We start from the raw sequence: 57373 nt of genomic DNA, 5'->3' as shown, positions 1-57373 counted from the left end.
AGTTCGTCGATGGTGACGCGGTCGACGATGTCCCGGTCGCCGGCGACTTTTCGCGGACGGCCGGTGCACTCGCGGGTGAAGATGATCAACGCACGATGCGGCCACTGCGAACCTACGAAGCGGGAGAATCGTGCGGCGATCTCCGGCAGCGGACCGTCGAGCACCGCCCGCAGCTGCTGCAGGCAGCCGTCGCGTTGCGCAGCGCTGGGCTCGACGGCAGTCCGCACCTCGCGCGTGGTCACGGGTCAACAGTAGTGCTGCGCAGCCCGCGGCCGTCGGGCGGTGATCGCCCGATCAGCCGAGCGCGTCGATCAGTTGCGCCTTCGTCATTGTCGAATAGCCCTTGATGCCCTTGGTCTTGGCCTCCGACCGCAGTTGGGCGACGGTGGGTTGCCCGGAGGCCGTGGACTTGGACGCGGTCTTCTTGGCCGGTGCCCGCCGACGCGGAGTCGACTCCGGGGCGTCAGGCACCTTCGTCGCTGATGATTCAGCCGCCTTCGGCGCCGAAGCGGACGCCGACGACCCGGGCTTCTCCTGAGCACTCCCTGCGTTGTCCCCGGTCGCCTTGTCGCCGGTCGCCTTGTCCCCCGTCGCCTTCGCTGGCGTCGCCGTGCCCGAATCCTTCTGCCCGATCAGCGCGAGGACCTTACCCTGCAGGGCAGCGGCGTCCTTCTCGACCTTCTTGAGTCGCTTCTTGGCGTCCTTCTCGGCGCGTTCGAGTTCACTTTGCAACCGCTCGACCTCTTTTTCGAGGCGGCCGATGAGTTTCTTCTTCTTGCCCATGTGCGTCTCCTCCGTGTCGTGCGCCGTCTGCGAGATATGTCGGTCTCTACCAAACCCTAACGGGCAGGTCGAGGCGGAGCTGCCGTCTTCGATGGCGCGTCGGCGTAACGTCGGGAGATAGTGGGTACCCACAAGGCGTCCGTTCCACTCACAGGAGGTGTCGATATGCCAGAACGTGATCCGGGCCCTTCGGTCAAGGACGACGAGCTCTACGAAAAGCTGCGGGACGCAGGCAATTCGAAGGAGAAGTCCGCGCGCATCGCCAACGCGGCAGCCAACGAGTCCCGGTCGTCGGTCGGCGAGAAGGGCGGCCAGTCGCCGGCCTACGAAGACTGGACGGTCGACGAATTGCAGGACCGCGCAAAGGAACTGGACATCACGGGTTATTCAGACCTCAAGAAGGATGAGCTGATCGAGAAGCTACGCAACCATTAGGCCGCCTCTCCGGACGAAGCGCGATCGGTCGATTCGGCCACGACCACATGTCCGCCGGCATCACCGCTGGCCGCCGTCAGCTGGATAATCCATCCGGGCACGCTCACCGGTGATGCCGGCGGACACCAAAGACGGTTTCCCTACCCCGGCAGCAGACCCGACCGCCGGGCGAGCACAACCGCCTCCAGTCGGGTCGTGGCCCCGAGTTTGGCCATCGCGTCCTTCATGTACCCCTTGGCGGTCTGCACGCCGATACCGAGTTCCTCGGCGATCCGGGCGTTGCCGTGACCGAGCGCGGCCAGCGCCAGCACGTCCTGCTCACGTTGGGTGAGCCGCACCGCTGGGTTCACGTCGGGCGTGTCATCGAGCAGGCCGTCGCCGATGCGTTCGATCTCGGCAGCCAACGTCTCGTCGTCGACGGATCGTTGCAGCCGACGCAGTCGGCTGTATGCGTCGGTGAGGCGGTCCCGCAGTTCGTCGCGGTCCGGCGACGCCACCGATAGCCGCTCGGCGACGATGCGTTGCTCGAGCGCACGGGCTTCGTCGGCCAGAATGTCAAAGGCACGTCCACCGAGGGGGTTGTCGGTGTGCACCGCCCCGTAGAGCACGGCTATCGGGCTGCGATCCACGATGACCGGCACGGCCGCCATCGCGCCGAGTCCCTCGGTGGCGATGATCGGGTTGTAGCGGTGGGTGATGTGCGGTGTGCGCAGGTAGTCGTCCACCGCGAGCGGCCGACGCATCGTCACCACCTTGCCGCCGAGGCCGTGCCCGACGTCGACGGCAACACCGTTGAGGGCGCCACGTGTGGCGCCTTCGAAGTGTTCGAGACGCACAGCCTGCCGTTGTCGGGTGGGCGGCACCGACACCATGCCGGCAAACGCGAGCGATACACCACTGGACCGCCGGATGCGGCGCAGCGCATCGCGCACAGATGTGGTCTCGCTCATGTCACCTCCTGGGTTCTCCCCCTCTTCGGGGGGTGGTCCGTCCGCCGCGGCACGCGCACAATGTGACCCACATTACCCGTGGCCTGGCAACCGGTGCCGCGGCGATGACCACCGTTCCCGACCCGAGGTTCGACGATGACCCAGACCGCATCCACTGCCCATCCGTCCGTGGAAGAGACCCTCAACGAGTGGATCGCCACGTTCGGCTCCGACACCGCCGACGCCGCGCACCTTTTGGTCGACCGGCACGACCCCGCCGCGGTCGCCTTCACCACCATCGATGTCGACGACGACCGCCTGGTGACCGTCGACCTGACCTACGGCGAGCTCGCCGACGCCTCCAAACGATTCGCCGCCGCGCTCGCCGAAATGGGCGTCGGCCGCGGTGACACCGTCGGTGTACTAATGGGCAAACGCGCCGAACTCGTGGTGTCGCTGCTGGCCATCGCCCGTCTCGGTGCCGTCTACATCCCGCTGTTCACCGCATTCGCGACGCCCGCCATCGAGATGCGGCTGACCGCCGGCAACGCCCGGGTGGTGATCACCGAGCCGAGCCAGGTCGGCAAGCTCGACGGAATCGACGGCATCACGACCGTCGTTGCCGGCGAGGAGTTCGACGGGCTCGTCTCCGCACACGACCCGGTGGACGAGTCGGTCGCGGTGGGCGGCGACGGCATGTTGATCCTGCTGTTCACCAGCGGCACCACCGGCGCACCCAAGGGCGTACCGGTTCCGGTGCGGGCGTTGGCGGCATTCAGCTGCTACATGCACTACGGGCTCGACGTGAACGCCGACGATGTGTTCTGGAACGCAGCTGACCCCGGCTGGGCCTACGGCCTGTACTACGGCATCCTCGGGCCGATGGCGATCGGTCGGCGAAACCTGTTGCTGCACGCCGGTTTCTCCCCGGACGTCACCACGAAGGTGATGCAGCAGCTGGGCGTCACGAACTTCGCCGCGGCGCCCACCGTGTACCGATCGCTGTCCAAGGACCCGTCGTTCACCGGTTTCGCGTTGCGCCGGGCGTCGTCGGCAGGAGAGCCGCTGACCCCGGACGTCATCGACTGGGCCCGTGAGACATTGCAGACCGAGGTGCGCGACCACTACGGGCAGACCGAGCACGGCATGTTCATCAACAACCACTGGCATCCCGACGTGGCGCAGCCGTTGGTGCCCGGATCGATGGGCACCCCGATGCCCGGATTCGCCACCGGCATCGTCGACGGTCAGATCGCTATCGAGGTCGCACAGAGCCCGTTGCTGTTCTTCACCGGTTACCTCGACGCACCGGACAAGACCGCGGCCCGCTTCACCCCCGACGGCGCCTGGTATCTGACCGGCGACACCGGCCGCAAGGACGACGACGGCCGGTATTACTTCACCGCCCGCGACGACGACGTGATCATCATGGCCGGCTACCGTATCGGACCGTTCGATGTGGAGAGCGTGCTGATCACCCACCCGTCGGTGGTCGATGTCGCGGTAGTGGGTCGCCCCGACGAGCTGCGCGGCGAGGTTCTCGAGGCGTTCGTGGTGCTCGCCGACGGGGTCGACGGCGACGACGCACTCGAAGCCGAGTTGCAGCAGCTGGTCAAGACCGGCTTCGCCGCCCACGCCTACCCGCGCACCGTCCACTTCGTCGATGCGCTGCCCAAGACCCCGAGCGGCAAGATCCAGCGGTTCATCCTGCGCAAACGAGAAAGCTGACCAGGAGCGAGCTCACCAGCCGCACCCCTGATCGGCCAGAAACCAGGACCGAAGTTGTCCGCATTCCTTCCTAGCGTTGACTTCACCAGCAACGACAACGAGAGGGACGATCATGGCCGGCACCTACACACCCGTCACACTTCCGTTCACCGTCAGCGGCGAAAAGGAGGATCTGCTCACCCTCCTCGCCGATCAGCGGCAGATGTTCACGGTGACGCTACGAGGGATCACCGAGGAACAGGCCCGCCAGCGCACCACGGTCAGCACGCTGACACTCGGCGGACTGGTCAAACACCTCGCGATGGGTGAGCAGAGCACGCTGGAGGAGCTCGTCGAACGCGACGACACAGCGGAGTTCGACATGCAGAAAGCCGCGCACGCCTACGAGCTGACCGACGACGAGACCTTCGCCGGGTGGGTCGAGGAGTACCACCGGGCGGCCGCCGCCCTCGACGATTACGTCGCACAGTCCGCCGGCCTCGACGAACTGATCCCGCAGATGACCGCACCGTGGCAGCCGGAGCGCGAGTGGTGGACCATCCGCAAGATGCTGTTGCACAAGCTCCGCGAGACCGCGCACCACTGTGGTCACGCCGACATCATCCGCGAAGCGCTCGACGGTCAGAACACGATGGCAGCACTCTACGACGGAACCGACCCCAGCGAGTGGGCGATCGGCTGACGTTCGTCGCGTGCACCGGCGAGCAGGCTCACCTCGATCGGCACCCCGGTCATGTTGGCCATACCCGCAAGTCGCTCGAGGTCGTCGGGGTCCGAAGAGATCAACGCATTCACATTGACTCCGCCGCTGCCGAGATCGTTGGCAGCGGCGGCGTTGGCCCGCGTCCAGCCGCCGGAACCGTTGTGACCCCACCCGTGTGGGATGGCCACCACACCGGGTTTGATGTCGTCGGTGATCGTCACCGGCAGCTCCACCTGCCCGTGCGCCGAGCGCACCACCACAAGATCACCTTCGGCAATACCTCGGGCCTCGGCGTCGTCGGGGTGCAGCCGCGCTGCGTGCTCACGACCGCCACGCAGCAACATCGGGGCGGTGTGCTGCCAACTGTTCTCCGACCTGATCTCGCGCATCCCGATGAGTCGCAGTGGGAGTCGCGGGTCTGCCGCGGTGGCCACGCGGTCGAGCTCGGCCACAAGTTCGGGAGCGTCGAGGCGCACTTTGCGGTCACGGTAGGTGATGGTGTCGCGTAACCGACCGGGCATCAGACCGTCGCCGACGACGACGCCGTGCGGTTCGTCACGCACCAGCCGTCGATACGTCAGCCCACCGCGGCGCAGACCGAACCGATCGCCGCCCAGACCCATTCGAATCACCACATCAGACAGCCGCTCCGGATTCCACGCGCGACCGACCCGAGTGGCCATCGTGTTCATCGCGTGGAGCGCCCCCAACGCGGGCACCTGCCGCGACAAGGCTCCGACGAGTTCGTTGATGACCGTCCACTCTTCACGCGCCTCACCTCGCGGTGCGATCACCGGGTCGGTGGCCTGTTTGAACGGCGTGGTGAACAACGCCTGGAACGGCAGCAGGAAATCGCCGCGCTCATACATCGTGGTGGCGGGCAGAATGTAGTCGGCGTGGGCGTTGGTCTCGTTTCGGTAGATGTCCAGCGACACCAGCAGGTCGAGATCGTCGAGATCGTCGAGCGCGTCGGCCAATTCGGTGCCGTTGGGGACCGACAACACCGGGTTTCCGGCACTGACGAACAACGCCCGCAGCTGCCCGCGCCCCGGCGTGGTGATCTCCTTGGCCATCACGGACGCCGGCGCGGTCCCCAGCACCTGCGGCAGATCCCCCACCCGACTCCGCCGCCCCGACCACGCAAACCGCGACACACGTTGCAGGGCGGCAACTCCGAATCGTTGGCCGGGAATGCCGAGGTCGCCGAACATGGACCCGCCGACGACGTCGAGATTACCGGCAACCAGGTTGACCATGTCCAGCAACGCGGTGGTCAGGGTGCCGGCGCGGCCCAACGAGGTGCCGATCCGGCCGTATACGGCGGCCCGTTCGGTGCGCACCAGCGAGCGCGCGAGCGCCCGGACCGTGTCGGGGTCGATGTCGGTGCTCGTCGCCGTCTGCTCCGGCGGGTACTCGCCGACGATGCGCTTGAGCGAGTCGAGTCCGACTGCGCGCTGCCGCAGCCGGGTGTCGTCGGCGAGTTTCTCCTCGAACATGACGTGCAGCAGCGACAGCAACAGCAACGCATCGGTGTCCGGCACGATGGGCAACCACTCGTGCTCGCGGGCGGTTTCGGTGTGCCGCGGATCGATCACCAGCACTCGCCCGCCGCGCGCGGTGATGGCGTTGAGCCCTTCTCGGATGCGCGGCGAACTCATCACGCTGCCGTGGGATACGACCGGGTTGGCACCCATGATCACCAGGAGGTCGACGCGATTGATGTCCGGGATCGGGGCTGCCACCGGATTGCCGTAGAGGAAGTGGCTCGCCACGAACCGGTTGTTCACGTCCTGCGACCCCGCCGAGTAGACGTGTGGGCTGCCCAGCAGGTTCATGAACGTCGCGGTCCACAGCGTGTGCCCGGTGGAGAAGGTCGCCGGGTTGCCGAAGTACCACCCGATCCCCGCACTGCCGTGACGCCGATGCACCCCACGTAGACGCTCACCGATGTCGGCGAGCGCGGTGTCCCAGGAGACCTGTTCGAACCCGCCGTCCGCGGTGCGCCGCAGCGGATGCAGCACACGGTCGGGGTCGTTGACGATCTCGGTGAAGGCGATGCCCTTCGGGCAGGCGAAGCCCTTCGACAGTGGATGCTGTTTGTCCGGTCGCAGCGAGATGAGTTCGTCGTTCTCGACCGTCGCGATCATCCCGCAGAGGGGCTCGCAGATCCGGCAGTAAGTGACCTTCTCCTGACGCATGGTGACTCCCCAGGGCTGATGCCAACACGATCTGACAACAAGTGTTGCACGATACCGTCGCGGTCATGGGCGAATGCCGCGACCGGCCTCATCGAACCGGTACGGCCAACGTGTTGCCGAAGCTGATCTGCGCCTGCCGACGGGCCTGTTCGAGTGTCATCGCACCGCGTTCGACGAGTCCGATGACACCGATCACCAGCATGGTGATCTGGCCGGCAGCGAACACCGGCTCAAGGCGCGGATCGATCTCACCGGCCTCCTGACCTCGCCGTATGGCCTTGAGGACCGGAACCGTGGCCCGGGCCTCGACGTCGAACAGGCCAGGATCGGTGCGGTGATACATCAGGATGAAGCGGTAGCGCTCTCCGATCGTGATCGCATCGTCGAGGAATGCCCGCAGGGCCGCCACCACCGGCCCATCGGCGGGCAGCCGACGGGCGACCTCGGCCGAATCGTCGAGCGCCTTCGCGTGTAGTGCACTCATCAGCTGGTCACGGCTGGCGAAGTGCCGGTACAGCGTCGCCCGATTCACCCCGGACGCCTCGGCGATCTGCTGCATCGATGCGTTCGGCTCGACGCCGAGTAGCCCGATCGCACCAGTCATGATGGCCGCGCGATTGCGTTCGACGTCGGCACGAACTTGCGTGGCGTGCGTCACAGGCATAGCGTACATGCAACACCGATGTCGCATTTCGGCGACGGCGGTGGCAGTCGGTGCGCCGGCGTGCAGCGGTCGGGGCCGCACGCCGGACGCGCGACGGTCGCGGCGCTGACAACCGCAGACATCGGTGTGCGCGTGGATCGTTCGAGGGGTGGTCCGGACGTCGACCGGCCACCGCCAGACCCCTGGGTCATCGTTGCGCCAGTACACGATTCGCAGTCGGAGCACTTGCCGAATCCGCCATATTCGCGGTCGCGAGGAACTACCGTGACCCCAATGGTGGGAGTGTGTGCCAGGCGCTACCCACCCCGACACGGCATCGCTCGACGAGGAGGTTGCGATGAGTGAGATCGACACAAGCGTGTCCCCGGTGGATGAGCCTGCCGACCGGGACGACTTCTACGACGTGATCATCCTCGGCGCCGGCCTGTCCGGTATCGACGCCGCCTACCGGCTCACCCAGGACAACCCGACGTTGCGTTACCTCATCCTGGAGCGCCGCGAACGCGTCGGCGGCACCTGGGACCTGTTCCGCTACCCGGGCATCCGCTCCGACAGCGACATCTTCACCCTCAGTTTCCCGTTCGAGCCGTGGCGACGACCCGAGGCGTTGGCCCAAGGCGCCGACATCCGCAATTACGTTGAGCACACCGCCGAGAAGTACGGCATCGCCGACCACATCCGTTTCGGTCAGCATGTCACCGCAGCAGATTGGGATTCAAGCACCGACACGTGGACGATCTCGGCCACCGCCGACGACGCGTCCCGCAGCTACCGCACCCGGTTCGTCTACTTCGCGACCGGTTACTACGATTATGACGATCCCTACACACCTCAGTTCGCCGGCATCGACGACTTCACCGGCACCGTGGTGCACCCGCAGCAGTGGCCCGATGACCTCGACCACACCGGCAAGAACATCGTGGTGATCGGCAGCGGCGCCACCGCGGTCAGCCTGATTCCGTCGTTGGCGAAGAGCGCCGGCCACGTGACGATGCTGCAGCGCTCGCCGTCCTACATCGTGTCGATGTCCCAGGCCCAGAAGCTCAATCCCCTGATCCGAAAGCTCTTGCCCCCCAAAGCAGCCCATCAGGTAATCCGCACCCGGTACGCAGCTCAGACCGCCGCGATGGTGCATGCCCTGCACCGCTTCCCCAAGATCGGCCGCAAGCTGTTGACCAGTGGGGTGCGCAAGGAGCTTCCGGACAACTATCCGGTGGACGTGCATTTCAATCCGTCATATGACCCGTGGGATCAACGCATGTGCATGGTGCCCGATGCCGATCTGTTCGAGCAGATCTCGGCGGGCTCGGTGGAGATGGTGACCGATCACATCGACCGGATCGATACCACCGGGGTGGCACTGAAGTCGGGACGGCATCTCGATGCCGATGTCATCGTGACGGCCACCGGACTCAATCTGCAGGCCTTCGGCGGAGTCCGCATCCGGGTCGACGATGCCGAGGTCAAGCCACACGACCGGTTCGTCTTCAAATCCCATCTCCTCGAGGATGTCCCGAATCTGGCCTGGTCGGTCGGCTACACCAACGCGTCGTGGACGTTACGTGCCGACATGACCGCACGCGCCTTCGCGAAGTTGCTGCACTACATGCGTTCCCACGGCTACACCCACGCATACCCGCATCTCGGTGAGGTGTCCATGCCGTCGCAGCCGTTGTGGGATCTCAAGGCCGGCTATGTCCTGCGGGCGCCGGACGCACTCCCGAAGTCGGGTACCCACGGCTACTGGAAGGTGCGCCACAACTACTACCGCGACGCCATCGATCACCACACCGACGACATCGAGAAGTCAATGGTGTTCGGCCGTGTGCCGGTACGCGCACGATCACTGTGACTGGGCATCCGCGACGCGGATGACCCGGCTGTGCCATCCGGTCGCGCCATCGGGGATCGGGGCCACGCGCTGTTCGGGCTGGACCCGGCCGGCGCCGTCGGTCGCCCGGCAGTAGATGGTGTGCTGACCGGGTACGGCGTCCCAGGCGAAAGTCCATTGCCGCCAGGTGTCGATGGAGTACTGCTCCGCGAGTTCGGCCCGCTGCCACGGGCCGTCATCCACCCGGACCTCCACCGCGCTGATGCCCCGATGCTGCGCCCAGGCGGTGCCGGCCACCACGACACGTCCGGCCGGCTGTGTGGACAGCGGAGCGGGCCGGTCGATGCGTGAGGCGGTCTTGATGGGTGCACGCACACCCCAACCCCGTTCGGTCCAGTAGGCCTGGGCGCGGTCGAAGCGGGTGATCTCCCAGTCGGTGACCCATTTGCAGGCCGACACAAATCCGTACAGACCCGGGATCACCTGACGCACCGGGTAGCCGTGTTCCAGCGGGAGGGGCTCGCCGTTCATGCCGATGGCCAGCAGCGCGTCGCGCCCGTCGGTGACGGCCTCGAGTGGGGTACCCGAAGTCCAGCCATCCACGCTGGTCGACAGCAGCATGTCGGCGTCGCCGCGCACTCCGACGCGGTCCAGGATGTCGCGCATCGGCACGCCGAGCCAGCGGGCATTGCCGGCCAGATCTCCGCCGACCTCGTTGGACACGCAGCTCAGCGTGATGACACGTTCGGACATGGACATCGCGAGCAGGTCATCCAGTCGAGGGTGAGTTCGTCGTCGACCATGCCGTGCACCCGCAGCCGCCAGTCCTGCGTGCTGAGCCGCGGCACCTGCAAGGCGGTGTCGATGCGGTAGAACTCCGCGTTGTCGGTGACGAACGGCGTGGCGCCCTCGATCTGCAGTTGTGCACCATCCGGGATCGGCTCGGCAGCCGATGCCGGCACCGGCAACCTCACGCGCCGACGTTCGGCCAGCACATCGCCCGCCCGCGACAGTTGCCGCGCGACCAGCGCGGACGCGCCCGATGCCGCGCCGATCAACACGGCGGCGGTCAGGAACTGTCGGCGATTCCATCCGGCCTCCGCCGTCCGGATCCTCGATCCGGCACACAGCAGCACCAGCACGCCGGCGGCGACGATGCCTGCGGCCAGCGGCGGCAGCACGAACGACGGGTCCGACGTGGGCCGCGTCGTCGTCGCCACCACACCGAACGCCGCGAACGCGACGACGACCGCGATCCCCCAGGGGGGTTTGCGCACCTGGATGATCCCGGCCACCACGGCCAGCGCCAGCAACGCCGCGCCGACACCCACCATCAACGCGGGCTTGTCGGCGGTGCCGAACGTATCGATGGCCCATTCGCGGGCAAACGCGGGTGCGTGGTCGACGAGAAACGCAGCCACCGCCTGATAGGGCGACGCGAACGGTGACACCAGCACGGCCACCAGCTCACCGACCGCGACCCCCGCCGCCACCGCGAGGATGCCTGCCACGGCTGCGCGTACATATGTTTCGACTCGCATGGTCTGCCTCCTCGCCGCGGCCTTCAGGTCTCAGCCAGGCATTCGTCCGCGCGGACTCACCGGATTGGTGCACCGCGCCGACCTGCATCGATGAGCCAGTTTTCGAAATCCCGCAAATCCGACCCATCCGGCTGCGCAGGTGCGCCGAATGACCTACAACCCGCCACGCGGCGGGGTGTCAACCACAGATTGGATCGATCATGGCTCTCAAGCGAATTCAACGTGTTCTGACGGCCGCGGCAGGTGTCACGCTCGCCGTCGGACTCGTCGCCGGCTGCTCATCCGACGACGACTCCTCCTCCGAGACGACCGCCGCGACCAGCGCGCCCATGAGCAGCATGGCCTCCGAAAGTGATTCGGACACTGCCGCATCCGGCCTCGTCGGCCCCGGTTGCGCGGCGTACGCCGAAGCCAACCCGACCGGCCCCGGTTCGGTGGAGGGAATGGCCACTGCCCCGGTCGCCACCGCCGCAGCCGCCAACCCGATGCTGACCACGCTGACCCAGGCGGTGTCCGGCGAGCTGAATCCCGAAGTGAATCTGGTGGATACGCTCAACAACGGTGAGTACACCGTGTTCGCACCGACCGACGACGCGTTCGCGAAGCTCCCGCCGGAGACCATCGAGACGCTCAAGACTGATTCGGCGATGCTGACCGACATCCTCACCTACCACGTGGTTTCCGGCCAGGCTGCCCCGGATGCAGTCGTCGGTGAGCACGAAACCCTACTCGAGGGCCAGTCGGTCGAGGTGACCGGTGAGGGCGACGAGCTGATGGCCAACGACGCGGGCGTCGTGTGCGGTGGCGTGCAGACCGCCAATGCCACTGTCTACCTGATTGATACGGTGCTGACGCCGCCGGCAGAGTGATCGCCACACCGCTCGCACCACGGCGTCAGTCGCTGGTCGATACGGCGCTGACGCCGCCGGCGAGGTAATCGCCACACGGCTTCAGCGCTGGTCGAGTAGTGACGAACGTAGTGAGGAGCGTATCGAGACCACCTTTCGCGGAGGTCTCGATACGCTCCTCGTCGTCGTTGCTACGGCCGGATCACCTCACCGGACGAGTTCGCGCAGCGACATGCCGGCCGGTACCTCGTTGTGGCGCAGGTAATGCAGGAACACCGTGCCCGCAGCCTCGGCGGTGAAGACCTCGTTCTGGGCAACCCGGTAGGAGTGTTCCCCGACCGCGATCTCCACATCCGCGCCGCCGGCCGCATCGGCCACCTCTCCTCGCCCCAGAACGTACTGGCCATAGGTCCCGTCGGCTTCCTTGCGCCGCACCTCCAATGTCATCGCGTCTGCGCTGCCGCCGGCTTGCAGGAACGATGACAACGATTCGTCGCGTTCGTGCTCGCTCAAGTCGTCGAGCCACTCCTGGCGGACGAGCCGGGACAGGATGATGTGCTTCTTGGTTCCGCCGTTCAATCGGGTGAGCGGGTGAGTGACGAATCGAGCGGGCATCCCGGAGTCCATCGTCACGGTGGTGCCGTCCGAGAACTCGTACACATGCGTCGGTTTCATCGCAAGTCATCCTTCGCGTTCATGGCCGGTCTATCACGTGGGTGATCTTAACTCTGGTGCCGTCGGGGAGTGTCACCGTTGCGGGGGTCTCCGGACTGACACGCGCATCGAACTGCTTTTGCTGCGGCGTCTTGCCCGCGCTTCCGCTCTTGATCTCGATCCCCGAGTACGTGCCGTCGCCGTTCGGGATCAACCCGTCGTAGAAGCGACCTTGTTTTCCACCCTCGAACGACGCGCGACGTTGGTCCCGGATGATGGGCACGCCGAAGTCGTCCTCGAGTTTGTCGAGCTCTCGCTTCTCCGCGTCCTTGCCGCTCCGACCGTCGTTTCCGTTGGCGTAGCGCCCCTTCGCGTCGCGTCCGTCACCTCGGTCGCGGTACTCGTCCGGCTCCTCGCTTGGCCGCGGCTCGGTGGTCCTCGGAGCGGGTGACTGACGTGGCGCAGGTGTCTTCGGAGGTGCCTGCCGTCCTGGGACGGCCGGGGGTCGCATTCCCGGGAAGCCGCCACCGATCATCGGCGGAACCGGCGACAACGGGCATACGACATCGCACTGCTCGTTGTCGACGATGCCGTCGTGATCGTCGTCTTCGCCGTCGATTCCGTGTGCCCCGGGACCGTTCAGCAGCCTCGTGGATCCATCGTCATCATCGCGGCGCGGCGATGTCGGCTCGTACCGCGGCGCGGGTCGGTCGGCAGGCGGAGCGGTCCGTCTGTCCCGTTGTTCCTGCTGCCGTTGTTCTCGCCGCTCGCGCTTCTTGCGCGACGACCGACTCCGCTCCGATGAGTTCTTCGTCTGAGTTTGTGGCGCTCGGGTTTTCGGGGAGAACTTGTTCGGTCCCCGATCCGGTTTCGGGGTGGCCTTGCGCGGGCGGTTCGGTTTGTCGGCCGCGGGCGGCGCGCTCCGCTGCGGCACGTTGCCGGCGTTCCCGCCCGACGACGGTCCGCTGTTGCGGCCGCCCGCCGATGGTCCCGGTTGGGCCCGGGGGGTCATCTTGTTGATCCCGCCTCCGCCGGACGGGGACGATTTGTTTTTGCCGCTCTTGCCATCTCCGGATTGCGACGATGACCGATCGTTACCCATACCCGTGGTCGACGCCGCCTCGGCATGCGTCAGGGGCAGGAGGACTATCAGGAACATCGTCGCAACGGTGAGGCATGCGCGGACCAGTGAAGCTCTGTAGACGTGTGCTCGCATGATGTCTCGATCCGTTCTGTGTGGTGGATGGAGCGATCCGAACGTAGGTCGCTCGTCACCAGACCGGAATCTGCAGCAGCCGAATGTCTTTCCTGCGAACGACGGCCATTGGTCCGATGGATGGACACGGGGAACAAAACCCTGCCGTCGTCGCGTCGACGCGGACGTGGCGGTCGGCCCCCGGGCGGGGACCGGTCGGCCGGACCGATGGCATGCCCGGCCGTGCATCACATCGACGACTGACCGTCGATATTGAGTGAACGGGCGTACACTCAATGGCATGATCGGATCTCCCACGGCCCGGACCGACGAACTCGGCGCGCTCGCCCAGTTGGGCGTCACCGAGTTGCGCTCCGCGGTGTCCGGCCTCGGCGCGATGCACCGGTCGGTCGCGGGCACTGTGTTCGGCGCGCTTCGGCCGGTTCTCGGGTCAGCCATCGACTCGCCACGGATGGTCCACGACGCCGTCACCGACGGCGCCTACCTCTCGATGGATGCCCTACTCGACACCGCGTCGTCGGCCGCCGATGCCATGCCCGCCTCGACGTTCGCCGTCTCCCAGACCCCCCACGGCGCCGTTGCCCTCGGCGTTCTCAACGGGCTCATCGGCGACGACCTCGACGCGGCGGACTCACCCCTGGCCGCCCGCATGTCGATCCGGTCCGCAGGTCGGCCGATCCCGGTTCGTCCCGCGGCCATCGCAGACGAATTCTCCGACGCACGCGGCCACGTCGTCGTCTTTCTGCACGGGTTGATGGAGTCTGAACAGGCGTGGACCATCGGGGGTCGGCCGAGCTACGGACACCGACTCTCCGCGGACATCTCGGCCGGCGAGGTCCAGATCCGGTACAACTCCGGCCGGCACATCAGCCAGAACGGGCTCGACCTCGCCGATCTGCTGGCCGATCTGGTGCTGCTGTGGCCGGTGCCGGTCTCCCGACTCACCCTGATCGGGCATTCCATGGGTGGGTTGGTGATCCGCAGTGCGTGCCATCACGCCACCGAGCGTGGCGACTGGTGGCCTCGACTCGTGACGGAGACCGTGTGCTTGGGTACGCCGCATCTGGGTGCACCGCTCGAGCGCGGCGTCCATGTGTTGTCGTCGATGCTGCAGCCACTCTCGGCCACACGTCCGATCAGCAACCTGCTGCGTCGGCGCAGCGCCGGGGTACGCGATCTGTTCCACGGGAATCTCACCGCAGCCGATTGGGCCGAGCAGGATCGCGACGCCTGGCAGCATCCCCCCGGCGCCGACGTCCCGCTGCTGTCCACCGCGCGCCACCTGTTCGTCACCGCGACGATGACACGCAACCCCGCTCACCCATTGGGCCGCCTGATCGGTGACGGCCTGGTCCTCGCACCGAGTGGTCGCGGCGAACCCACCCGCAGCCGCCTCGGCCTGCGGTTCTCCGACGGCCTCGACCTCGGCGGTGCACACCATTTCACGTTGTTGAACAACGACGACATCTACGCCTGGCTGCTCGCCCAGCTGCGACCACGCCGCGCGCTGCCGAGCGCACCCCCGGATCGGTAGTACGAACCGACCGAAAATCGCCGGTTCGTACTACGAAATCGGCGCCCCCACCGCCAGTTTCTGACCGCCGACCGTTCCGGTCGAGGCCGGGCTTGCTACGCGGCCGGCTGCACCGGCGCGTTCTTCAGTTCGCGCAGCGCGGTGCGCAGACCCCGACGCTTCCCGGTCGCCGGATCGACGCCGAAGTGATTCGCCATGCCTTCGCGCATGGCGAACCGCAACTCCGACGCGGTCTCCGGTGCATCGTCGGACGTCGCCTTGAGCAAAGCGTTCGGCACGGCCAGCTTCGCAATCGTCCGGAACGACTGGAAGTACTGGTGGGCAAGCGAACCCGTGGTGTAGGGCAGGTCGTACTTGTCGCACAGCGCCCGCACCCGGACACCGATCTCCTCGTACCGGTTACTCGGCAGGTCGGGGAACAGATGGTGCTCGATCTGATGGCTGAGGTTGCCACTCATGAACCGCATCAGCGGTCCGGCGCGGAAGTTGGCCGAGCCCAGCATCTGTCGCAGGTACCAGCGGGGCTGATCTTCGTTCTCGTACTCCTCGACGGTGAATTTCTCGGCGCCGTCGGGGAAGTGGCCGCAGAAGATCACCATGTACGCCCAGTAGTTGCGCACGATGTTGGCGGTGAAGTTCGCCGCGATCGTCGGCTTCCAGTTCGGGCCGGCGAGCGCCGGGAAGATCAGGTAGTCCTTGGCGGCCTGCTTGCCCACCTTGCGGCCGATGATCCGCAGGTCCTTGAACGCCTGACGATACGACTTCTCCTTGTTGCGCAGCTTCTCGGTCTCCAGATGGTGCAGCGCCACACCGTATTCGAAGAACGTGCCCAGGGTCAGGTTGTAGATCGGGTTGCCGACCATCCACCATTCCCACGGCTGGTCACGGGTGACACGCAGAATCCCGTAGCCCACGTCGTCGTCCATCCCCACCACATTCGTGTACTTGTGGTGCACGAAGTTGTGCGAGTGCTTCCATTGCACGCTGGGGCAGGTGGTGTCCCACTCCCACGACGACGAGTGCACCTCGGGATCGTTCATCCAGTCCCACTGACCGTGCATCACGTTGTGGCCGAGCTCCATGTTCTCGATGATCTTGGCCAGCGAGAGCATGGCGGTGCCGGCGACCCATGCCGACTTGCGGTTGCTGAACATCAACGCGAGCCGGCCACCGGCGGCGAGGCTGCGCTGAATCGTGATGGCCCGTCGGATGTAGCGGGCATCGGCTTCGCCGCGGGACTCCTCGATGTCGCGCCGGATCGCGTCGAGTTCGGCCCCGAGGGCCTCGACGTCGGCGTCGGTCAGATGAGCGTATTGGTCGATGTCGGTGATGGCCATCGATCCCCCTAGAGGTCGAGTGTGCATTCCCCGGACACGCTGCTGATGCATGTCTGGATTCGTTCACCCTCGCGGCGTTCCTCGCCGTTGCGCAGGTCGCGCACATATCCCCCGGCGAGGGGTACCACGCAGGTTTGGCAGATACCCATTCGGCAGCCGAACGGCATCTGGATTCCCAACTCCTCGCCTGCTTCAAGGAGTGTGGTGGCGCCGTCGATCTCGGCGGTCTTCCCCGACTTGGCGAAGGTGACGGTGCCGCCTTCACCACCCACATCGGTCCGCGCGATCGCGAACCGTTCGATGTGCAACTGGTCGCGCAGGCCCTCCTCGGTGAAGCGCTCCTCGACCGTGTCGAGCATTGCCACCGGCCCGCACGCCCAGCACTGGCGGTCCCGCCAGTCCGGCACCTCGGCGTCGAGTTGCCCGATGTCGAACTTGCCCTGCTCGCGCGTCAGCTGCAACTGCAGGTCGTAGGAGAGGACGTCGGCGTCCATCTTCTCGAGTTCCTCGAGGAAGATCACGTCGTCGCGGGTCGGCGCGGAGTGCACGTGGACGATGTCGGGCACGTTCTCCCGCGACCGTAGCGACCGCAGCATCGACATGACCGGAGTGATGCCGCTGCCGGCAGTGAGGAACAGCACGCTGTCGGGCAGCGGCTCGGGCAGATGGAAATCGCCTTTGGGTGCGGCGAGCCGGATCACGGTCCCCGGCGACACCCCGTCGACGAGATGTGTGGAGAGAAAACCGTCGGGATTGGCCTTGACGGTGATCGCGATCGTCTTGTCGGAGGTGTCGCCGATCGACGTCAGCGAGTACGACCGCCAATGCCAGCGACCGCCCACCTGCAGCCCGATCCCGACGTACTGACCCGGCTTGTACGAGTTCGGGAACCCCCACCCTGTGCGGATGGTGACCGTGGCCGAGTCCTCGGTCTCGCGCACCACCTCGAGCACACGGCCGCGCAGTTCGCGCGCCGACCACAGCGGGTTGAGCAGGTGCAGGTAGTCGTCGGGCAGCAATGGCGTGGTGGCGCGGGCGATGAGCCCGCGCACGATGTTGACCTCTGGTTTTCTGGCCTCGACGTCGGCCGCCGGGCGTTTGCTCCACTTGAGCAGATCCATGCGTGGCACCTCCGGTGAACCTTGTGCACGACTGTACACAGAACCGCGCGGGCGGGGTTCGATCCATCGACTTCCGGGCGACCGTGGGCTCGAGTCGACCGCAGACACCCAGTCAACACTGAGAGTCCTCAGGTTGTCTGCAGAATGCTCCCAGCTTCGGCCTCTAGGTTGGCTTTCGTGACCGGATCCACCGCTGCGCGACGTTCCTCCCTCTCGCGCGCAGCGGTGGTGACGGCCGCATTCCTCCTTGCGGCCGCGGTGTTCGCCGTGGCCGTGTGGACGCGGCCCGGCCAGCGCGTCGATCAATGGCTGCTCGACGTGTGCCGGGCCCTCCCTGCGGTCGATGGCCTCCCTCTCCCGCTCACCATCGACGTCGTCTCCAATCCCGCCTTGTGGATCGCGGTGGCGGCGTCGGTGGTGGTGCTGGTGCAGTGCCGCCGGTTCTCCTCACGCACCGACGCCCGCCGTGGCCTTGCGAGCACCGCCGCACTGCTGGCCTTCGCGCCGGCGACGGTGCTGGTCGTGCAGTTCCTGCGTGATCACGTGCTCACGCGTCCGCAGTTGCATTCCTGGATCGCGGAGACCGCGAACTCCGCGCCGAGTGGTCATGCCGCCGCGGTGACGGCGGTCGTGGTGGTACTGGTGCTGGCCAGTCCGCCCCTCCTGCGCCCTTACGTCGGCACCCTGGTGGGTACCTGGGCCGCGGTGCTCGAATTCGTCATCGTCGCCGCCGGCTGGCACCGACCCAGCGATGTCATCATCTCGACCCTGCTGGTCGTGGGCGTCGGCATGCTGCTGCCCGACCCGTGGCGGGGCACGGTCCGTGGACAGGCGCCGCGGTGGTCACTACCCATTCCGCTGCTCATCACGGTGTCGGCGCCCGCGGTGGTGGCCATCTTCTATCCGACCATCACGCAGGTCGCCGCGGCCGGCGCGATCGCGGCGGTGATGTCGATGGCCGTCCTCGCGCTCGGGGTGGGCCGAACCGCGCGCCGCGCGAATCGCAGCCCGACAGCCGAGGCCAGACCGACCGTGGGCGCGCCACCCCCGACCCTTCGCTGACGCGTTCGGCACCAATGCGCGCGAGCGGCCGCACAGCGGCCAACGGCGTAGATTCGGACATATCGGACCTACGAGACGACGTTGCGGCACACGACCCATCACCGGCAGGCGCACGGGTGGTGCGGTCACGCGGTGGGCCGGGGTCGCCACGATCTTGCTGATCACCGCCATGATCGGATTGCGCGTTCCGACAGCACGGTTGCCGGCCGAGCGGACCACGGCGGCCGCGGACACGGCCCACTCGTCGAGCATCGGGTCACGGGCGATGCGCGCCGCCGACGTCGCTGCGGGTGCGATAGCCGACGTCGACGTGGCGGTGGCCGTCCTGGACCGCGTCACCGGCGACGTGGTCGGGAACGGCCAGGCCATGGGGCCGATGTTCAGCGCATCGTTGGCGAAAGTCGTCGTCGCGGTGGACATGTTGGATCGCCGACGTTCCGCTGCTCTCCCGCTGAGCGAGAACGATGTCGAACTCATCCGCCGCGCACTCGGTCCCAGCGATGACAGCGCGATGAACGACTTGTGGACGAGGTTCGACAGGATGGGCGCGGTCGGACGGGTGGCTACTCGACTCGGGCTGACCGACACCGCGGCCCCGATCGAGCCCGATATCTGGGGTTGGATGACCACGACCGCATCCGATGCGACACGGCTCCTGGCCTACGTGGCCGAGATGCCGCCACCCGACGCCGACGTCATCATCGGCGCTCTCGCACAGGCACCGCCCGTCGCCGCCGACGGTTTCGCGCAGGACTTCGGTCTGCAGGCGCCCGGGATTCGTGACGTCACCGCAGCCAAACAAGGTTGGATGCGGTGGCCGACAGACACCGCACATCTGCACAGTGCCGGGTTCGTCGGCGCGGACCGGCGATTCGTGGTCGCAGTTCTCGGTCGGCACACATTCCCGGATCCCGACTGGCAGACGCTGCGCCGGTCGGTGACCATGGCTGCGACAGCAGCGGTCGGCGTGTTACGCGGTCGCATCGGTTCACCTGGCGCCGGCCACCTCGCGGTACCGAACGTTCATCTTCCCGGGGTGGTTGCCCACCTACACTGACCGTCGTGACGAACGACGCCACGTCGGGTGGTGCACTCACACGGCGCCTCGGCGTCGGCGACGCGGTGACCATCGGCCTCGGATCGATGATCGGCGCCGGCGTGTTCGCCGTGCTGGCGCCGGCCGCGCAGGCGGCCGGATCGGGCCTGCTCGTGGGTCTGGCGATTGCCGCGGTGATCGCCTACTGCAACGCCACCTCATCGGCCCGACTCGCCGCGCTGTACCCCGTCTCCGGAGGCACGTACGTCTACGGCCGCGAACGTCTCGGCGAGATCTGGGGCTACCTCGCCGGGTGGTGTTTTGTGGTGGGCAAGACGGCATCGTGCGCCGCAATGGCTTTGACGGTCGGTGTCTACCTGTGGCCCGACCACGCGCACGCCGTCGCGGTGGCCGCAGTTGTCGCAGTCACGGCGGTCAACTATCGGGGCATCCGGAAGTCGGCGCTCGTGACGCGTGCGATCGTCGCGGTGGTGCTGGCAGTGCTGGCGGCGGTGGTGGTGGCCGCGGTGTCGTCGACTCCGGCCGACACGGGCGAGCACCTCGCGATCGGCGACGATGCGTCCGTGTACGGGGTTCTGCAGGCTGCCGCACTCCTGTTCTTCGCCTTCGCCGGGTACGCGCGGATCGCCACGCTCGGCGAGGAGGTCCGCGACCCCGCCCGCACCATCGGTCGTGCGATCCCCACCGCTTTGGGCATCGTCCTGGTGGTCTATGCGGCGGTGGCGGTCTCCGCGTTGGCGGTCGTCGGACCTGCCGGGCTGGCCGACGCAGCGGCACCACTCGTCGAAACCGTGCGCGCCGCAGGTGCTTCCGGATTGGCGCCGGTGGTTCAAGTGGGTGCCGCGGTCGCGGCGATCGGCTCGCTGCTGGCGATGGTGCTGGGTGTCTCGCGTACCACCCTCGCCATGGCGCGCGACGGTCACCTGCCCCGCTGGCTGGCCGCGATCCATCCACAGCACCGGGTGCCGCATCATGCCGAACTGGCGATCGGCGTCATCGTTGCGGTGCTGGCCGCCACCGTCGATGTGCGTGGCGCAATCGGGTTCTCGTCGTTCGGTGTGCTTCTCTACTACGCCATCGCCAACGCGTCGGCGGCCACCCTGACCCGCGATGAGCGGCGGCCGGCGCGGGTGGTCACCACCCTGGGTCTCGTCGGCTGTGTCAGCCTCGCCGCGACTTTGCCGGTCGGCTCGGTGATCGCCGGTTGCGTGGTGGTCGCACTCGGCGTGGCCGTCTATCTGGTGCGGACGATACGGCATCCCCGCAGGTAGTACCAACCAACTATTCCGGATTCCCATGAAAGTGACTGGAGTCCGAGAGCGTTGACCGCAATCAGCCGTGTCAGGCCCATCCGAGGGGATATCCCCTCGGACGACCCCCACGAAGCCGATTTCAGGAGGCACTCACCAACGCGGCCAGGTGTTCTCGAAACTCGGGTTGATCGGCTGCAGGTGGGCGGTGTCGTCGCGGTTGTCGATGCCACAGCGGTCGCCGATTCCGCAGCCGAGGTTGTGCTGATGGAGTCGTTCGAGCGCCGCTTCGTCGATCTCGTCTCGCCGGGTCGGTAACACCGCTGGTCACCGACCAGCGAGGTCATCTCGTTTCTCGGCACGTGACCCACGACGTAGAGTCGGAGTCATGCGAGTGGTGGCGTCATGACTCAGCACCGCGACCGCGATAGCGAGGGTCACGCCCGCCAGGCGCGTCCGCGTGACCGGCTGGGGCGACCATTGCCCTACGGCGCGGAGGGTGTCGAGCCGGTTCCCGAGGAGGCGTTGCCGCCACAGCAGTCGATCGAGCTGGCCCGCCGACTACTCGCCGAGGGGCGGCCGTTTTCCGCCCACGAGGTCTTCGAGAACCGCTGGAAGGACTGCCCAGTGGATGAGCGTCCACTGTGGCAGGGGCTCGCACAGCTCTGCGTGGGTCTCACCCATCACGAGCGCGGCAACCCGACCGGAGCCAGACGCCTGTACGCCCGCGGCGCCGAGCGCCTGACCGAATACGGCGCGACCGGGGGCCTCACCTTCGGCCTGCACCTCGACGCCATCTGCAGCTGCGCGCAGGAACGTTTCGGCGGCTGATCACGGGCCCGACCGGTACGCGTAGGCCCTGGGCGCCCTACCGCCTCCGGCGATGCCGGCGGGGCACCCGAACCCTGCCGACGGCAACGCCGATGTCGCCGAGAGAATCGGACAGTCGTCGACCAGACGGATGAACCGCACGCAATTGCCACGTCACGGCGATAATCTTCGATGGGGACGGCGGATGGCGCGCCGCGGGCGGCGAGGAGCGTGAACGATGTCGATGGACGTCGAAGCGGGTCCCGTCGTGTCTATCACCCTGTCCGGGACCGTCCGCGCCGACGTCGACGGCCGTCCCGCCGAGATCAAGTCGCGGCGTGGGCGCGCGGTTCTGGCGCGCCTCGCCGCCGCCGACGGCCGGGTGGTGTCCACCGATCGACTCATCGACGACCTGTGGAACGGCGAGCCGCCACCGAAGGCTCTCGCCGGATTGCAGGTGCACATCTCCAACCTGCGCCGCATCCTCGAACCGCAGCGGGCGCCACGCACCCCGGCGCGGATCCTGGTGAGCGAACCTCCCGGCTATGCGCTGCACCTACCCCGAGATGCGGTGGACCTGTGGCGCTTCGCCGATCTGGCCGGGACCGCAGGCCCCGACCCGGCTGGCCGCTACGCCCGCCTCGGCGAGGCGCAATCGCTCTGGCGCGGTGACCCGTTCGGTCCGCATGCCGCCGACGAGTGGGCGGGCCCGGAGGTGGCACGCCTCGACGAGCTGTGGTTGCACACCGTAGAACAGCGCGCAGCCGCCGCCCTGGATCTGGGACGTGCGGCGGAGGTCGTCGCCGAACTGCCCGCGCTGTGCGAGACCCATTCCACCCGCGAAGAGTTGTTCGGACTCCTGGCGCTCGCGCAGTACCGGCTGGGCCGTCAGGCCGACGCGCTGCGCACCCTGCGGACGCTGCGCGAGTACCTCGCCGACGAACTCGGGGTGGACCCGTCGGTCAAGATCCGCACTCTCGAATCGGACATCCTGCAACAGGACCCCGCGCTCGATGCACCCACCGCGACACGGGCTCCCGAGGCCCCGCCGACCGTCTACGCCGACCCACCCGAGGTGGACCGCTCCGCAGGTCCGGAACACCGGGAGTCCGCCGGACGGGAATCCGAACTCGAGAAACTCGCCGAACATGCCGAGACGGCGCGACGTACCGGCCTACGAATCGTGTGGATCACCGCGGAGGCCGGTGGCGGGAAGACCACCCTGGCACGAACCTTTGGTCAGCACCTGCGCGCGTCGGGATGGGTCACCGCATTCGGACAGTGCCCGGAGGTCGACGGCGCCCCGACCGCCTGGGCGTGGCGTGAGGTGGTGGCAGAACTCGACGGCGACAACGAGATCGACGACCCGTTCCTGATCGCCCGGCAGGTGCGCGGCGCCTGCGAGTCCCGCTCCGCCGACGGCTCGGGGGTGGCGCTGCTCATCGACGACACCCACCGCGCCGACAGCGCCACCCTGCAGGTACTTCGACAACTCGTCACCTGGCTGGCCGACCGGCCGGCACTGGTGGTCGCAACCTACCGGCCGTCGGAGGCGAGCATCGAACTACTCGCCACCGCAGCCGCATTGATCTCCGCCACCGCCGATCATCTCGTTCTGGCGGGACTGTCCGATGACGGAATCCGGGCGCTGGCCGCCGACGCCGGCCTCGACCCGGTCGACGACCCGACTTTGGCGCTGCTGCGTTCGCGCACCGACGGGAACCCACTGTTCGTACGCGAATTGGCGAAACTCGTGGCCTCCCGCGGCACCCGAGACGCGCAGACGGCGGTGCCCAGCGGAGTGCGGGAGGTGTTGCTACGCCGGGTGGAGCGACTCCCCGAACAGACGGTCACGATGCTGCGCCTGGCCGCCGTCTGCGGCCGTGAGTGCGACGTCGACACGATCATCGGACTCTGGCCCGACGACGATGCCGAGGACACCGTGCTCGACGCCATCGACTCGGCGGTGGTGGCCGGTCTGCTCAGCGCCGAAGCCGACCGCGTGCGGTTCACCCATGTTCTGATGCGTGACGCCGTCTACGACGCCATCCCGACGTTGCGGCGCCGGCGGCTGCACTGGCGCACCATGCAGTTGCTGGCCGCCCGCAACCCCACGGTCACCGACGAGTTGGCCGTGCACGCGGCGCTCGGCGCATCGAGCAGCACCGCCGACGATGCGTTGAGAATCGTGGAAGAGGCAGCGCGTCATCGTTTTTCGTCCGAGTTCGCCGCCGACTCCGCGCCACTGTGGCAGCACGCGGTGGATCTGCACGACTTGGCCGGTCACGCTCGCTCCACCGCATCGGCCGATGATCGGGTGCGGATGGTCCACGCGTTGTGTGATCTGGTGACCGCGCTGGCTCATCGGGGCGAGATCTCTGCCGCCCGCGCTCGGCGCGAGGACGCGTTGCGGCTGGCGCGGACCGTCGACGACCCGGCCCTGGTGGTGGCGGCGTTGACCTGCTGGCGCACTCCGTGGATCTGGTCGACGCGCACCAAAGGCGTTCCCGACGAGGTGATGACGGCGGCCGTGCTCGATGCGCTGGCCGGCGCCACCGGCATCGACCGGGTGCGTCTGCTGATCAGCGCCGTGTTCGAGTTCGAGGGCTCCGACGACGCCTTCGCCATCGAGTGCGCCGAAGAGGCGCTGCGGCTGGCCCGGGACGCCGACGACGTCGACCTGCTGTGTGCCGCACTCAACGCACGCGTGTTCACCGCGCTGGGCCCCGACAGCCGCGATCAGTACTCGGCGTTGGCCGCCGAATTCCTGGACCTGACCCAGGAATCCGGCAACCGAGGCTACGAGGCGGCCGCCCGCTTCTATCTGTTCCTGCTCCGCATGTCGCAGATCGATCTGCCGGGTGCGGTGGCGCAGATGCAGGCCGGCATGCAATGCGCCACCAGCGGTCGGGTGGGTGAGCTGGTGGTGGTGTTGTCGGCGTTCAGCGCGGTCACCGACGTCCTGCGCGGCGAACTCGATTCGGCAGCAGCCAAATACACCGCGCTCAGCGCGCAGCTGCGGGCGGCCGGGATGCCGGCCGGCGGGGAGTTCGACCTGATCGGGCACTTGTGCGTCGGCTGGTTCCGCGGCTCCATCGGCCATCTCGTCGACGAGGTCGCCGCGGTGTTCGAACGTACCCCGCACGCCGTGGGATGGGTGTACGTCGATGCGCTCATCGATGCTGGTCGCATCGACGAGGCTCGGGCCATCGCCGAGACCGACCCATACACCAGCCGCGACTACTACTGGACGTCCATGGAGGTCTTCCATGCGCGTGCGCTGGTCAAGCTCGGCATGGTCGACGAAGCCGCCCGGCTCTACCGGTTGCTGGTCGACTGGTCGGGCACCATCGCGGGCCTCAACGCCGCCAGCGTCTCGTTCGGCCCAATCGATGTCGTGCTGGCCGAGCTCGCCGACCTGATCGGTGAACATGCTGCGGCCGAACGTCATCGGCAGATCGCTGCGGATGTCGAGGAGAAGGTGCGGCGCGGTCTGGCGGCGATCAGTTAGCCGATGCCGGCCCGTTCCGGTCGGTCGTGTCGCGATCGGTGGCCGGGCGACTGGTCACGACCGCCGCCCACAGCACGGTGCCCACGATCGTCGCGATCCATCCGGCCAGGTACAGCGGTGAGACGGTCGGCGTAGGCTCGGGCAGAGTGTTCTGCGACCAGAGCGCGAAGAGCCCGAACGCCGAGGTGAAACCGCCGACGCCGAACGCGCACGCCGCCAGACCCCAGCGCCGGGTGCACAGCGCCGCCGCCGACAACCCGGCCACCGCGAGCACCAGAATGATGTCGGCGCGCATCAGGAGCGAGGCGTCGGGCCCGCCGGCGAACCCGGCACCGCGGAAGGTCAGCGGCAGGGCCGACGAGGCGGCCGCCACCACGACCGCCGTCCACAGTCCGCGCCGGCGCGGTCCGCCGGGACGCACCTCGCGGGCCACCCGCCGTTCGATGCCGGCGAGCTCGCGATGGTAGTCGGCAAAGACGTCCTTCATCGCGCACCTCCCAACAGTTGTTCGCCGATGTATCCACCTTCCCGCACACCGGGCGGTATTGCGAATGGGGCAGGTCCGACGTGGTGGGTTGCGCGGGTCGCCTCGGACGGCGCAGGTCGGCTCAGAGAACGCGGGCCGTCGACCGCCCGCGCGAATCGCGCCGACCTGCGGAAACGAAGACGACCCGCGTTCTGCCCAGGCATGCGGTTCGGGCGATCAGGCGAACCCACCACGCCGGTGGTCGGCGGGGACCGGTGTCACGACAGTGTCCTCACCCAGCGGCCGCCGCAACGACCACCGCGGGGTGAGTGTGCTCGCCGACATCTTCCACTCGCCGTCCTCGATCTGGTACTCGTCGTCATACTCCCCGGTCATCAGCAGCTCGGTGCGGTCGAGCAGGTTGACCTGTCGGAATTTCAACGTCCAACGGCCGGTCGCCGTGGTGGCGGAGGTGAGCGTGATGTCGGGGTGCAGGCCGTGATGCATGTCGAGAATGACGTACTGTCCGTCGACCCGATGCAACGCCACCTGTTCGATGATCCGCGTCATCGGCGTCGCGTCGTCGAACGCGCCCAGCGGTCCGTAGTCGATGCGTGCACCGGACCGGATGAAACACCGGCGGAAACCGTTCGGGTCCTTGCCGTCACACGCCCGCCAGTAGCGGTGTTTCAGCTGTTTGATCGCCTCGATGCGGTCGAGGTCGTCGAGTCGGCGCGCGAGGTCGTCGGTGGACGTCATGCGGTCACGATAGGTGCGGCGCCGAGACCGGCGCGCCGATTCGTCAGTTGACGGGTGCGATCTCCTGCGGCCACGCGACATGCAGGTTCGGAATCGACTTCTTCGCTTCCTCGGTGCGCTGCTTGGTGGCCTGCTGGGCGGACTTGGCCGCGCCGGCACCGAGCACGCCGTACGGGGCCATCGCCTGCTCGGCGGTCCAGTTCAGATCGAAACCGGCGATCGACGCATCGACATCGCCGCGGGAGTTGACGACGTAAGCGACCGGCGGCAGGCTTGCCTTCTGCGCGTCCTCGCGCGAAAGCGTCAGCTCGAACTGGTTGGCATCCGGGTTGGGCAGCGGCGTGGATTCTGGATCGCCCGGCTGCCATGGCTCGTCGGGGTTGGCGCCGGGGTCACCGGCACCCAAGGCATACGCGACGGCACCGCCGGCGGTTCCACCGAGGGCTGCACCGACTGCAGCACCCGCAGCGCCCACGCCCACGGCACCGATGGCGCCGCCCGCGGCAAGGCCGATACCGGCGCCCGCCAGCGCACCGAGCCCAATCGCATTCATGTACCCGATCGGGCCGAAACCAGGGATCACGTTCACACCGGCGAAGGTCACCGCGTTGTAGATGCCGCCGGCAACCGCACCGACACCGGTGCCGATGATCGCGCCACCCACAGCGCCCATCGCGGCAGCTGGGATACCCAGTGCCACAGCACCTGCCGTACCGCCCGTCATCACACCGATGATCGTCGCGGCCGCCTGGCGGGAAGCCTCGTCCTCGGGCACACCCACCGAGATCAGCCCTTGGGCGATTTTGGCCTCGCCGTACGCCGACCACGCGTTGACCGAGTTGACGTCCTTCTCCGACATGCCTTCCGGGATGTCGGTGATGAAGTTGCCGACACGGATCTTCTCCGGCGGCGGCGCGATCGGACGCACCGGCGCAACGGGTTTCGGAGCGGTCAGCGGGCGCTGGGGCACCGGGTCGTAAGACTCTTCGTAGGTCGGTGCGGTGTAGGTGCTCGGCTGGACGTACGGCTGGTACGGCGCTTCCTGCGGAGGCGCGGGGATTGCACCCGGACCAGGCACCACAACCGGGACGACCTCGGGCGTCGGTGTGGTGCCACCCTGCTGCGGAGCGGCCTGTTCCGGAGTGGTCCCGCCCTGCTGCGGTGCGGTGTCGCTCGGGCTGGTGCCGCCCTGATGCGGTGCCGCCTGCGCCATTCCGGCTCCGAAGCCGACCGCGATGGAGGCCGCCACGGCCGCCGAGGTCAAGCCCATCATCACCGGCGTGCGGCGTTCACCGTTCTCGCGACGGCCCTGTGTGCGCTGTGATGGATCACCCATCGATACAACTCCCCTGTCATCCAGAACCCTCCCCCGAGCGCCTGGTCGTGCTGATTTCGTGCTGCGGTTGTTCGCGTGGTTACCGCTGGTGGTCGCGCGTACAACCCGTCGACGGACACCCTGATCGGGCCGCCAGGCCGGACGGTGTCGCTGAGAACGTCAGCATCGAAGTAGAACGTCGGCACCGTCCCCACAGGACGCACCGACTTCCCCCGACAGCAGCATCACAACACTTACCCCCGACAAAGCTCTGCCGCGACGTCCACCGATGCACCAATGTGGATCGGTGGCGTAGCGTCTCGGATTCTGACATGCGTGGGGCGAAAGCAGCGAATCGGGGCACCGGGTAAGCGGCTCACGGGACAAGATTCATTCATTCGGTTGACTCACCTGAGGCAGCGACCGCCAGCGATCAGTTGATCGTCGCGCGCACCACGACCGCCGTGTCGTCGTCCACCACGGCCGCAGTGCACGCGAAGGTGTTCGTCGGTCCGTACGCGGCCTCGCTCAAGCGGTAGCCGGGGATCGTGATACTGCCGGACATCGCCCACGCGACGTCGATGGTATCCACGCTGTGACCCGCGTTCTCGACCGTCGTGCGGTCGTCGTCGGTGAGACCGACGGGACGGGTCGACACCTCGGAGAACTCGGCAGCCTCACCAACCTCGCCGTTGGCGGTACCGACACCGACGGCGTCGAACGTCGCCTGCACCTTCGACCGCAGCGCTTCGGTACAGGCCGAGGTGGCGACCTCTTCGCTGCTCTGCCGGCCCTGCATCGTGAGATAGCCCTGCCAGATGACGACGACGAGGATCACCGTCACGACCAGCCCGATGCCGGCGCGCAGCGGTGTCAGCTCACGCCGGACGCCCGCCCATCGATCCTGCATGCGCCGTTGATACCACGTCGCGCGCTCGCCAGGGGACGACTTCGAGGCCGCCAGCAGTTGTCCCGAGCATGCCGGTTGACTCCGATCACGGCGGAGTCGTCCCCCACCATTCGCACGAACGACAAGGCGGGAATCGCCTCGTCTGCCCCGTAGCGAATTCGATAGAGTCCGCCCCTTGTGAACATCAATCGAATCATCGCGGGCGCATTGATCGGTGGGGCCGCGGTCTTGGGTATTTCCGTCGGAGCCGGATCGGCAGAAGCCAAGATCGACCCGGGTCAGTACAAGATGCAGTCGCGCGTCTACGGGTTCATTCCCTACCCCGACACCAACGTCAAGGTCGTCGGTAACCGGATGTATCAGGATTTCTACGGCGTCGGCCCATCGAACTCCTCGACTTTCGAGATCGACCAGACACGCCGCGGTGGCATTACGTCAACCCTCACCACGCACCCTTTGATGCAGTGGTACGCACGCACCGAGTGGTCGAAGACCAAATCAGGCTACCGCGGCACGAACTACGTTCTCGGTGGCATCCCAGTCGCCGACTACACCCTCAAGAAGACTCGCTGAAGGTTCGTCCCCCGGGTATCGCCACATTCTCCGTACGTTTAGGGAGAGTCTGCCAAAACCCCGGGGGACAACTACCCGCCCTGCCGTCCCCGCAGAACGTTCTTCTGAATCTTTCCCGTCGACGTCTTCGGCAGATCGGCGAACACGATCTGCTTGGGAACCTTGAAGCGCGCCAGACGTTCTCGGACAAACACGACGAGATCCTCGGCCGTCAGCTCCGCGCCCCGACGTACCGTCACATAGGCGACCGGCACTTCACCCCACCGCTCGTCGGCGCGGGCCACCACCGCCGACTCGACGACGTCAGGGTGACTGTCCAGCACGCGTTCCACCTCCACCGACGCGATGTTCTCGCCGTCGGAGATGATCACATCCTTGCTGCGGTCGCGGATCTCGGTGTAGCCGTCGGGATGCATCACCGCGACATCGCCGGTACGCAGCCAACCGTCGATCGTGGCCGCGGCGGTGGCGTCGGGATCGAGGTAGTAGCCGAGCATCACGTTGTTGCCGCGCGCCACCAACTCGCCCTCGGTGGCAGCGTCGGCCGGGACGTCGGCGCCGTCCTCGGTCACCACGCGCAGCACACCAGCGGAGATGTTGCCGATTCCCTGACGCGCCTCGAGGATCGCGCGTTCGCTCGGCTCAGCCGCATCCCATTCGGGTTGCCATTGGTTGACGGCGATCGGGCCGAACGTCTCGGTCAGCCCGTACAGGTGGGTGACCTCGATGCCGAGGTCGGCCATCCGCGACAGCAACGCCGGTGATGGCGGCGCACCACCGGTCGCGGCCTGCACGGTGTGCTCGAGGCGCGCGGCGGCGGGGTCCTCGGCGATCATTGTGAGCACCGTCGGCGCGGCGCTGAAGTGGGTGATGCCGTCGGCGGTGAGATGCCGCCAGATCTGAGCGGTGTCGATGGCGCGAAGGCACACATGGGTGGCGCCGGCCGCGGTCAGCGCCCACGTGAAACACCAACCGTCACAATGGAACATCGGGAGCGTCCACAGATAGTTCGAGCCCGGACCGACACCGGAGTGATACGCCATCGCCAGCGACTGCAGGTAGGCGCCGCGATGGTGGTACATCACGCCTTTGGGCCGCCCGGTGGTACCCGAGGTGTAGTTGATGGCGAGCAGCCCGCGTTCGTCGACGTCACGCCAGATCGGGGTGCTGGAGGTGGTGAGCAGCGACTCGTACTGGTCGTCGCTGCCGCCGGCGATCACCACCCGGATGCCGACCGCCTCGGCGACCGACCGCGCCGTATCCGCGAACTCGTGCGTCGCCACCAGCAGGCGTGCGCCGCTGTGATCGAGGATGTAGCCCAGCTCGGCTTCGGACAGTCGAATGTTGAGCGGCACCAGCACCGCTCCGGAGCCCGGTAATGCGTTGTGCATCTCCAGCATCACGTGACTGTTGGCGCACAGCGCCGCGACGCGGTCGCCCGGCCCGACGCCGAGGCCGGCCAGTGCCGCCGTCAGCTGCGATGCCCGTTGGTAGAACTCGGCGTAGCTGAACGTGCGGTCGCCGTCGATGATGGCGGTGCGCTCGGCGAACACCGCCGCAGCACGCGACAGAAACGACACCGGACTCAGCGACGCGAACGTGAAGTCGGCCGGCGCGGGTCGGTCCGGGTCCGTCATAGGTGCTCGACTCCTTCGTCGTCGCTCGCGGTTCGTCCCCCGGGTATCGCTTCCTCCGCCAGCGGCCGTCGGGGGACAAAGCAACACCCGGGGGAGGAATAATCCGACGACCCTTATGGCGGGGCGGTCGGCGCCAGGTAGGTGCGGGTCACGGCCGGCCAGTTCGCGATGGCCTTCTTGGCCGGCGAGACGACGACGGCGGGCGGTGGCCGGCGGACAGGCGCCGGTGTCGGGGTCGTCGGCACAGCGGGCGCCGCAGTCGTCTCCGTCGCCGTCCGCACCAAGGCCTGTACCTCGGCGGCCGTCTTCTCGAGGCGCGAAATTCGCGTACGCAGGTAGGTGTCGACCCGGATGAACTCCGACTGCAGCCGGGCCACGTCGGCTTCGAGACGTTTCGCCACGTCACGCTTCTTGCCCATCGCACGGCCCACCCTCGGTTGTCGCCTGGCCCTCACTCTACGAGGCAACCGCGGCAGACCCGAGGACATCGGGACGTGTCGTGGCCCCACCCCTACACCGCGCTGGGCTCCCGACTATCGGCTGCCGCCACCGCCCGGAAGTCCCGGGTGAAGTCGACCGTCCGCATCTGCGCGATGAACTGCGACGCGAAGCCCGGATACATGGTGGCATTGAAGCCGTCGTCGGTGAGATACCAACTGCGGCAACCGGAGTTCCAGGTGGTGTGCTCGAGCCGCTTCTGGATGGCGCGGTTGTAGGCGTCCTGTGCCGGTTGATGGACGTCGAGCAGCGTGAGGTCGCGGTCGCGGACCAAGCCGATCGCGGTGACGATCGCGTCGATCTGCGCCTCCATGTACACCAGCGCCGAGTTGTGGCCGGGTCCCGAGTTGGGGCCGAAGGTGAAGTACAGGTTCGGATAGCCCGACACCGCGAAACTCCGATACGCGTACGCGCCGCGTGACCATTCGTCGGCCAGCACCCGGCCGCCGCGTCCGCGGATCGGGATGGGCGTGCCCTGCTTGGACACCTCGAAGCCGGTGGCGAACACCAGGCAGTCGAAGCGCCGTTCGATGCCTTCGACGCTGCGCACCCCTCGTTCGCAGATCCGGGCGATCGGCCAGGTCACCAACGTGCAGTTGTCGGCCTGCAACGCAGGGTAGTAGTCGCTGGTCATCAGCAGGCGTTTACAGCCGGCCCGGAAGTCCGGGGTCAACTGTCGTCGCATCCACGGATCGCGCACCTGCGCGCGCAGGTTCGCCTTCGCGACCGCCTCGATGACCCGGGTGAACGGCGAGTTCCACACCGCACCCACCGCCACCGACTCATGTCCCCAGAACCACAGCTGACGTGCGAGGTTCTGCGTCAGCGGGATGGCGCCGTAGAGCCGTCGCGCCGAACCGGAGATGGCTCGGTCCAACCGTGGCAGCACCCAACCCGGGGTGCGTTGGAACACGGTCACCTCGGCACCGTCGCGGACCAGTTCGGGGATGATCTGCACCGCGCTCGCGCCGGTACCGATCACGCCGACCTTCTTGTCGGCGAAGTCGTAGGAATGGTCCCACGCCGCCGAATGCATGCGGTGGCCGGTGAATTCGTCGATCCCAGGGATGTCGGGATATCCCGGCGTGGACAGCGGCCCCGACGCGATCACTGCGGTGCGCGCGACGATCGGCTTGCGGTCGGCGATGTCGACGCGCCAGGTGCCGGCGGTCTCATCGAACTCGAGGCCGGTGACGAGATGGGAGTAGCGGATGTGTCGGTCGAGACCGTGGTCGGCGATCATCGTGTCGATGTAGGCGAGGATCTCGCCGCTACCCGAATAGGTGTGCGACCAGTCGGGATTGGGTGCGAACGAATACGAGTAGAGACGGGACGGGATGTCGCAGGCGGCGCCCGGGTAGTCGTTGTCGCGCCAGGTACCGCCCGGCCGCACATCGCGTTCCAGAATCACGAAATCGTCGTGGCCGGACTGCAACAACCGGATGGCTGTACCGATGCCGGCGAATCCTGCGCCGATGATGACCGTGGTGGTGTCGGCGACCACCGTGGCCTCCCCGCTCATGCGACCGGCTCGTAGGTCAGTTCCTTCGACCAACTGGGTTGAGGTCGCAACAGGAAGCGTGGATAGTGGTCGGTCAGCTTCACCATGGTGTCGGCGAAGTAGTGATAGGGGCTGTCGCGGTTGATGACCCAGCCGGCGTGATACTTGAGGACCTGATAGGTGATGAGCCGGGTGCCGTTGCCGCGCTCGCCGTTCTTCTTGAAGCGCTTCATCGCTTCGTAGAGTCGTTCTTCCTTGAGGCCCATGTCGACGATGTTGTCGCGCATCTTGTTCAGCAGCGGAACATACATCAGGGCGCCGATGAGGACGCCCGGCGACGCGACGGTACCGACGGCTTCGATGACGAGTTTGCGAGCGCGGGCGTTGCCGATCATGTCCAGCGCGTGGAAGTCGACGGCCAGGTGGCGTGATTCGTCGGCATTGATCTTGCGGAACGCCTCATGGCACACCGGGTCGTGCACCTCTTCGAGCAGAAACTTCAGCAGCGCACCGTCGAGCGCGACCTCGAGCATGGGGATCACCGTGCCCAGCACCGGCAACGACATCCGGTCGGCGAAGGTGTCGAGCCATTCGATGGCCAGCCGGATGTTGACGTTCGGTTCGGGCACCTCGTCGTCTTCGAGCATGCCCCACCGCCGCATCAGGGCCAGTTCGGCGTTGGCGTGTTTCTGTTCTTCGGCGTGGAAGTATCGGTAGATCTCGGCGAGGGTGTCGTCGGGGGCCTTCTTGGCCAGGGCCGCGAAGCCGCGGGCGCCGACGTTCTCGATCCACACCAGATCCGCCATGAATGCCTTGAGTTTCGGCTTCTGTTCGTCGGTGATCAGCTCGGCACCCGGGGCGTCCCAGTCGATGTCGGCGAGCGCCCATTGACGGTCTTTGATGGTCTGCAGCATGTCCTTGAGCACGATCGGCATGTCAGGCTCCTTCCGTGATGCGATCTGCGGGTTGGGTGGTGGTGGGTGCGAGTCGGTGCAGGATGCCGGCGCCGAAGGTGTAGGTGCGTGGCAGCAGTCGTTTGGTCAGCCAGATCGCTTTGGCTTCGAGTTGGGGCACCACATACAGGTGGCCGCGGTCGTTGGCGTCGAGCGTCTGCCGCGCCACCTGCTCGGGTGACCGGCCGCTGTAGCGCATGAGCGTCTCGGCGAGTTTCTGTGCCTCCCCGGTGATCCGGCCGTCGGCGGCGACGTTGGTCTTGACGAAGGTCGGGCACAGCACGGTGACGGCGAGGTCGGTGCCGGACAGTTCGGCGGAGATGGTCTCCGACAGCGCCAGCACCCCGGCCTTGCCGACGTTGTAGGGCGCCATGCCGGGGCCTGCGGCGAAGGCGGCGGCCGACGCCACGTTGATCAGTCCGCCTCGGCCGGATTCGCGCAGTTGCGGCAGGAAGAGTTCCGAGCCGAGACCATGCCGCGCAGGTTGATTCCCAGCGCCCAGTCCCAGTCGTCGATGCCGATGTCGCCGACGGCGCGCCCGCCGATGCCGACGCCGGCGTTGTTGATCATCAGCGAGGTGGGTCCGCCGAGGAGTTCGGGTGCCCGCGCGGCCAGGGTGCGCATGTCGTCGGGGTCGGCGACGTCGCAGAACAGCGCCTCGGCCTGGCCGCTCCCGGAATCGCCGATGAGCCGGACGGTGTCGAGGGCGCGGTCGACGTCGATGTCGGCGCACAGTACGCGACCGCCGCGGGCGGCGAGTTCCAGCGCTAAGGCTCGTCCGATACCGCTGCCTGCACCGGTGACGACGGCGCGGGCCTGGTGTGATCGTTTACTGGTCATGTCGTGGCGTGATCCTTCTGCTGGGCGACGGTCACATCGACGTCTGCGGATGGACCGAAGGGCTGCCGGATGAACGCGGCGATCTGCCGCAGGGCAGGGGTGGCTTCCGGAATGAGCGCCGGAAGTGCCTGGAACACATGGGTTTGGCCCGGCCATTCCCGGAGTTCGCAGTCGCTGCCGGCGTCGATGAGCATCCGCTGCGCCTGCCGGGCGTCGGTCCCCAGCATCTCGGCGCCGCCGACATGAATGAGACTGCGCGGCATGTCATCGGCGCGTTCGAGGGCGAGTTTGAGCCGTGGCAGGTCGTCGGGGTGGCCTCGGGTGTAGTGCCGTACCAGTCTGCGTGCCGCCCGGGCGGAGATGAGCGGATCGGGGCCGTGTTCGCGTTCGCGCAGTGCGGCGAGAGTCAGGGTGAGGTCGACCAGCGGCGACATCATCACCACCGAGCGGGGTTGCGGTCGCCCGTGACGACCGTTTTCGGCCAACAGATCCAGGATGAGGTGGCCGCCCGCGGAGTCGCCGGCGACGGTGATGTTCTGCGGCTGGTAGCCGATGTCCTGCAGCCAGGCGTAGGCGGCTTCCACGTCGTCGGCGGCCGCCGGAAACGGGTGCTCCGGGGCGAGCCGGTAGTCGACGGTGAAGGCGGGCATGCCGGTGAGATGGGTGAGGCGGGCGACGAGACCACGATGGGTGCGCGCCGAGCACACGGCATACCCGCTGCCGTGGACGTACAGGATGATCTGGCGCGACTGCTTCACGTCGGGTGGATACACCCACTCGCCACGAAAGGTGCCGGTGGCCAGGCGCTCAACGCGCACGTGGTGCGGCGGTGGGCAGCCGATCAGCATGCCGGCGGCCACGATCATGCGCGAGGTCCGGATCTGCAGCGAGCCGCCGGGCAGTATCTCGGCGAACGGTCGGAGCGTCCGCCGAGTCACCCAGTTCGCGAGGCGAGAGGCCGATGAGGTTTCCGTCACACCCAGATCGCAACACTGACTGCGCCATCTGTCAATGGCACAATCGGTAATGCCTGGCTGGGCGGTCGCCGGCGGACATGCCTTAGGGTGGGGGCGCACCACGGAGGTCGGGAGGTACCAGGGAGATGGCGCGAGTGCCTTCGACGCGCTTGGCTCAGCTGACGACGCTGATCGAGCAACTGTCGGCCACACCCCGATACGTCGGAAAACAGTCACGTGATCTCGAAACTGCGGTCGCCCGATTCCTCGCCGGCGCCACCCATCAGGCGTCACGCCAACCCGAGGTGGCGCGCTACCGGATTGACGATCTGGCGCGGGTCTCCGGGGTCACCACCCGCAACATCCGGGTGTATCGCGAGCGGGGGTTGCTACCCGCACCGCGCCGCGTCGGACGCGTGACGCTGTACTCCGACGCGCATGTCTCGCGCCTGGCGTTGATCAGTTCGATGCTGTCGCGCGGCTACGCCCTCGCCCACATCGACGAGTTGCTGACCGCCTGGCAGAACGGCGGTCAGATCGCCGACGTCCTGGGCCTCGAACACGATCTGACCGAGATCCAGGAGTCCGGTGGTGTGCGGAGCACCACGCTGGCCGAGTTGTCCGAGGCCGGCATCGACGACGATGCGGCCACCCGATTGGCGAAGCTGAACGTCATCACGATCATCGCCGACGATGAGGTGACGGTCGACGAGCCGGACGTGCTGAACGCGATCTTGCCGCTGGTCACCGAAACCCGTTCGGCCGCAACCGTGATCGACGTCGTCGAGCGCGTCTACCCGGCCTTCGAGGCGCTACATCAGACGCTGGTCGAAGCCGCCGACACCCTGGCCACACCGCCCGGCGGCACCTCGGATCAACAGCTCACCGAAGTGACCCTCACCCTGATTCAACTACGGGCGCTGGCCGATGCGGCCACCCGCGCCACACTCACTCAGACGACGAACACACTGCTGGCACAGTCACTCTCGGATCAGACCGGCGGACCGACCGCCGACTGAGCAACGACTGTCCCCCAATCGGTGGACCCCGCAGTCCACCGGCGCATCACCCGGTTGGCGGAATCCGCATCGGTGCCGACCGGAGCAGAGTCATGGGTGTCGCCGGAACGACCACCGCCCCGGCCCGAACCCAGGAGAACGATCATGAACACCACCACTCGCCGCATCGCCGCCGGAGCAGCCGTTGTCGCCGCCACCGCGGGCATCGGATTCGCCGTCGCCGGAGCCGCCAACGCCGGCACCCTGCCCGTCACGCGTCCCGGCGAACCCACCATCGCGATGACCATCACGAACCACACCGACAAGCCCGAGTACCTCATCGGGGCCACCGCCGGACAGTCCGGTCAGTGGGTGAATGCGCCGCAGCGTGTGCTGTACCCGGGTGCCAGCGAAACCATCACTGCCGTGGCCCCGTTCAGCAACTATCTGACGGCCAACGCGCAGTACAAGATCGGCCACGTCGGACCGACCGCGAACTACGAGATCGAGAACATGAAGGGCAACGTCAACACCTCGATGAGCGGCATCTGGGGCCCGCACGCCCAGAACTACTGGATGAGCCACACCATCAGCAGCCGCTACCCGAATGTGAACGTCGGCTTCGATCAGTGGTGAGTGGGCCGATGGGAGTGGGCGGCCCCTGGGGCGGTTTCGGCGAGCCAACTCACGCGCGGCCGGTCGATCACTCCCCACTCTCCGCCGTCGGCAGCCGCCACCCGAACGTCGCCGTCGACGGTGCGTCCTTGGTGTAGAGCCGCGCCGGCCGGCCCCCACCGACCCGCGTCGCCGGTGTGCCTTCCGGGGTGATCTCTGCGGCCAGCAGCGGCTGCACCCGACGGTTGAACGAATCACGCATCAACCGCCGCCCGAGGATGGCTTCGTGCAGCTCACGCAGCTCCGAAAGCGTGTAAGGCGGGTGCAGCAGGTTGTCCGGATCGGGCTGGTCCTCGTAGCGATCACGAAGGTTGTCCGTGGCGGCTGCAATGATCGCGTCGTGGTCGAACAGCAACCGCTCACCTGAGGCCAACCGACCGTGCGAGGTGAGCGGTGCGAGCTCACCGTCGACATCGGACAAGTCCGCGGCAGGCAACGCCACGGCATGCGCGATCGAGATCGTCCACCCGCGAGGATCTCGATCTGGATCACTGAAGACCGCCAACAGATGCGGTCGGACGTGGTCGGGCGAGAGCCCCAGTTTGAGTTCGAGAACCTCACGCACCGTCTCGTCGACGGTCCGCCGTTCACGGACGAACCGGCCCGGCAACGCCGCACCTGCGGAGTCCGGATTTCGTTGGATCACCACGCACAACGAACCGTCGAGCACCGTGAGAACGGCGATGTCGACGGCGACGTTGGGCCGCGGATAGTCGCTGAGGCGAGAGGTCGAACGTGCACTCACGACCCAACCCTATGCGAGTGTCTGCGCAAAGTAGTATTCTCAAAATCGCGCAAAGTCACCGCCTCGGTCGGATGCCAGGTGGGAGGAAGGAATGACGATGAAACTCTCCGCCGCTCTCGACGTCGAGGTCGTGGCCCACGAGGCCGCCGACGAGGTCACCGTGTTGTTGGAATTGCAGGCACCCGCCGCGCCGGGCACCGACCGTGCCCCCACCGCACTGCAGGTGGTGCTCGACCGCAGCGGGTCGATGTCCGGGCCGCCTCTCGAGGGTGCCCGCGCAGCGTTGGCCGGGGTGGTCGCGCAACTCGATCCGTCCGATGTGTTCGGTGTGGTTACCTTCGACGACTCCGCCCAGGTCGTGGTCCCCGCCGCAACACTGGCCGACAAGCAACGCGCCACCGACGCGATCACCGCGATCACGCCCGGCGGGTGCACCGACCTGTCGTCGGGCTACCTGCGGGGTCTGCAGGAACTGCGTCGCGCCACTACCGCGGCCGGCATCCGCGGCGGCACGGTGCTGGTGATCAGCGACGGACACGTCAACCGCGGGATTCAGGAGCTCGACGAGTTCGCGAGTATCACCGCGAAGGCCGCCGCGGACGGCATCGTCACCTCCACGTTGGGGTACGGCCGCGGCTACGACGAGACACTGCTGTCGGCGATTGCCCGCTCCGGCAACGGCAATCACGTGTTCGCCGACGACCCGGATGCCGCCGGCGGCGCCATCGCCGGCGAGGTCGAGGGGCTGCTGGCGAAGTCGGCGCAGGCGGTGACGCTGACCGTGCGGTTCGTGCCGCAGGTTCAGGAGCTCTCGGTGTACAACGACCTACCCGCGCACCAGACCGCCGACGGCGAGGTGATGATCGAACTCGGTGACCTCTACGCGCTTGAGGAGCGCAAGCTGTTGCTGCGGATGAAGGTCGACGGTCTGGCTGCACTCGGACTCGCGCAGATCGCATCGCTGGAATTGCGGTATGTGGAGACGGCCACTCTCACCGAACACACGGTGTCGCTACCGATCTCGGTCAACGTGGTGCCCGGCGACGAGCTCGGTGACCGCGTGCCCGACCCGAAGGTACAGTCCGAGCGGCTATATCAGGAAGGGCAGGCGGCCAAGCTGGAGGCGTCGCAGGCCTACGAGGCCGGCGACCTCGACGCCGGATTGGCGTCGATGCGCGCCTCCCGCGACCGACTGCAGGCGGCGTCCGCGTTGGCGATGCCCGCAGAGCGCGCATTGATCGACCAGGAGCTGCAGATGATCGAGGACCTCAGCGCCGAGGCCCCCATCACCGGAGCCATCTATGCCTCCAAGGCGACCCGCGACTCCTACCACCTCGGCAACCGCAAGCGCGGCCGTCGGCGGGACTGATCTCGATACGCGACCAGCAGCTGCCGCACCCAAACTGCTGGTCGATCTCGATACGCGACTCACTTCGTTCGCCGCTACTCGATCCAAGGAGTAGCCCGCGAGCCCCTGGGCGAGCGAGCGTATCGAGACCAGCACCCCAACTGCAGGTCGATCTCGATACTCGACCAGCAACTGCCGCCGCACCCAAACTGCTGGTCGAGTAGCCCGCGAGCCGCTAGGCGAGCGAGCGTATCGAGACCAGCACCCCAACTGCTGGTCGATCTCGATACGCGATTCACTCCGTTCGCCGCTACTCGATCAGCAGTTGCCGCCGCATCCAAACTGCTGGTCGAGTAGCCCGCGAGCCCCTGGGCGAGCGAGCGTATCGAGACCAGTACTCACACGCAAATCCCCCAACAGGAGACCCTCCTTGCCCCTCTCCCCCACCCAACTCAACCGCGCCACAGGCGTTCTCCTCGGCACCGCGGTCGGCGACGCCCTCGGCGTCCCCTACGAGTTCGAGTCCCGCATCCTGCACGCAGACGAGACCCCGCAGATGCTCGGCGGCGGCCTCGGCGACTTCGCGCCCGGCGAGTGGAGCGACGACACCTCGATGGCCCTGGCGATCGCCCTCGTCGCCGCGACGGGCGTCGACCTCACCTCCGACGACGCCCTCGACGCCGTCGGCGAGAACTTCCTGCGCTGGTTCGACGGCGGTCCACCCGATGTCGGCACTCAAACCCGCGCGGTGCTCAGCGCGACCCGCCGCCGCCTCGACTCCGGTGAGCGGGGCGTCAGCCGCATCATGCGCGAGGAGTCCCGGCGCTACGCCGACACCCACCCGCACTCCGCGGGCAACGGCGCCCTGATGCGCACCGCACCCGTCGCGTTGGCGCATCTCGACGACCGGGGTCAGCTCGCAGATGCTGCGCGTCTGGTCGCGTCGCTAACGCATGCCGATCCGCTCGCCGGCGATTCGTGTGTGCTGTGGTGTGAGGCGATTCGTGTGGCGGTGCTCGACGGACGCATCGACGTCTTCGCCGGTCTCGACCTCCTACTCGCAGATAGCGCGGCGCAGTGGAAGCGCTGGCTCGACGACAGCCTGGTCTGCGATCCGAAGGTGTTCGCACCCAACGGGTTCACGGTTACCGCCCTGCAGGCGGCCACTGCGGCGATCACGCAGACCCCGGCCGACGACGCGACGCACCTCGAACACGCGCTGTATGCCGCGATCCGGATCGGCAACGACACCGATACTGTGGCCGCGATCGCGGGTGGGTTGCTCGGGGCGAGGTGGGGTGCGAGTGCTGTGCCCGATGAATGGCGAGAGGCGGTGCATGGTTGGCCGCACGACAACGGCCGTGCACATACCGCACGTGACCTCATCGCCCTCGCTGGTGCCATCGAGCCGGGCCGATGACGGCCCAAGAAACATGGAGGACTGACATCCACGCTGGTTGCAACCAGCGTGGATGTCAGTTCTTCATGTGGATGCGCGGGTCCGCGACTATCAACTCCCCCGCAGAATCGACGTCATCTTCTTCCCCTTCGCGACCTCGTCGACGAGCTTGTCCATGTACCGGATCTTCTGCATCAGCGGGTCCTCGATCTCCTCGACGCGATGCCCGCAGATGACACCAGTGATGAGTTCGGCGTTCGGGTTGAAGTCAGGTGCTTCGGCGAAGAAGGTCTTCAGGTCGGTTTCGTCGGCGATCACCTTCTCCAAGCCGGCGTCGTCGTAGCCGGTGAGCCAGGTGATCACCTGGTCGACCTCCGCCTTCGTGTGGTCCTTGCGCTCGGCCTTGGCCACATAGTGCGGGTAGATGCTGGCGAAGCTCGTGGTGAAGATACGGTGCTCTGCCATGGTTGCTCTCCTTCGTCGGGTGGGGATGATTGTGCCAGGCGGTGCGGCTACGCCACCCTTCGCCGGAAGCAGGGCGGTAACGCTTGATCACGCGTCGCCAATATGACTCACGTCACACTGTCCAGCTGATTAGCGCCCGCCCCCGTTAGTACTCGTGATGCGATCACCCCGCCACGCCACCACACGCAGCGCACGGACCGCGCCGCGTGAACCGCACCGCGCGGGTCGATGGCGAAGCCGCGCACTGCGCGCATGCGCGATCGCGGCGGGAGGCGTGATCGTGTTCGCGACCGCACCGGTCGCTGCCGATGCCGCGCCGCAGAACCGTACCGTCATCCAGGGGCCGCTGTATTCGGTCGCCGACGGCCCACTGTGTGGCGGGGTGATGAGCCTGCTGGCCGCACCCTCCACGACCCGCGCCAAAGCCACGTCGATCCAGGTGACAGGCGGGTTCTTCGGAATCTCGGGCACCACCGCACCGTGTCGGGTGGGCGTGACCGTCCAGTGGCGCAACCGCACCGCCGGCGAAGCTGGAACCGAGCACGGCTGGGTAGCGGGCACGATGATCCCGTCGACCATCACCCGCCTCATGCACGCTCAGCCGGTAACCGGTTCCGGCGTGGTGGAACTCAACCTGCAGCCGCATCGTCCGTACCTGCCGCTGCCGCCAGTCCGCGTGCAGGTGCCGTGACTGCCGGCGCCGTCCCGCATATGCGGAGGCGGACCAGGCTCGATCGGTATGCACCGGTCTACGCTGTGTCCGACCTGGCCGTTAGACGGCACGATTTGATGCCGGCACAACGACGCCCCGAGAATGGTGGTGCGGACGGTGGACCTCCATTCTGAGAGCTCGCGTCGGGTACACAGTATGATCAGGCGTCCCTCTGCCCGCCGTCCTCTACCTTCAGTCGTTAACCGTGCTCGCCGGTACTGGATGGAACCACGCCATCAACAACACCTCGTGGTCGCTGTCGCCGATTTCAATTCCGCACGCTATGACCCCCACATCGGGGCTAGGCTTTTCTCTTAGGTATCTGTAATGTCCGCCAAGCAGCGGGTTCGTGAATCATGATTGCACTTGTGCGCAGCGCCCCGTGGGGTCAGCTGCCTCTGCCGCGTAGGCGTCGCGCCAAACAGTTTGGAGTTTTTCGTGGGGTATTCGCCCTATCCGACCCCTAATGGATCGCGGCCGTCAGCACGGGTCTGGCTGTGGGTGGCGGTCGGCATCACCGTAATGGCGATCTTCTTTGTCGGTGGTTGTGTCGCCGTGTTCTCTTCCGATGCTGACAGCGAAAACGTCAGTCGAAGTGCGGCGGTCGATGTCGCCCAATCTTTCGGGAACGAAGCCGCGAACACGATCGCGGCCCCATCTTCCTCGGCAGCGCTTCTACCGCCGCAACGTGCCACGACCGGAAGAGTGAGCGTACCAATCCCGGACGGCAGCTTCACGACTTTCACCGTGCTGTCCGTCGAGACAGGAATAGCGTCAGTCGGCGACTTTGTATCACAACCTGCCCAGGGGGAATTTGCGATTCTGACCGTGACAGTCGCGAATACGAGTTCACATCCGATCACGTTCCGTACGTCTCAGCAGCAAGTGAGGGACGGCGGCGGTCGAGTCTTCGATGTCGATGGCAGCGCCACTGTCTTCGAGAATGATGCTCTGAGCTGGAATAACGAGATCAACCCTGGAAATCAGATCACCGCGCGCTTGGTGTTCGACATGCCGGCAGAAGTCGAGCCTTCCACCGTCTCTTTGCGCGCCAGCGGCGGCAGACCTGTAACTGTTGCACTCCGATAACGAACCGTGGGGACAAGCGTTCTAGTCGGGTAACACTTTGAACGAAATTCTCTATAGAAGTTTCGAGTGGCGCGGATTGTCAAATGCATCGACTTGCCAGCGATGCACACCGCGGCAGTGAGTGAGTGAAAGGGAAACCATTGTCGGATCCGAATCAGCCAGGTGATCAGCAGCCGAACTACGGTCAACAGCCGTATCAGCAGGGCCAGCCGTATCAGCAGGGCCAGCCATATCAGCAGGGCCAACCTTACTCCGGCCAATACCCACCAGCCGGGTACCCTCCTCCACCGAAGAAGCGGAAGAAGTGGCCTTGGGTTCTCCTTGCGCTCGTCGTGGTCTTTCTCGTTTTGGTAGGCGGCTGCGTGGCGCTGCTAGGAAGTGCAGCCGACTCAATCGAGGAGGAATCTGATCGGACGGTCACGGTGACATATGAAATCAGCGGCGACGGCCCTACGGCCTCGGCAACCTACACGACCGGCGACGGTGATACTGCGCAAGACACCGATATTCCAGTGCCCTGGACCAAGGAAGTTCAGATCACTGGGCTGGGCAAGTTCGTAAGCCTACTGGCCAGCAATGGTATTGATTCGTCAGGCACGATCAAGTGCGTCATCCGACAAGACGGGAACGTGATCTCTGAGAACACGTCGTCGGGACCAGGAGCTAACGCGAGCTGCTCGGGAACGGCCGACTGAAATGCGCTGAGTTCCGCGGCAGCTTTCTCGGTCAAGATGCCGCGGAACTCTTCTTTTCTGTGTAAGGCGCCAGCGTCTTGAACATCTCATTCTCATTCGAGTACTCCCCAACATGCTGCACGTCGGTGCCCCACCACGGCGTCGACTGTTCGCATCGCCGGGCGAGAGTTGTCCTTCGACCGATCGACACGCAGCTCGGTCAGCCAACCGCAAAATGGCTCGCGACCAGATCCTGCCGAGAGCTACCGTGCTGGCATGTCCGAACACCCACCAAACGTCCACCCGGGCGAGCAGCTGCGCACCTACCTGCACCAAGCCGGGCTGACGATCGACGATGCCGCTGCCCGACTCGGAGTGTCCGCGGATCGGCTCGCCAACGTCATGGCGGGCCGCGAGCGCATTACGCCGGGTCTGTCGCGACGGCTGGGTGACTTGCTCGGGCAGTCGCCGACGTTCTGGGCGAATCGGCAAGCCGAGCGTGACCGGCGGGTCGAGGAGGCGGCGCGGGCTGTCGCGGGGTGGTCGGCAGGATTGAATCAGCGCCTTGCAGATCGGTAACGCCGACCGCATCGACACCTCGGTCAGTGCCCCGCAAACGCTTCCGCCAACCACCACGACCCACCGTCGTCGGCGATCCTCGCATCGATGACGAGCGGCCGGGCCGTACCCGCTTCCCGGTAGCCGTCAACCCACGCGCGCACCTCGCCGAGGTCGTCGACGCTCCGCACCGTCACCCCCTCCGCTCCGAAACCGCGAGCGATCGAGGCGATGTCGGTGTCCGGGAAGGTGACCGTGTCGTGGTCGCCGTCGGTGAAGTGATGCACCTCGGCACCGTAGGCGGAGTCGTTGTAGACGATGACCACCAGCGGCAGGCCGAGGCGGACAGCGGTGTCGAGTTCGGAGATGCTCATCAGGAAGCCGCCGTCACCGGTACCGACCACGGGCAGCCGATTCGGTTGGGCGAGTGCGGCTCCGATCGCGGTGTACAGGCCGAGACCGATGGATTGGTAGGCCTGGGTGAAGCAGAAGCCGTTCTCATCCGGCACCGACAGATGCGTGGACGGGTAGCCCATGAAGTTGCCGGAGTCGATCGACAGCACCCGATCGGCCGGCAGGATCTCGTCGAGCGCGATGGTCAACGCGCGCGGATCAATGCGGTCGGCGGTGGCGATGTCGTCGACCGGAACATCCTGCCAGCATGACGATTCGGCGATGCGCGAGCGGACGTCATCGGTGCGGTAACGCGGCGCCGGAGCAGTGCCGACACGTCGGATCTCGTCGAGCACGTCGGCCGCGGTCAGCCCGCAGTCGCCGACCACACCGAGCTCGACCGGGCGGTGCGCGCCGATCGCGTCCACGTCGTCGTCGACCTGCACCACCCGGGTGTCGGCGCCGATCAGCTTGCCGTGGCGCATCGTCCACTGATTCAGTGCGCATCCCCAACCGACGATGAGGTCGGCGTCGGAGATCAGCTCGGCGGTCGTCGGCGACGAAAAGCCGCCGGAGATACCGAGATCGAACGGGTCACCCGCGAACAGTCCGTTGGCCACCGCCGACGTCGCCACCAACGCACCGGTGGTCGCAGCCAGCGCAGCGATCACCGGACCCGCATTGCGCGCGCCCCGACCGGCCACGAACACCGGCCGCTGCGACGCCGCGATCAGTTCCACCAGGTCACGAACCGCGCCGACATTCGGCCGCACCCGCGGTTGCTCGAACCTCAGCGAGATCGGCCCGTCCACCGACGCCGGCATCGCAGCGACGTCGATGGCCACATTCAGCACCACGGTGCGGCGTTGGGTGACCGCAGTCCGGTACGCGCGCACCACATCGGCGGCTGCGGTGTCGGCCGAGTACACCCGCTCGCTGACCGCGCCGACGCTGCGTACCAACGTTTCCTGGTCGATGCGGAAGTTGGAGCGCAGGGCGGCGGCGGGGCTGTCGGCGGTGAGCACGATCATCGGGGTGCGGCTCTTGGCGGCCTCGGTGATGCCGGTCATCGCGTTGGTGAGGCCGCATCCCTGGTGCAGGGACACGATTCCCACGCGCGACGAGATGCGGGAGTAGGCGTCGGCCATCGTCGCCGCGCCACCTTCGTGGCGGGCCGCGGTGAACGGCACCCCACCGGCGCGCAGCGCGTTGGTCATCGCGAAGTTGCCGCTGCCCACCACGCCGAAGCAGTGGCCGGCGCCGAGGTCGGCCAGCACGCGGCCGACGACGTCGGCGACGGTGGGTCCGTAGGTGCTCACGCACCCGCCTTGTCCACCACAGCCAGCACCCGCGACGGGCTGCCGGTGCCGCCGACGATGGGCAGCGGACTCACCACCAGCATCGCGCCGGTGGCCGGCAGCGCGCCGAGGTTCCGTAGCGAGGTCAGCCCGTACTTGTCGTTGCCGAGGAAGTAGTAGTGCACCGGGAAGACGGGGTCGAAGCCGCCGGCCATACCGGCGTCCACGCCGACGGTTTCCACGCCGAGGCCGGTGATGTCGCGCTGGGTGGCCAGCCATTCGGCGCAGTCCACGGCGACACCCGGGGTGTGTGAGCCGGTGTCGTCGGCGTTGAGGAACTCCTCCTGCGACGCGCCGCGTGTCTCCCACCCGGTGCGCAGCAGCAGCCATGTGCCGGCGGCGAGTTGGCCGTAGGTGGTCTCCCACTCCTCGACGTCGGCGATGGTGAGCAGGTAGTCGGGGTTGTCGGCGACCTTGGCGGTGAGGTCGATGACCGCGGCCGGCCCGATCAGTCGCTGCACGGGGATCTGGGAGACGTCGTCACCGTCGCGGCCGGTGATCCAATGGACCGGCGCGTCGAGGTGGGTGCCGATGTGCTCACCGGTGTGGATGTTGTTGTGCCGCCAGAACGGACCGGGCTCGTTGTAGGCGCTGACCTCCTCGAGGCTGAAGTCGATGAGGTTGACGAACGGCTCCGGCAGCCGCAGCGCGGGAGTCTCGGCGCTGAGCGGGGTGGTCAGGTCGATGACCTCGAGGTCGCCGGTGGACAGGGCGGACAGGAAGGTCGAGATCGTCGGGGCGGGCATGGGGTCCTCTCGTCGGTGCCGGGGCGGTGCTTCCTCCATTGTGTAACGACAAGACGATCGTTGGGCGCAGGCTTCGTGTCGGACCCGTCTGTTAGAAGTCAGCCATGGAGTCGGGGAAACTCAGCATGGATGACGGCACTGATAGGCGGCCCTCGGTCGTTGCCCAGGGGAAGGCCACGTCGGGCAGTACGCGACGGCAGTCCCGTGACAGCGAGCGAGCGATCCTCGGCAGATCGCCTGCCGCGCTCGGACGGTCCAAGAGACAGGAGTCGGGCCTTACAGTCGCGGTCTTTCTCATAATGGCGTACACACCGACGTGGGCAACATTGGCCGGCGTCGGCTATGCGGCTGTTCGCTTCTCCATCGACCCGTACGCGGCGGTTCTACCCATCTCCGTTTCGACGTTGGTCTCTGTGTACCTGCTTCTTCGGCTCGATGGCCAAGGCAGCCAGATGGACGTCTTCAAACGCGCGATTACTCTCGACCCGAAGTACCTTGTGATGCATAGCGCTCGTTGGTTGCGGGTTCTTCGTGCGGTGCTTGCGGCGAATTTCGTTGTGTTGACTGCAACCACGATGGCCTTCGCGAGTGTCTACGTTTTCGGTGGCCAATTGCTCTTCGGCGCAGCCATCGCGTTCCATCTCGCTCGAGAACACCAGCGAAGCCTCGGACCCGCGACCCGCCTTCTGGTCACCACATATGCGGTCGTGCAGACCTCGCAGATCGCCTTTATCGTCGCCGCCGCCGCTTTGTTCCCGGCAGGATGGCGCGCGGCCGTGGCGGCGTTGACAGTGGCCGCCCTGCTCGCGCTCGAACCGCGACTTTTTCATACGCAGCTCGGGGTCGCCATGACTGCGGACTCGGCCAAACAGCAGATCCTGAAGTTGAACAAAGCCTTGATGACAGCTGGGCACGGTAGCCTGATCTCGGATCCCCCACCTGCCTGAGTCAGAGCACAACTCTATCGCTCATGTCCGAAGTAGAGTTCAGCGCTCTATGCCCGCCAAGAGCATCACCGACGATCCTGACGCACTGGCCGACTACCTGGCCGCCGCGCTGCTACCCGACAGCATCGATCGGTTCACCACCGAGGCCACGCTGCTCCTGTTGTTCTTCGCCGCCACCACCGATCCGGACGACGAACTTCCATTCGAGACGATCGCCGACCTGAGTCCCACGGCCATCGACATTGAGCGGCGGGCGATCAGCCGGTCAGGTCGGCTCAGTCCGCCTCGATGTCTCCCGGCTTCCAGGTGCCGTCGAACCAGGCCTCCAGCGGTCCGTAGAGCCGAAGCAGCGTGAACCAGCCTTTGCCCGCAACGGTCTGGACCCAGTTCGTCGCGAGCTGGATCGGCTCGTCGGGGCCGAAGACGATGTCGACCGAGCCATCGTCGTTGTAGACCAGCGCATCACGTTTGCTGCTGCGGCCCGGCAACGGCTGACCGGTCTGCAATTCGGATCTGGTCTGTGGGTCGTAGACCGTCACCGACCAGAAGTCGGCCGCGGGAGCGCCCGCCGGCAGACGCATCCGGTAGGTCTTCGCGCCGTCGAGCGGTTCGCCGTCCGCGTCGAGGGTCGCGTAGGCGTACTGCGACCCCTTCCCCACCATCTTGAGCGCCATCGCCGGCGTGTTGACGGTGGCGAGGTAGAAGAATGTGGTTCGCCCGTCCAAGAATCGGCCGCCGGCTCCTTGGTCGCGGAGGAACCGGTGGTCGCCGCCGGGGAACGGGTTGAGCCAGCGACGATCCGGGTAGATCTGGAAGCCGTCTTCGCGAGGCCGGAATCCCAAGGCGCGCGCCGTTGCATTGCCGACCGCGACCGCGTCGGTGAGGATCTTGCGCATGCGCTCGTCGGGGGCGAACGGCGCCTCTTTCGTGATGCCGATCGAGGCCAGTAGGCCGCGGGTCTCGGCGTCGATGACGCCGATCGGCTCCTTGGCGATGACGTGCGCGACTTCCTCATAGAACGTGAAATCGTTGGCGTGCACGGTGTTCATCTCTTCACCGGACGCCGACGTCCACTCCATCGCGGGGGGATCATTGCGCTCTGAGAACGGATACACCTTGACGCCCTCGGTGAACATGGCCACTGCAGCGTCGGGCTTACCGTCGACCAGGAATCCGCGCAGAATCAGAAAATTCACGGCGCTGGGGGATTCGGCGACGAACCAGCCATCCGGCCGCTCGCCGTCGTAACCCGGTGGGACGATCAGATAGGTGCCGCCGGCGCCCCGATCAGGTCCGGGCATCCCCATGTCCACCACGAACCGAAACCAGGCGTCATCCACAGTGCCCGGGCCGCATCCGGGCGGCACCTCGACAACGGTCGCGCCGTCACGCTCCAGGTCGAGCATCGCGAAGGCATACACCGTATCGGAGTTGCCGGTCAGAAACAGCGGATTCGAATCGAGGAGCCGGTCGGTGATGCCGCCCTTGTGGCACGCATCCATGCCGAGTTGCAGCATCCCGCGGCGCAACCCCTCTAGCGAGGCGGCGGGGATGCAGTTGAGGAACGCTTCCACGCCGCGAAGGAAGTCGAGGTGGTCGAACAATGTCTGCGTCGTCTCCGGAGTGGGTACCCCGTCGGCGAACTGGAGTTCGCCGATACGCGTCGACACCGTGTCCGGCGTCATGATGCTGGTGGGGATCGGCGTGTTGTAGCCCGCCATCGATTCAGACTCGCCTGTCAACTCATACTCCTTGCTACCCGTCGAGCCGCCGAGGTGGCTCACCATCACTCGAATGCGAACGACCCGGCGCGTGCAACTGCCCGGAGGCGAGGTCTCTCGATGTGAACAAGATGACCCTAGCGTCGATCATCGCCGGAAGCGTGGAGTTCGGGCTTGGCCGCTCGGGCTCACGAACGTCGCACCGGGCACGGTGAACACCGGCCGTGTGCCGACGGAACTCGGTGTGAAGGCAAGATGATTCGTCCGTGTCCTCGATCCGTTGGAGACAGCGATCGTGGATTTCGTGAGCGAGCTTGCTGAGGAGAAGACGACCGGCGGCGCAGCTCTGGCGGTCGGAGCCCTACAGCAGCGGGTCGGGGCCGCATGTGATCCGCTGTATTCGGTCAATGGGGTCGGCCTTATCTTCTTCTGGTTGCCGATTGTCGCCTTGGGGACCCTTGTCGTCACCGGCATCGCCTATGCGGCACTCATCCGAGGAAAGTCGCGGCTTGCATACGCCGCGCCGGCCATCACTTTGATCATCGCGGTTCTGATCGTGTGGGCGATCGACGTCAAGGTGAGTCCCACGGCCATCGACATTGGGCGGCGAGCCATCAGCCGGTGATGCGCAGACCACCGAAGGCAAAGAACGCGGAACGACATCTAATGTGGGTACCAGCGCTGTGTTCCCTTGCGACCCGTCAGCGCTTCGCAGCAGCCTCTGCTATGAGACCGGCATACCCTTCGCGCGCAAGACCTCGAATCAGGCGCTTGGATGGCTCGTGGTGAATCAACCAGTCGAGCAGCTCACGCAGCCGATCGACATCGTCGGCTCGTGTCAGCCGCAGGTCTGCGAACAGAGCTCCGACCGATTGCGGCACCGGCGGAACATCGCCCACCCTGGTGTGCGCACAGTCATCCAAGACGCGCTCATTCGGGGTCATGGCCATCGCGCTCACCTCGCATTCACATGGATCTCGAGAATGCCATCGCCACCGGCGGCAATGATGTCAATGTACATCGGTGCGGGTCCAAGGCGGGGCTCACGCTGTCTCGCGAGGTTCGCGTCCCGCCGGACTCACGACCTGTGATCGTCCAGCGCTCTCTGCCACTGCTGTAGTTGGTATTGCATCCAGTAGCGAGTGTTCTCAATCAGCTCGTCGCGGGTCGCCGTCGGCATCAGCCCTCGGTGATCGTCGAGCCAGGCATTGATCTGCTCGTCCACGCGGCGACGGAACTCCTGCTGGCGGTCTGCGTCGTCGGCCAACAGTCGCCTGGCATCGGCCCACGAGTGACTGCCGTCGCCAGGTACCGACATCGGCTGGCCGGGAGGGTCTTCGATAGACAGCTGCGAGGTGGACTTCGGTTGGGAACCGTTGAATGCGGCCTCGCGCGCCGCAAGCACGTGCGTTGGAATTCGCGCACTGATCACACGACGCAGTTCAGCGGGCAGCTCGTCGAAACTCGCCACGTTACTGCTGCCCACCCAGCATGATGTTTCGCAGCACCTTCTCCACGAGAGGCGTTGCGGCCTCGCACAACTCAGGCATGACTCTCCCGCGTATCTGGACTTCCATTTCGTAGCCCTCTGGAAGCAGAGTCGATGTAACGAGTGCAGAACAGTTCAGGTCCACACCGCCGCCACCGTCGTCCGCCCAGTACACCCTCCCCGACCCTGTCGGCGTGTCGTAGGTACGGATGATCGACTCTGGGGTGAACGACGTGAGATCGTCAAGCGGCCGCATCTCAACGCTCCCTCCGCTCTTCCATGAGCATGCGGGCAGGTTGCCCCACTGCTGCGGTGAGGTGTCAATCGGGGGCTGGGCGCCGATTACCGTGGCCAAATCGTCGCTGGACAGAATCGCACACATTGCGCTTGGTGAAATCATCGGCGACAGTGGTTCATCCTGCCACGCTGGCGACGACGTCGCGGGAGCCAAAGGTTCGGAATCACACGACACCAACGCCACAAGCGCAGCAGCGAGAGTCAATGCCCGAAGTAGCGCCTTCATCGGCCGTCACGCCCCGCCTGCCAGCCACGGTTGAGTTCGCCCAGGTCGTAGCCCTTCTTTTCCATGTAGTGCTCCATCGCCTGGCCGAAGTCGTCCTTTGCGATATAAGGATCCTCGCCCGACGCAAGAATCTCTTCATATGTCATCAAACGCACCCCGAGGTCCTTGCCCTCCAGGTGTTCTGTCGTCGTGTACGGCTGCAGCTCCGGGTCCGTCAGATCAAATCCCGGAAGGGTGTTCGATCCCTGCAACAACTGGTAGTACTGCCAAACGACGCCACCGCGATCTGTGATGTCTGCGGTAGGGTCCACGGCTGACGGCGCACTTCCATACAGTTCATACGCTGCCACGGGTATTCCTGCATCCATCGCCACACCCGCGAAGTCGCCGACCACTGGTATCTGTTTCACTGCGAAGCTTGATATATTTCCGAGAGAGTGGAACACTGCGGTCTTCTGTGCGGCCCGCTGCGCTTCTTCGCCCAGTCCGTGCTGGACGTAATGATCCATTCCGTCCTGGGCTGCGCCATCAATCCGCCCGGCCGCAGATGCGAATTTGAAGAGGTCATCCGGATTTGCTGCGCCGAGGCCGTGTAGCTGCGCTACGGATGCATACGCGGCATCGTTAAAGGGTACGGCCGAACTTTCGTACTGGTCCATCGCCGCGAACAAATTCCGGAACTCAGCGGCATCCAGTGGATCAAATCCCCTTGTTTCGAGATAAGCATCATTGACGCCGGCCATCTGCGGAATGTATTTCCCGAGCAGCGTAGACGCAGAGTTGGTGAGAGTCTCGTTGAGACCGAATGGGTGATCAGCAAGGTAGGTCGCAACGCCCTCAGCCGACTCGCCGGACATCGTAGCCATACGTATGTTCTCGCTGGTGGCGTTGTCATTGATGCCGTCGATCACGGACTTCAGCCCAGCATCGTGCCCTTCCCAGTCAGCACTCATGAGCGCCGCAACCATGTGGTCGCGATTCCAGTCTCCACTGGGGTCGCCGTCCGCTGCGTTCATGGCACCAGCGGCACCCGGGCCATCCCCTAACGCATCCGCGACCGCCGGGTGATCCTGCGCCGCCGCGGCAAGGAGACCAGAGGCAACCCGGTCAGGCTCACCGAGTATCCGCCCGTCATTGTCCACCTCAGCGATCTGCGCGGCGTGTTTGAGGAACTGGCGGTTGATGTCACTTCCGACATCCTTCGCGTTGGGATCGCCGTGCTCCATGAACCGTGCCAGCGACGAGAGTCCTGTTGCGTTCGCGTTCAGATACTTCCCGCCCGGCCCTTCAGAGATAGGCGGAGATGTCAGGACCCGACGAGCATCGGTGGGAAGGAGGTCGACACCACCGCGTTGACCGCCCTCGGCGCGAACAAAATTCGGTGCGGCGATGAGGCGCATGGAGTCGGCCAGCGACCCCTTCAATGCTTCCTGCTGGTCCGCCGGCAACTCGGCGCCCAACCTCTCCAGGTCCTCGACGGAGGCCACGTCCAGACCGTCCATTAGTGATTTGATGTAGTCGAACTGGCCATTCGAGATGTTTGCCGGTTGTCCGGACTTCAACGCTGCAAGCTGCTCTGGAGTGAGGTCGGCCGCTGCGTTGATCCGTGCCAGCTGCGCCTCAGTTAGAGTTCCATTTTGGAGCGCTTGGGCGTCGGACTGGCTGTTTTGGATCGTGAGACCGGCGGTCAGCGGGGCGAAGCCGTCGATCTGGCCTTTCGCAGCAGTGATCGCATTGCCACAGTTCTCCGCATCGACCCCGAGTTGCCGCGCCAGCTCCGTCAGCCTGATGGTTTCGTTGACGGCGTGGTTGTTCCGCTCTTGCCGAATCGTCTCAATCTCGGCGAGAGCCGCCGCGTCGTCCCCGGCGAGACTCCTCGCGAACTCGTAGTTGACGTCGTCGGTGACTTTCCAGTCCCCGGATACCGTGAAACTATTTCCCTCGAGCGCAACGGCGCTGTTCACCAGATTGTCGCGATTCGGGGCCATGGCAGCTGCCCCGTTGACGAGTGCCGCCTTCAAGTTCTCGATGGATGCGGTCAAGCGGTTGAACGCTGCCGTCTCGGCGTCAGCGTGGCCGATGGCTGCGGCTCGCCCGTCTCCTGACCAGTCGAGGTTGCGGACGGTGTTCGCCATGGACGTGCCATTGGTCGAAATGCTGTCCATCGGGGCTTGCAGGCCGTTGCCGATTCCGGTCAGACGATCCGGGTGCCAACCCGTCACCTGCGACCGCGTCGGCGTTCCTGCCATTAGCCCGCCTCCTGCGGCGCCGTGTTCAGTGCACCGGCAGCGGCGATCGAGCGTGCGGCCGCAGCGTCGCTGTCGTCGTAGGTGTTGGCAGCGTCGGTCAGCAGGTTGCCGGTTTGCTGAAGATGCCCGGACACCGTCATCACCGCCTTCTCGATGCACAGGCCGAGTCCGCCGGCCGCGGCCGCAACCGGCGAGTTGGGCATGGCGTCCGCTGCTCCGTCAGGCGACGGTGATGCCTTGGCCTCGGACACACGGTCCGAGTACGCATAGATCGTCGTCGATGCGCCCCGCAGTTCGTCGGGCGTGACCTCGGTTGCCATCGACTTCCCCCCTGAAGTACCAGATGCGTCAGCGTACCCAACGTCCCGAGATGCGTCAGCAAGCGGTCATTTGCGTGAGTGACAGGTCGGCCGCGTTCTAACGCACGACAGGACGGCCTCGCTAGACGAACCGCTCGGCCTCCTCGACCAGCGAGCCCTCTCGAAGGCGGAGGGTGGCTCGCGCATCGGTGAGCTCCGCCCGAAGCTCGGGGTGACGTCGATAGAAGTCCAACAGCCACAGCACTGCTGGCGCACCGAGACAGGTCTAGTCCACCCGGATCGCCGGCGTGCGCGTCGGGTACCGCACCCTGGTCCCGGCCTGTCGACTGGCCGCGGAGCTGACAACCTCCATCGTGTCCATGGATTCCCAAGTGACCTCATCATCACGGTTGTTCGCGGTGATCGAGATGTGGTCAGGTGACAGCACAAGGAAGTCGCGTCGCGCTCGTCGCCACCGTGCGTTCAGCTCGAATAGACACAGCCCGCCGAGGACCAGCCCTGCTACCGGATACACCGTGCGGAATCTTTGGCCCGACACCGGAAGCGTCATCAGGTCAGCCCACATGCCGTAGGTGAAACCGAATGATGCGATCGCGAATAGGGTGATCGAGGCGAGTTCGCGGTACCGCAACGCACGATCTTGCCCCACTCGTGTGGCACCGCCGGCCAGACGCACTCGTGTCAGATCCGGTGTCCGCTGACGCCGTAGCGCATCGGTGCGCGCAAAGATCGCCGCCTCTGCGACGAATCCCAGAGCGGCACAACCAGCCACCGCGCATCCGTAGACCTCGCCGTGCGTCCACCCGAGAACCGCGAACACGAAGAATGCCAAGGCCAGAAGTCCGGTTGTCGCCATCAAACTTGCCGCCCGCCGCGATCGGCTCGTCATCCAGGCATATGGGACGGGATAGTCGGCGAACCTGGTCGTCATACGACTACTCCCACCCCGACGCCAATGTCACGAGCGCGAATGCTCTGGAAGCCCATCGACGCCCCGAGTCTGTTGATTCACATCCCAATAGAGCTTGAAATGAACATAAAGATCACACCGAGCGGCGTCGCAAGCGCACCCACGAGTAGTCCTGCGCCGATCTGTCGGATGACACCTGGCGTTCCCAGCGCGACGAGACCAAGACACGCTCCAATCAGAACCAGAATCGAGACCCACAGAGCACCCGGTACCAGCCATACCACCAGACTCAGCAGGAGCATGATGCTCGCAGCGAACGGGCTCTGGGGACCAAAGAAGGGACTACGCCGGCCAGCGATATTGTCGGGAGCTCCCTCTGTCATATCGATACACCGATGAACACTACCGCGACAACACAATCCGTCAGCAGTCCCGCGAGAGCGAACCGTCCCGCGCGCCTGGTTCTGAGCAGCATGTAGATGGCCACGAGTAGAACCGCGAGCACGCCGACAATCAGCAACGTTGAGGCGAGGTTGGGCTCCGCATCATCCAGCCACACACGGCCATTCACGTAGAGGAGCACCGTCGAAAGCACGATTCCGAATACCGTGACGAACCATGTGGGCGCAGCCCACTGCGCCTCTACAGCTGGTGTTGGACGTTCGACATCAGATGTTTTCATCGCTCACTCACGCTGACACTTGGTGGATTCGCCGCGCTACCAAGCGAAGTACCGCCCTCAACTTCTCCGGTTGGCAACGCCATGTCATCCTTGGGACTCACATACATCTCCTGGGGAAAGCGATCGAAATCGTCGTCGTAATCGCCGATCTCATGGTGGAAGGGAAGATTGAGCATCGGGCCGGTTGAGCTGTGATCACCGGCATCATCTTGGTGAAGAGTGTTGACGGTTCCGTCTGGCATGTACTGGTAGGTCTCCATCGACGGGAAGTCCGTGACCCGACCGGATATCTGCGCGCCATCTGCGCCGGGTGTGATGATGGTCTGTCCGTTTACCGACCATCCCGTGGCGGCGGCCGGTGCTGGGGCGAAGGGATCGGCCGCGCGATAGTCAACGAGGACGGCGCCGTCGTCGAGTTGATTCACCTTCACGTCGGGTGTGCCGGTGCGCACCTCGCCACTCTCACTCACCACTGAGGGATTCTGGCGAGCGATCACGTAGCCGTTCTCGTAGTCGACAACATACGAGACCCGCGTGTCTTCTGACGCAAAGTTTGTGTTGAACCCTCGGCCGTCGCCATCGTTGTACTCGAGGAATGGGTCGGTGAGGTCGGGACCGGCCACGACCCGATCGCTCGGAATGAACAGACCGGTAGCGACAACTCCCTGGCCTGGAACAGGTTCGATCTTCGCGATACTGACCACAGGCGGTTCACCCTTGTACCGCGGATCGTAGCTGTGCGGGTCGAGCATTTCGGCCAGGCGCCAGTCGTTGATACTCGTCGGGGCACGACCGTAGACCTGCCGGAACGCCGCCACTTGGTTGGCCGGGCGATCGGCTCCGTTTACGTTCGGCCCTTCCCCGTCAGGTGTCAGTGGCAGCGACCCGTTTGCCGCGTTGATTGCGGCGGCCAGGTCGCCATCGAATCGTTCCGCAGCAGCGATCACATTGTTGACCCGGCCTTGGAGATCGTCGATCCGATTGCGGTAGGTCTCCCGCTCGGCAGCCGACCACTCCGTCATGTCGGGGGGTGACGGGTCAGAGACTTTGCCGGTCGTGGAATCAACGGTGAGGCCCGCGGCCACAATGTCGGCTTGGCAAGCTTGCGCTGCTCGCTTCAGCGCAACGCCCTCGTTGTAGCAATCTCGTGCAGCGGCCGCAATCTTCCATGTTTCTGTGCCGTGGGCATCGATATCGACCCGCTGTCGGCCCGCAGAGTCTCGGGCTGCATCCGCCGCGTCGCCATCCCACGATCGGAGGCTGTCGAGGCTCTGCAACTGATTGCCCAGAGCCTCACAAGTCTCCTGCTGAGCGTTGCACACGTCGAAAATCTGGGCCACCTGCTCTGGGTCGAACGCGAGCACCTCGCCGAACGTGACCATTCACAGCCTCAGATCCACCGGCTCGTCGTCGTCCGGCCGGTGAACTGCGGCGGTGATCCCACGTGAGTTGGCCCGGTCTCCCTCCTCGTACCGCCACGCCGCGGTCTGCATGGACGCACCGTGGTGGCCGGCGGCCTCCGACAACTCAGCTCCTCGCGCCTTCCATGCCTCAGCCTTCGCCTGCAGCGCACGACCACTGCTTGCGAAGAGCCCACCTGCGGCGGACAACAGCGCGTCAGTGTGCGCATCAAACGACTGACGCGCTAGGTCCGCTCCGTCAATGACCTGAGACGCCATCGCTCGCAGATCGTCAGGATCCACCTCGATCGGCTTGTCCTTCGTCATTTGCTCCCCTCCGACGTCAGCAGTT

The 57373-nt window shown here is 66.2% G+C and carries 54 protein-coding genes and 2 pseudogenes (1 of these 56 cut by a window edge); 22 read left to right on the top strand and 34 right to left on the bottom strand.

From position 1 onward, the window contains the following. A protein-coding gene (locus tag OSB52_RS20110; RefSeq protein ID WP_266063312.1) for a helix-turn-helix transcriptional regulator crosses the window boundary here: on the bottom strand, positions 1-182 show its beginning. It extends 1072 nt beyond the left edge of the window; the window shows 182 of its 1254 coding nt (coding positions 1-182); its start codon is at positions 180-182; its stop codon lies off the left edge, out of view. Between the two features lie 112 nt (positions 183-294). Then, positions 295-783 (bottom strand): Rho termination factor N-terminal domain-containing protein, encoded by a 489-nt coding sequence (locus tag OSB52_RS20105; protein ID WP_266063297.1) that lies wholly within the window; start codon positions 781-783, stop codon positions 295-297. Positions 784-948: 165 nt separating this feature from the next. Here OSB52_RS20105 and OSB52_RS20100 point away from each other — a divergent pair, with 165 nt between their 5' ends. Continuing rightward, positions 949-1218: a DUF7218 family protein gene (locus tag OSB52_RS20100; RefSeq protein ID WP_266063296.1), complete on the top strand. Its 270-nt coding sequence runs from the start codon at positions 949-951 to the stop codon at positions 1216-1218. 140 nt (positions 1219-1358) lie between these two features. Here OSB52_RS20100 and OSB52_RS20095 read toward each other — a convergent pair whose 3' ends face one another. Next, the gene (locus tag OSB52_RS20095; RefSeq protein ID WP_266063295.1) at positions 1359-2168 is read right to left on the bottom strand and encodes a LuxR C-terminal-related transcriptional regulator; all 810 of its coding nucleotides are present in this window, start codon (positions 2166-2168) and stop codon (positions 1359-1361) included. A gap of 135 nt (positions 2169-2303) precedes the next feature. Between OSB52_RS20095 and OSB52_RS20090 the strand changes: the two genes are divergently transcribed. Beyond that, entirely contained in the window at positions 2304-3875 is a 1572-nt protein-coding gene (locus tag OSB52_RS20090) for an AMP-binding protein (protein WP_266063294.1), read from the top strand. Positions 3876-3987: 112 nt separating this feature from the next. After that, positions 3988-4557, top strand: a complete 570-nt coding sequence (locus OSB52_RS20085) for a DinB family protein (protein WP_266063293.1) — start codon at positions 3988-3990, stop codon at positions 4555-4557. Here OSB52_RS20085 and OSB52_RS20080 read toward each other — a convergent pair. Continuing rightward, positions 4518-6776, bottom strand: coding sequence for a molybdopterin-containing oxidoreductase family protein (locus OSB52_RS20080; RefSeq protein WP_266063292.1), 2259 nt, complete (start codon positions 6774-6776; stop codon positions 4518-4520). The genes OSB52_RS20085 and OSB52_RS20080 overlap by 40 nt on opposite strands. An 88-nt stretch (positions 6777-6864) precedes the next feature. Next, positions 6865-7440: a TetR/AcrR family transcriptional regulator gene (locus OSB52_RS20075; RefSeq protein WP_235721650.1), complete on the bottom strand. Its 576-nt coding sequence runs from the start codon at positions 7438-7440 to the stop codon at positions 6865-6867. Positions 7441-7777: 337 nt separating this feature from the next. Between OSB52_RS20075 and OSB52_RS20070 the strand changes: the two genes are divergently transcribed. Next, positions 7778-9292 (top strand): flavin-containing monooxygenase, encoded by a 1515-nt coding sequence (locus OSB52_RS20070; RefSeq protein ID WP_266063291.1) that lies wholly within the window; start codon positions 7778-7780, stop codon positions 9290-9292. Here OSB52_RS20070 and OSB52_RS20065 read toward each other — a convergent pair. Beyond that, positions 9284-10812 (bottom strand): annotated as a pseudogene (locus OSB52_RS20065) (molybdopterin-dependent oxidoreductase). The gene OSB52_RS20070 and the pseudogene OSB52_RS20065 overlap by 9 nt on opposite strands. Positions 10813-11012: 200 nt before the next feature. On the opposite strand from OSB52_RS20065, the gene OSB52_RS20060 reads away from it, so the two are divergent. Then, positions 11013-11681 carry a fasciclin domain-containing protein gene (locus OSB52_RS20060; RefSeq protein ID WP_266063290.1) on the top strand — a complete coding sequence of 223 codons (669 nt, stop codon included), beginning with the start codon at positions 11013-11015 and terminating at the stop codon, positions 11679-11681. Positions 11682-11867: 186 nt separating this feature from the next. Here the strand turns inward: OSB52_RS20060 and OSB52_RS20055 are convergent, their stop codons facing one another. Both OSB52_RS20055 and OSB52_RS20050 read right to left on the bottom strand, forming a co-directional pair. Further along, the gene (locus OSB52_RS20055) at positions 11868-12335 is read right to left on the bottom strand and encodes a hypothetical protein (protein ID WP_266063289.1); all 468 of its coding nucleotides are present in this window, start codon (positions 12333-12335) and stop codon (positions 11868-11870) included. A 19-nt stretch (positions 12336-12354) separates the two neighbouring features. After that, positions 12355-13473: a hypothetical protein gene (locus tag OSB52_RS20050; RefSeq protein ID WP_266063288.1), complete on the bottom strand. Its 1119-nt coding sequence runs from the start codon at positions 13471-13473 to the stop codon at positions 12355-12357. A gap of 337 nt (positions 13474-13810) precedes the next feature. Here OSB52_RS20050 and OSB52_RS20045 point away from each other — a divergent pair, with 337 nt between their 5' ends. Continuing rightward, the gene (locus OSB52_RS20045) at positions 13811-15064 is read left to right on the top strand and encodes an esterase/lipase family protein (RefSeq protein WP_266063287.1); all 1254 of its coding nucleotides are present in this window, start codon (positions 13811-13813) and stop codon (positions 15062-15064) included. 95 nt (positions 15065-15159) lie between these two features. Here OSB52_RS20045 and OSB52_RS20040 read toward each other — a convergent pair whose 3' ends face one another. Both OSB52_RS20040 and OSB52_RS20035 read right to left on the bottom strand, forming a co-directional pair. Beyond that, on the bottom strand, positions 15160-16401 hold the full coding sequence (locus tag OSB52_RS20040; protein ID WP_266063286.1) for a fatty acid desaturase family protein: 1242 nt from the start codon (positions 16399-16401) through the stop codon (positions 15160-15162). Between the two features lie 8 nt (positions 16402-16409). Continuing rightward, the gene (locus OSB52_RS20035) at positions 16410-17522 is read right to left on the bottom strand and encodes a ferredoxin reductase (protein WP_266063285.1); all 1113 of its coding nucleotides are present in this window, start codon (positions 17520-17522) and stop codon (positions 16410-16412) included. A 177-nt stretch (positions 17523-17699) separates the two neighbouring features. Between OSB52_RS20035 and OSB52_RS20030 the strand changes: the two genes are divergently transcribed. From OSB52_RS20030 to OSB52_RS20020, 3 genes are all read left to right on the top strand, one after another. Continuing rightward, on the top strand, positions 17700-18584 hold the full coding sequence (locus OSB52_RS20030; RefSeq protein ID WP_266063284.1) for a phosphatase PAP2 family protein: 885 nt from the start codon (positions 17700-17702) through the stop codon (positions 18582-18584). 154 nt (positions 18585-18738) lie between these two features. Next, positions 18739-19641 carry a serine hydrolase family protein gene (locus tag OSB52_RS20025; RefSeq protein WP_266063283.1) on the top strand — a complete coding sequence of 301 codons (903 nt, stop codon included), beginning with the start codon at positions 18739-18741 and terminating at the stop codon, positions 19639-19641. Further along, positions 19638-20912 carry an APC family permease gene (locus tag OSB52_RS20020; RefSeq protein ID WP_372512457.1) on the top strand — a complete coding sequence of 425 codons (1275 nt, stop codon included), beginning with the start codon at positions 19638-19640 and terminating at the stop codon, positions 20910-20912. The genes OSB52_RS20025 and OSB52_RS20020 overlap by 4 nt, the downstream gene beginning before the upstream one ends. 132 nt (positions 20913-21044) lie before the next feature. Here OSB52_RS20020 and OSB52_RS20015 read toward each other — a convergent pair whose 3' ends face one another. Beyond that, complete coding sequence (locus tag OSB52_RS20015; protein WP_266063281.1) at positions 21045-21212, bottom strand: hypothetical protein; 168 nt, start codon at positions 21210-21212, stop codon at positions 21045-21047. Positions 21213-21296: 84 nt separating this feature from the next. Here OSB52_RS20015 and OSB52_RS20010 point away from each other — a divergent pair, with 84 nt between their 5' ends. Continuing rightward, positions 21297-21722, top strand: a complete 426-nt coding sequence (locus OSB52_RS20010) for a DUF309 domain-containing protein (protein ID WP_266063280.1) — start codon at positions 21297-21299, stop codon at positions 21720-21722. 217 nt (positions 21723-21939) lie between these two features. After that, positions 21940-25212: an ATP-binding protein gene (locus tag OSB52_RS20005; RefSeq protein ID WP_266063279.1), complete on the top strand. Its 3273-nt coding sequence runs from the start codon at positions 21940-21942 to the stop codon at positions 25210-25212. On the opposite strand, the gene OSB52_RS20000 is transcribed toward OSB52_RS20005, so the two are convergent. From OSB52_RS20000 to OSB52_RS19985, 4 genes are all read right to left on the bottom strand, one after another. Further along, entirely contained in the window at positions 25205-25699 is a 495-nt protein-coding gene (locus tag OSB52_RS20000) for an Rv2732c family membrane protein (RefSeq protein ID WP_266063278.1), read from the bottom strand. The two genes, OSB52_RS20005 and OSB52_RS20000, sit on opposite strands and share 8 nt — an antisense overlap. A gap of 216 nt (positions 25700-25915) precedes the next feature. Beyond that, entirely contained in the window at positions 25916-26437 is a 522-nt protein-coding gene (locus tag OSB52_RS19995; protein WP_266063277.1) for a nuclear transport factor 2 family protein, read from the bottom strand. Positions 26438-26480: 43 nt separating this feature from the next. Next, on the bottom strand, positions 26481-27773 hold the full coding sequence (locus OSB52_RS19990) for a hypothetical protein (protein WP_266063276.1): 1293 nt from the start codon (positions 27771-27773) through the stop codon (positions 26481-26483). Positions 27774-28185: 412 nt separating this feature from the next. Beyond that, a complete protein-coding gene (locus tag OSB52_RS19985; protein WP_266063275.1) occupies positions 28186-28662 on the bottom strand; it encodes a hypothetical protein in 477 nt (158 codons plus the stop codon). Between the two features lie 177 nt (positions 28663-28839). Here OSB52_RS19985 and OSB52_RS19980 point away from each other — a divergent pair, with 177 nt between their 5' ends. Further along, on the top strand, positions 28840-29235 hold the full coding sequence (locus OSB52_RS19980; protein ID WP_235721631.1) for a hypothetical protein: 396 nt from the start codon (positions 28840-28842) through the stop codon (positions 29233-29235). 71 nt (positions 29236-29306) lie between these two features. Here the strand turns inward: OSB52_RS19980 and OSB52_RS19975 are convergent, their stop codons facing one another. The 6 genes and pseudogenes from OSB52_RS19975 to OSB52_RS19950 all read right to left on the bottom strand — a co-directional run bounded on the left by OSB52_RS19975 (position 29307) and on the right by OSB52_RS19950 (position 35641). Further along, positions 29307-30872 carry an AMP-binding protein gene (locus tag OSB52_RS19975; protein WP_266063274.1) on the bottom strand — a complete coding sequence of 522 codons (1566 nt, stop codon included), beginning with the start codon at positions 30870-30872 and terminating at the stop codon, positions 29307-29309. Between the two features lie 113 nt (positions 30873-30985). Then, positions 30986-31291: a hypothetical protein gene (locus OSB52_RS19970; RefSeq protein ID WP_266063273.1), complete on the bottom strand. Its 306-nt coding sequence runs from the start codon at positions 31289-31291 to the stop codon at positions 30986-30988. A gap of 92 nt (positions 31292-31383) precedes the next feature. After that, entirely contained in the window at positions 31384-32892 is a 1509-nt protein-coding gene (locus OSB52_RS19965; protein ID WP_266063272.1) for a flavin-containing monooxygenase, read from the bottom strand. Next, complete coding sequence (locus OSB52_RS19960) at positions 32889-33806, bottom strand: ferritin-like domain-containing protein (RefSeq protein WP_266063271.1); 918 nt, start codon at positions 33804-33806, stop codon at positions 32889-32891. Before OSB52_RS19960 ends, OSB52_RS19965 begins: the two co-directional genes overlap by 4 nt. Before the next feature lies 1 nt (position 33807). After that, a pseudogene (locus OSB52_RS19955) lies at positions 33808-34664 on the bottom strand (SDR family NAD(P)-dependent oxidoreductase). Next, positions 34661-35641 carry an alpha/beta hydrolase gene (locus tag OSB52_RS19950; RefSeq protein WP_266063270.1) on the bottom strand — a complete coding sequence of 327 codons (981 nt, stop codon included), beginning with the start codon at positions 35639-35641 and terminating at the stop codon, positions 34661-34663. The pseudogene OSB52_RS19955 and the gene OSB52_RS19950 overlap by 4 nt, the downstream one beginning before the upstream one ends. Before the next feature lie 134 nt (positions 35642-35775). Between OSB52_RS19950 and OSB52_RS19945 the strand changes: the two genes are divergently transcribed. Further along, positions 35776-36639, top strand: coding sequence for a MerR family transcriptional regulator (locus tag OSB52_RS19945; protein ID WP_266063268.1), 864 nt, complete (start codon positions 35776-35778; stop codon positions 36637-36639). Positions 36640-36783: 144 nt separating this feature from the next. Beyond that, positions 36784-37254: a hypothetical protein gene (locus OSB52_RS19940; RefSeq protein WP_266063266.1), complete on the top strand. Its 471-nt coding sequence runs from the start codon at positions 36784-36786 to the stop codon at positions 37252-37254. A gap of 67 nt (positions 37255-37321) precedes the next feature. Here OSB52_RS19940 and OSB52_RS19935 read toward each other — a convergent pair whose 3' ends face one another. Beyond that, entirely contained in the window at positions 37322-38038 is a 717-nt protein-coding gene (locus OSB52_RS19935) for an NUDIX hydrolase (protein WP_266063264.1), read from the bottom strand. Positions 38039-38135: 97 nt separating this feature from the next. Between OSB52_RS19935 and OSB52_RS19930 the strand changes: the two genes are divergently transcribed. Both OSB52_RS19930 and OSB52_RS19925 read left to right on the top strand, forming a co-directional pair. Then, positions 38136-39407 (top strand): vWA domain-containing protein, encoded by a 1272-nt coding sequence (locus OSB52_RS19930; protein ID WP_266063263.1) that lies wholly within the window; start codon positions 38136-38138, stop codon positions 39405-39407. A 409-nt stretch (positions 39408-39816) separates the two neighbouring features. Further along, on the top strand, positions 39817-40806 hold the full coding sequence (locus tag OSB52_RS19925) for an ADP-ribosylglycohydrolase family protein (protein WP_266063262.1): 990 nt from the start codon (positions 39817-39819) through the stop codon (positions 40804-40806). Between the two features lie 90 nt (positions 40807-40896). Here OSB52_RS19925 and OSB52_RS19920 read toward each other — a convergent pair whose 3' ends face one another. Continuing rightward, positions 40897-41250: a DUF2200 domain-containing protein gene (locus tag OSB52_RS19920; RefSeq protein ID WP_235721619.1), complete on the bottom strand. Its 354-nt coding sequence runs from the start codon at positions 41248-41250 to the stop codon at positions 40897-40899. A gap of 280 nt (positions 41251-41530) precedes the next feature. Here OSB52_RS19920 and OSB52_RS19915 point away from each other — a divergent pair, with 280 nt between their 5' ends. The 4 genes from OSB52_RS19915 to OSB52_RS19900 all read left to right on the top strand — a co-directional run bounded on the left by OSB52_RS19915 (position 41531) and on the right by OSB52_RS19900 (position 44304). After that, positions 41531-41941: a hypothetical protein gene (locus tag OSB52_RS19915; protein ID WP_266063261.1), complete on the top strand. Its 411-nt coding sequence runs from the start codon at positions 41531-41533 to the stop codon at positions 41939-41941. 459 nt (positions 41942-42400) lie between these two features. Further along, the gene (locus OSB52_RS19910) at positions 42401-43051 is read left to right on the top strand and encodes a DUF4352 domain-containing protein (protein WP_266063260.1); all 651 of its coding nucleotides are present in this window, start codon (positions 42401-42403) and stop codon (positions 43049-43051) included. A gap of 125 nt (positions 43052-43176) precedes the next feature. Continuing rightward, a complete protein-coding gene (locus OSB52_RS19905; protein ID WP_266063259.1) occupies positions 43177-43746 on the top strand; it encodes an MmpS family transport accessory protein in 570 nt (189 codons plus the stop codon). Between the two features lie 255 nt (positions 43747-44001). Further along, positions 44002-44304 (top strand): HigA family addiction module antitoxin, encoded by a 303-nt coding sequence (locus OSB52_RS19900; RefSeq protein ID WP_266063258.1) that lies wholly within the window; start codon positions 44002-44004, stop codon positions 44302-44304. 23 nt (positions 44305-44327) lie between these two features. Here OSB52_RS19900 and OSB52_RS19895 read toward each other — a convergent pair whose 3' ends face one another. Then, complete coding sequence (locus tag OSB52_RS19895; RefSeq protein WP_266063257.1) at positions 44328-45995, bottom strand: thiamine pyrophosphate-binding protein; 1668 nt, start codon at positions 45993-45995, stop codon at positions 44328-44330. After that, entirely contained in the window at positions 45992-46780 is a 789-nt protein-coding gene (locus OSB52_RS19890; protein ID WP_266063256.1) for a cyclase family protein, read from the bottom strand. The genes OSB52_RS19895 and OSB52_RS19890 overlap by 4 nt, the downstream gene beginning before the upstream one ends. A 125-nt stretch (positions 46781-46905) precedes the next feature. On the opposite strand from OSB52_RS19890, the gene OSB52_RS19885 reads away from it, so the two are divergent. Continuing rightward, a complete protein-coding gene (locus OSB52_RS19885; protein ID WP_266063255.1) occupies positions 46906-47727 on the top strand; it encodes a hypothetical protein in 822 nt (273 codons plus the stop codon). A 275-nt stretch (positions 47728-48002) separates the two neighbouring features. Here OSB52_RS19885 and OSB52_RS19880 read toward each other — a convergent pair whose 3' ends face one another. Next, positions 48003-49469, bottom strand: a complete 1467-nt coding sequence (locus OSB52_RS19880) for a DUF1254 domain-containing protein (RefSeq protein ID WP_266063254.1) — start codon at positions 49467-49469, stop codon at positions 48003-48005. A gap of 283 nt (positions 49470-49752) precedes the next feature. Here OSB52_RS19880 and OSB52_RS19875 point away from each other — a divergent pair, with 283 nt between their 5' ends. After that, positions 49753-50073 (top strand): hypothetical protein, encoded by a 321-nt coding sequence (locus OSB52_RS19875; RefSeq protein WP_266063253.1) that lies wholly within the window; start codon positions 49753-49755, stop codon positions 50071-50073. Between the two features lie 76 nt (positions 50074-50149). On the opposite strand, the gene OSB52_RS19870 is transcribed toward OSB52_RS19875, so the two are convergent. The 8 genes from OSB52_RS19870 to OSB52_RS19835 form a co-directional block, all read right to left on the bottom strand. After that, positions 50150-50398: a hypothetical protein gene (locus OSB52_RS19870; RefSeq protein WP_266063252.1), complete on the bottom strand. Its 249-nt coding sequence runs from the start codon at positions 50396-50398 to the stop codon at positions 50150-50152. A 128-nt stretch (positions 50399-50526) separates the two neighbouring features. Continuing rightward, positions 50527-50934 (bottom strand): hypothetical protein, encoded by a 408-nt coding sequence (locus OSB52_RS19865; protein ID WP_266063251.1) that lies wholly within the window; start codon positions 50932-50934, stop codon positions 50527-50529. A gap of 522 nt (positions 50935-51456) precedes the next feature. Next, entirely contained in the window at positions 51457-53709 is a 2253-nt protein-coding gene (locus tag OSB52_RS19860; protein WP_266063250.1) for a TPR repeat domain-containing protein, read from the bottom strand. Then, entirely contained in the window at positions 53709-54029 is a 321-nt protein-coding gene (locus OSB52_RS19855) for a hypothetical protein (RefSeq protein WP_266063249.1), read from the bottom strand. Before OSB52_RS19855 ends, OSB52_RS19860 begins: the two co-directional genes overlap by 1 nt. 265 nt (positions 54030-54294) lie before the next feature. Further along, positions 54295-54960, bottom strand: coding sequence for a hypothetical protein (locus OSB52_RS19850; protein WP_266063248.1), 666 nt, complete (start codon positions 54958-54960; stop codon positions 54295-54297). A gap of 358 nt (positions 54961-55318) precedes the next feature. Next, on the bottom strand, positions 55319-55621 hold the full coding sequence (locus tag OSB52_RS19845) for a hypothetical protein (RefSeq protein WP_266063247.1): 303 nt from the start codon (positions 55619-55621) through the stop codon (positions 55319-55321). Further along, positions 55618-57003 carry an Rv0964c family protein gene (locus OSB52_RS19840; protein WP_266063246.1) on the bottom strand — a complete coding sequence of 462 codons (1386 nt, stop codon included), beginning with the start codon at positions 57001-57003 and terminating at the stop codon, positions 55618-55620. The genes OSB52_RS19845 and OSB52_RS19840 overlap by 4 nt, the downstream gene beginning before the upstream one ends. Next, a partial coding sequence (locus tag OSB52_RS19835; RefSeq protein ID WP_266063245.1) for a type VII secretion target occupies positions 57004-57373 on the bottom strand: 370 nt, incomplete at its 5' end. It abuts the gene before it with no gap.

Source organism: Gordonia aquimaris (genome assembly GCF_026262595.1).
GTDB classification, from domain to species: Bacteria; Actinomycetota; Actinomycetes; order Mycobacteriales; family Mycobacteriaceae; genus Gordonia; species Gordonia tangerina.
This window is presented reverse-complemented; position numbering and strand designations above follow the sequence as displayed.

What these genes read in the sequence shown, in the direction of transcription:
- OSB52_RS20105 (WP_266063297.1), bottom strand. Translation starts at nt 783, where the DNA reads ATGGGCAAGAAGAAGAAACTCATCGGCCGCCTCGAAAAAGAGGTCGAG.
- OSB52_RS20100 (WP_266063296.1), top strand. Translation starts at nt 949, where the DNA reads ATGCCAGAACGTGATCCGGGCCCTTCGGTCAAGGACGACGAGCTCTAC.
- OSB52_RS20095 (WP_266063295.1), bottom strand. Translation starts at nt 2,168, where the DNA reads ATGAGCGAGACCACATCTGTGCGCGATGCGCTGCGCCGCATCCGGCGG.
- OSB52_RS20090 (WP_266063294.1), top strand. Translation starts at nt 2,304, where the DNA reads ATGACCCAGACCGCATCCACTGCCCATCCGTCCGTGGAAGAGACCCTC.
- OSB52_RS20085 (WP_266063293.1), top strand. Translation starts at nt 3,988, where the DNA reads ATGGCCGGCACCTACACACCCGTCACACTTCCGTTCACCGTCAGCGGC.
- OSB52_RS20080 (WP_266063292.1), bottom strand. Translation starts at nt 6,776, where the DNA reads ATGCGTCAGGAGAAGGTCACTTACTGCCGGATCTGCGAGCCCCTCTGC.
- OSB52_RS20075 (WP_235721650.1), bottom strand. Translation starts at nt 7,440, where the DNA reads ATGCCTGTGACGCACGCCACGCAAGTTCGTGCCGACGTCGAACGCAAT.
- OSB52_RS20070 (WP_266063291.1), top strand. Translation starts at nt 7,778, where the DNA reads ATGAGTGAGATCGACACAAGCGTGTCCCCGGTGGATGAGCCTGCCGAC.
- OSB52_RS20060 (WP_266063290.1), top strand. Translation starts at nt 11,013, where the DNA reads ATGGCTCTCAAGCGAATTCAACGTGTTCTGACGGCCGCGGCAGGTGTC.
- OSB52_RS20055 (WP_266063289.1), bottom strand. Translation starts at nt 12,335, where the DNA reads ATGAAACCGACGCATGTGTACGAGTTCTCGGACGGCACCACCGTGACG.
- OSB52_RS20050 (WP_266063288.1), bottom strand. Translation starts at nt 13,473, where the DNA reads ATGTTCCTGATAGTCCTCCTGCCCCTGACGCATGCCGAGGCGGCGTCG.
- OSB52_RS20045 (WP_266063287.1), top strand. Translation starts at nt 13,811, where the DNA reads ATGATCGGATCTCCCACGGCCCGGACCGACGAACTCGGCGCGCTCGCC.
- OSB52_RS20040 (WP_266063286.1), bottom strand. Translation starts at nt 16,401, where the DNA reads ATGGCCATCACCGACATCGACCAATACGCTCATCTGACCGACGCCGAC.
- OSB52_RS20035 (WP_266063285.1), bottom strand. Translation starts at nt 17,522, where the DNA reads ATGGATCTGCTCAAGTGGAGCAAACGCCCGGCGGCCGACGTCGAGGCC.
- OSB52_RS20010 (WP_266063280.1), top strand. Translation starts at nt 21,297, where the DNA reads ATGACTCAGCACCGCGACCGCGATAGCGAGGGTCACGCCCGCCAGGCG.
- OSB52_RS20005 (WP_266063279.1), top strand. Translation starts at nt 21,940, where the DNA reads ATGTCGATGGACGTCGAAGCGGGTCCCGTCGTGTCTATCACCCTGTCC.
- OSB52_RS20000 (WP_266063278.1), bottom strand. Translation starts at nt 25,699, where the DNA reads ATGAAGGACGTCTTTGCCGACTACCATCGCGAGCTCGCCGGCATCGAA.
- OSB52_RS19995 (WP_266063277.1), bottom strand. Translation starts at nt 26,437, where the DNA reads ATGACGTCCACCGACGACCTCGCGCGCCGACTCGACGACCTCGACCGC.
- OSB52_RS19990 (WP_266063276.1), bottom strand. Translation starts at nt 27,773, where the DNA reads ATGGGTGATCCATCACAGCGCACACAGGGCCGTCGCGAGAACGGTGAA.
- OSB52_RS19985 (WP_266063275.1), bottom strand. Translation starts at nt 28,662, where the DNA reads ATGCAGGATCGATGGGCGGGCGTCCGGCGTGAGCTGACACCGCTGCGC.
- OSB52_RS19975 (WP_266063274.1), bottom strand. Translation starts at nt 30,872, where the DNA reads ATGACGGACCCGGACCGACCCGCGCCGGCCGACTTCACGTTCGCGTCG.
- OSB52_RS19970 (WP_266063273.1), bottom strand. Translation starts at nt 31,291, where the DNA reads ATGGGCAAGAAGCGTGACGTGGCGAAACGTCTCGAAGCCGACGTGGCC.
- OSB52_RS19965 (WP_266063272.1), bottom strand. Translation starts at nt 32,892, where the DNA reads ATGAGCGGGGAGGCCACGGTGGTCGCCGACACCACCACGGTCATCATC.
- OSB52_RS19960 (WP_266063271.1), bottom strand. Translation starts at nt 33,806, where the DNA reads ATGCCGATCGTGCTCAAGGACATGCTGCAGACCATCAAAGACCGTCAA.
- OSB52_RS19940 (WP_266063266.1), top strand. Translation starts at nt 36,784, where the DNA reads ATGAACACCACCACTCGCCGCATCGCCGCCGGAGCAGCCGTTGTCGCC.
- OSB52_RS19930 (WP_266063263.1), top strand. Translation starts at nt 38,136, where the DNA reads ATGAAACTCTCCGCCGCTCTCGACGTCGAGGTCGTGGCCCACGAGGCC.
- OSB52_RS19920 (WP_235721619.1), bottom strand. Translation starts at nt 41,250, where the DNA reads ATGGCAGAGCACCGTATCTTCACCACGAGCTTCGCCAGCATCTACCCG.
- OSB52_RS19900 (WP_266063258.1), top strand. Translation starts at nt 44,002, where the DNA reads ATGTCCGAACACCCACCAAACGTCCACCCGGGCGAGCAGCTGCGCACC.
- OSB52_RS19890 (WP_266063256.1), bottom strand. Translation starts at nt 46,780, where the DNA reads ATGCCCGCCCCGACGATCTCGACCTTCCTGTCCGCCCTGTCCACCGGC.
- OSB52_RS19885 (WP_266063255.1), top strand. Translation starts at nt 46,906, where the DNA reads ATGGATGACGGCACTGATAGGCGGCCCTCGGTCGTTGCCCAGGGGAAG.
- OSB52_RS19870 (WP_266063252.1), bottom strand. Translation starts at nt 50,398, where the DNA reads ATGGCCATGACCCCGAATGAGCGCGTCTTGGATGACTGTGCGCACACC.
- OSB52_RS19860 (WP_266063250.1), bottom strand. Translation starts at nt 53,709, where the DNA reads ATGGCAGGAACGCCGACGCGGTCGCAGGTGACGGGTTGGCACCCGGAT.
- OSB52_RS19855 (WP_266063249.1), bottom strand. Translation starts at nt 54,029, where the DNA reads ATGGCAACCGAGGTCACGCCCGACGAACTGCGGGGCGCATCGACGACG.
- OSB52_RS19850 (WP_266063248.1), bottom strand. Translation starts at nt 54,960, where the DNA reads ATGACGACCAGGTTCGCCGACTATCCCGTCCCATATGCCTGGATGACG.
- OSB52_RS19845 (WP_266063247.1), bottom strand. Translation starts at nt 55,621, where the DNA reads ATGAAAACATCTGATGTCGAACGTCCAACACCAGCTGTAGAGGCGCAG.
- OSB52_RS19840 (WP_266063246.1), bottom strand. Translation starts at nt 57,003, where the DNA reads ATGGTCACGTTCGGCGAGGTGCTCGCGTTCGACCCAGAGCAGGTGGCC.